Source organism: Pedobacter sp. GW460-11-11-14-TSB4 (assembly GCF_059423705.1).
In genome coordinates, this window is record NZ_JBWKYI010000007.1 from 57,672 (window position 1) to 115,342 (window position 57,671).

Annotated in this window: 55 protein-coding genes (1 of these 55 only partly in view); 35 read left to right on the forward strand and 20 right to left on the reverse strand. The window is 38.6% G+C overall.

Going from position 1 to position 57,671, the window contains the following annotated elements:
* Positions 1–20 precede the first annotated feature (20 nt).
* Both AC07YT_RS09105 and AC07YT_RS09110 read left to right on the forward strand, forming a co-directional pair.
* The gene (locus AC07YT_RS09105; protein ID WP_086548825.1) at positions 21–704 is read left to right on the forward strand and encodes a GNAT family N-acetyltransferase; all 684 of its coding nucleotides are present in this window, start codon (positions 21–23) and stop codon (positions 702–704) included.
* Between the two features lie 84 nt (positions 705–788).
* Positions 789–1,013 carry a CDGSH iron-sulfur domain-containing protein gene (locus AC07YT_RS09110; RefSeq protein WP_086548824.1) on the forward strand — a complete coding sequence of 75 codons (225 nt, stop codon included), beginning with the start codon at positions 789–791 and terminating at the stop codon, positions 1,011–1,013.
* 172 nt (positions 1,014–1,185) lie between these two features.
* On the opposite strand, the gene AC07YT_RS09115 is transcribed toward AC07YT_RS09110, so the two are convergent.
* Positions 1,186–1,989, reverse strand: coding sequence for a helix-turn-helix domain-containing protein (locus tag AC07YT_RS09115; RefSeq protein ID WP_086548823.1), 804 nt, complete (start codon positions 1,987–1,989; stop codon positions 1,186–1,188).
* A gap of 68 nt (positions 1,990–2,057) precedes the next feature.
* Positions 2,058–2,936, reverse strand: coding sequence for an oxidoreductase (locus AC07YT_RS09120; protein WP_086548822.1), 879 nt, complete (start codon positions 2,934–2,936; stop codon positions 2,058–2,060).
* A 147-nt stretch (positions 2,937–3,083) separates the two neighbouring features.
* Between AC07YT_RS09120 and AC07YT_RS09125 the strand changes: the two genes are divergently transcribed.
* A complete protein-coding gene (locus AC07YT_RS09125; protein WP_086548821.1) occupies positions 3,084–3,278 on the forward strand; it encodes a hypothetical protein in 195 nt (64 codons plus the stop codon).
* 78 nt (positions 3,279–3,356) lie between these two features.
* On the opposite strand, the gene AC07YT_RS09130 is transcribed toward AC07YT_RS09125, so the two are convergent.
* Together AC07YT_RS09130 and AC07YT_RS09135 are read right to left on the reverse strand one after the other, a co-directional pair.
* The gene (locus tag AC07YT_RS09130; RefSeq protein ID WP_086548820.1) at positions 3,357–5,045 is read right to left on the reverse strand and encodes an arylsulfatase; all 1,689 of its coding nucleotides are present in this window, start codon (positions 5,043–5,045) and stop codon (positions 3,357–3,359) included.
* 107 nt (positions 5,046–5,152) lie between these two features.
* Positions 5,153–5,527, reverse strand: coding sequence for a DoxX family protein (locus tag AC07YT_RS09135; RefSeq protein WP_086548819.1), 375 nt, complete (start codon positions 5,525–5,527; stop codon positions 5,153–5,155).
* A 100-nt stretch (positions 5,528–5,627) separates the two neighbouring features.
* On the opposite strand from AC07YT_RS09135, the gene AC07YT_RS09140 reads away from it, so the two are divergent.
* From AC07YT_RS09140 to AC07YT_RS09160, 5 genes are all read left to right on the forward strand, one after another.
* On the forward strand, positions 5,628–6,026 hold the full coding sequence (locus AC07YT_RS09140; protein WP_086548818.1) for a winged helix-turn-helix transcriptional regulator: 399 nt from the start codon (positions 5,628–5,630) through the stop codon (positions 6,024–6,026).
* 96 nt (positions 6,027–6,122) lie between these two features.
* Complete coding sequence (locus AC07YT_RS09145; RefSeq protein WP_494945286.1) at positions 6,123–6,656, forward strand: hypothetical protein; 534 nt, start codon at positions 6,123–6,125, stop codon at positions 6,654–6,656.
* Positions 6,657–7,022: 366 nt separating this feature from the next.
* Positions 7,023–7,325: an ArsR/SmtB family transcription factor gene (locus tag AC07YT_RS09150; RefSeq protein WP_086548817.1), complete on the forward strand. Its 303-nt coding sequence runs from the start codon at positions 7,023–7,025 to the stop codon at positions 7,323–7,325.
* An 11-nt stretch (positions 7,326–7,336) separates the two neighbouring features.
* Entirely contained in the window at positions 7,337–8,437 is a 1,101-nt protein-coding gene (locus AC07YT_RS09155) for an NADH:flavin oxidoreductase (protein WP_086548816.1), read from the forward strand.
* Positions 8,438–8,950: 513 nt separating this feature from the next.
* Complete coding sequence (locus AC07YT_RS09160) at positions 8,951–9,841, forward strand: pirin family protein (RefSeq protein WP_086548815.1); 891 nt, start codon at positions 8,951–8,953, stop codon at positions 9,839–9,841.
* On the opposite strand, the gene AC07YT_RS09165 is transcribed toward AC07YT_RS09160, so the two are convergent.
* A complete protein-coding gene (locus AC07YT_RS09165) occupies positions 9,838–11,028 on the reverse strand; it encodes a porin family protein (RefSeq protein WP_086548814.1) in 1,191 nt (396 codons plus the stop codon). The two genes, AC07YT_RS09160 and AC07YT_RS09165, sit on opposite strands and share 4 nt — an antisense overlap.
* Positions 11,025–11,666: an RNA polymerase sigma factor gene (locus tag AC07YT_RS09170; protein ID WP_494945287.1), complete on the reverse strand. Its 642-nt coding sequence runs from the start codon at positions 11,664–11,666 to the stop codon at positions 11,025–11,027. The genes AC07YT_RS09165 and AC07YT_RS09170 overlap by 4 nt, the downstream gene beginning before the upstream one ends.
* A gap of 177 nt (positions 11,667–11,843) precedes the next feature.
* Here AC07YT_RS09170 and AC07YT_RS09175 point away from each other — a divergent pair, with 177 nt between their 5' ends.
* Positions 11,844–12,704 (forward strand): hypothetical protein, encoded by an 861-nt coding sequence (locus AC07YT_RS09175; RefSeq protein ID WP_086548813.1) that lies wholly within the window; start codon positions 11,844–11,846, stop codon positions 12,702–12,704.
* 57 nt (positions 12,705–12,761) lie between these two features.
* On the opposite strand, the gene AC07YT_RS09180 is transcribed toward AC07YT_RS09175, so the two are convergent.
* The gene (locus AC07YT_RS09180) at positions 12,762–13,160 is read right to left on the reverse strand and encodes an HIT family protein (protein ID WP_086548812.1); all 399 of its coding nucleotides are present in this window, start codon (positions 13,158–13,160) and stop codon (positions 12,762–12,764) included.
* An 88-nt stretch (positions 13,161–13,248) separates the two neighbouring features.
* Positions 13,249–13,722 (reverse strand): transcription elongation factor GreA, encoded by a 474-nt coding sequence (gene greA / locus AC07YT_RS09185; protein ID WP_029276724.1) that lies wholly within the window; start codon positions 13,720–13,722, stop codon positions 13,249–13,251.
* 359 nt (positions 13,723–14,081) lie between these two features.
* On the opposite strand from greA, the gene AC07YT_RS09190 reads away from it, so the two are divergent.
* Complete coding sequence (locus AC07YT_RS09190) at positions 14,082–15,962, forward strand: M1 family metallopeptidase (protein ID WP_086548811.1); 1,881 nt, start codon at positions 14,082–14,084, stop codon at positions 15,960–15,962.
* A gap of 243 nt (positions 15,963–16,205) precedes the next feature.
* Here the strand turns inward: AC07YT_RS09190 and AC07YT_RS09195 are convergent, their stop codons facing one another.
* Positions 16,206–16,673: an OsmC family protein gene (locus tag AC07YT_RS09195; RefSeq protein ID WP_086548810.1), complete on the reverse strand. Its 468-nt coding sequence runs from the start codon at positions 16,671–16,673 to the stop codon at positions 16,206–16,208.
* 386 nt (positions 16,674–17,059) lie between these two features.
* On the reverse strand, positions 17,060–17,989 hold the full coding sequence (locus AC07YT_RS09200) for an NAD(P)-dependent oxidoreductase (RefSeq protein ID WP_086548809.1): 930 nt from the start codon (positions 17,987–17,989) through the stop codon (positions 17,060–17,062).
* Between the two features lie 217 nt (positions 17,990–18,206).
* Here AC07YT_RS09200 and AC07YT_RS09205 point away from each other — a divergent pair, with 217 nt between their 5' ends.
* The 4 genes from AC07YT_RS09205 (at position 18,207) to AC07YT_RS09220 (ending at position 24,748) form a co-directional block, all read left to right on the forward strand.
* Positions 18,207–20,693, forward strand: a complete 2,487-nt coding sequence (locus tag AC07YT_RS09205) for a TonB-dependent receptor (protein WP_086548808.1) — start codon at positions 18,207–18,209, stop codon at positions 20,691–20,693.
* Positions 20,694–20,748: 55 nt separating this feature from the next.
* Positions 20,749–23,178 (forward strand): TonB-dependent receptor, encoded by a 2,430-nt coding sequence (locus AC07YT_RS09210; protein ID WP_086548807.1) that lies wholly within the window; start codon positions 20,749–20,751, stop codon positions 23,176–23,178.
* 25 nt (positions 23,179–23,203) lie between these two features.
* Positions 23,204–23,758: an NUDIX domain-containing protein gene (locus tag AC07YT_RS09215; RefSeq protein WP_086548806.1), complete on the forward strand. Its 555-nt coding sequence runs from the start codon at positions 23,204–23,206 to the stop codon at positions 23,756–23,758.
* A gap of 231 nt (positions 23,759–23,989) precedes the next feature.
* Positions 23,990–24,748 (forward strand): lysophospholipid acyltransferase family protein, encoded by a 759-nt coding sequence (locus AC07YT_RS09220; RefSeq protein WP_086548805.1) that lies wholly within the window; start codon positions 23,990–23,992, stop codon positions 24,746–24,748.
* Positions 24,749–24,834: 86 nt separating this feature from the next.
* On the opposite strand, the gene AC07YT_RS09225 is transcribed toward AC07YT_RS09220, so the two are convergent.
* Positions 24,835–25,584, reverse strand: a complete 750-nt coding sequence (locus tag AC07YT_RS09225) for a LytR/AlgR family response regulator transcription factor (protein ID WP_086548804.1) — start codon at positions 25,582–25,584, stop codon at positions 24,835–24,837.
* A gap of 46 nt (positions 25,585–25,630) precedes the next feature.
* The gene (locus AC07YT_RS09230) at positions 25,631–26,665 is read right to left on the reverse strand and encodes a sensor histidine kinase (RefSeq protein ID WP_478357989.1); all 1,035 of its coding nucleotides are present in this window, start codon (positions 26,663–26,665) and stop codon (positions 25,631–25,633) included.
* Between the two features lie 262 nt (positions 26,666–26,927).
* Here AC07YT_RS09230 and AC07YT_RS09235 point away from each other — a divergent pair, with 262 nt between their 5' ends.
* From AC07YT_RS09235 to AC07YT_RS09250, 4 genes are all read left to right on the forward strand, one after another.
* Positions 26,928–27,185 carry a hypothetical protein gene (locus tag AC07YT_RS09235; protein WP_086548803.1) on the forward strand — a complete coding sequence of 86 codons (258 nt, stop codon included), beginning with the start codon at positions 26,928–26,930 and terminating at the stop codon, positions 27,183–27,185.
* Positions 27,186–27,189: 4 nt separating this feature from the next.
* Positions 27,190–28,098 carry an ABC transporter ATP-binding protein gene (locus tag AC07YT_RS09240; protein WP_086548802.1) on the forward strand — a complete coding sequence of 303 codons (909 nt, stop codon included), beginning with the start codon at positions 27,190–27,192 and terminating at the stop codon, positions 28,096–28,098.
* A 1-nt stretch (position 28,099) separates the two neighbouring features.
* Positions 28,100–28,897, forward strand: a complete 798-nt coding sequence (locus AC07YT_RS09245) for an ABC transporter permease (RefSeq protein ID WP_086548801.1) — start codon at positions 28,100–28,102, stop codon at positions 28,895–28,897.
* A gap of 119 nt (positions 28,898–29,016) precedes the next feature.
* Entirely contained in the window at positions 29,017–30,585 is a 1,569-nt protein-coding gene (locus AC07YT_RS09250) for a M28 family metallopeptidase (RefSeq protein ID WP_494945288.1), read from the forward strand.
* Between the two features lie 101 nt (positions 30,586–30,686).
* Here AC07YT_RS09250 and AC07YT_RS09255 read toward each other — a convergent pair whose 3' ends face one another.
* Positions 30,687–30,917 carry a response regulator transcription factor gene (locus AC07YT_RS09255; RefSeq protein WP_086548800.1) on the reverse strand — a complete coding sequence of 77 codons (231 nt, stop codon included), beginning with the start codon at positions 30,915–30,917 and terminating at the stop codon, positions 30,687–30,689.
* A 290-nt stretch (positions 30,918–31,207) separates the two neighbouring features.
* Between AC07YT_RS09255 and AC07YT_RS09260 the strand changes: the two genes are divergently transcribed.
* The 9 genes from AC07YT_RS09260 to AC07YT_RS09300 all read left to right on the forward strand — a co-directional run bounded on the left by AC07YT_RS09260 (position 31,208) and on the right by AC07YT_RS09300 (position 38,095).
* On the forward strand, positions 31,208–31,804 hold the full coding sequence (locus AC07YT_RS09260; protein ID WP_086548799.1) for a hypothetical protein: 597 nt from the start codon (positions 31,208–31,210) through the stop codon (positions 31,802–31,804).
* A 220-nt stretch (positions 31,805–32,024) separates the two neighbouring features.
* Positions 32,025–32,393: a hypothetical protein gene (locus tag AC07YT_RS09265; protein ID WP_086548798.1), complete on the forward strand. Its 369-nt coding sequence runs from the start codon at positions 32,025–32,027 to the stop codon at positions 32,391–32,393.
* Between the two features lie 3 nt (positions 32,394–32,396).
* The gene (locus AC07YT_RS09270) at positions 32,397–33,044 is read left to right on the forward strand and encodes a hypothetical protein (RefSeq protein WP_086548797.1); all 648 of its coding nucleotides are present in this window, start codon (positions 32,397–32,399) and stop codon (positions 33,042–33,044) included.
* Positions 33,045–33,133: 89 nt separating this feature from the next.
* A complete protein-coding gene (locus AC07YT_RS09275) occupies positions 33,134–33,802 on the forward strand; it encodes a sensor histidine kinase (RefSeq protein WP_494945289.1) in 669 nt (222 codons plus the stop codon).
* Positions 33,803–33,806: 4 nt separating this feature from the next.
* On the forward strand, positions 33,807–34,448 hold the full coding sequence (locus tag AC07YT_RS09280) for a response regulator transcription factor (protein ID WP_086548795.1): 642 nt from the start codon (positions 33,807–33,809) through the stop codon (positions 34,446–34,448).
* Positions 34,449–34,667: 219 nt separating this feature from the next.
* The gene (locus tag AC07YT_RS09285; protein WP_029280636.1) at positions 34,668–35,045 is read left to right on the forward strand and encodes a BlaI/MecI/CopY family transcriptional regulator; all 378 of its coding nucleotides are present in this window, start codon (positions 34,668–34,670) and stop codon (positions 35,043–35,045) included.
* Positions 35,042–37,024, forward strand: coding sequence for a M56 family metallopeptidase (locus AC07YT_RS09290; protein ID WP_086548794.1), 1,983 nt, complete (start codon positions 35,042–35,044; stop codon positions 37,022–37,024). Before AC07YT_RS09285 ends, AC07YT_RS09290 begins: the two co-directional genes overlap by 4 nt.
* A gap of 12 nt (positions 37,025–37,036) precedes the next feature.
* Positions 37,037–37,669, forward strand: a complete 633-nt coding sequence (locus AC07YT_RS09295) for a TonB-dependent receptor (protein ID WP_086548793.1) — start codon at positions 37,037–37,039, stop codon at positions 37,667–37,669.
* A 27-nt stretch (positions 37,670–37,696) separates the two neighbouring features.
* Positions 37,697–38,095 carry an energy transducer TonB gene (locus tag AC07YT_RS09300; RefSeq protein WP_086548792.1) on the forward strand — a complete coding sequence of 133 codons (399 nt, stop codon included), beginning with the start codon at positions 37,697–37,699 and terminating at the stop codon, positions 38,093–38,095.
* A 510-nt stretch (positions 38,096–38,605) separates the two neighbouring features.
* On the opposite strand, the gene AC07YT_RS09305 is transcribed toward AC07YT_RS09300, so the two are convergent.
* From AC07YT_RS09305 to AC07YT_RS09320, 4 genes are all read right to left on the reverse strand, one after another.
* Positions 38,606–39,376, reverse strand: a complete 771-nt coding sequence (locus AC07YT_RS09305; RefSeq protein ID WP_029278232.1) for a succinate dehydrogenase/fumarate reductase iron-sulfur subunit — start codon at positions 39,374–39,376, stop codon at positions 38,606–38,608.
* Positions 39,377–39,454: 78 nt separating this feature from the next.
* A complete protein-coding gene (locus AC07YT_RS09310) occupies positions 39,455–41,434 on the reverse strand; it encodes a fumarate reductase/succinate dehydrogenase flavoprotein subunit (protein ID WP_086548791.1) in 1,980 nt (659 codons plus the stop codon).
* A gap of 17 nt (positions 41,435–41,451) precedes the next feature.
* A complete protein-coding gene (locus AC07YT_RS09315; protein ID WP_057931500.1) occupies positions 41,452–42,132 on the reverse strand; it encodes a succinate dehydrogenase cytochrome b subunit in 681 nt (226 codons plus the stop codon).
* A 252-nt stretch (positions 42,133–42,384) separates the two neighbouring features.
* Positions 42,385–42,792, reverse strand: a complete 408-nt coding sequence (locus AC07YT_RS09320) for a GxxExxY protein (RefSeq protein WP_086548790.1) — start codon at positions 42,790–42,792, stop codon at positions 42,385–42,387.
* A 226-nt stretch (positions 42,793–43,018) separates the two neighbouring features.
* Here AC07YT_RS09320 and AC07YT_RS09325 point away from each other — a divergent pair, with 226 nt between their 5' ends.
* Positions 43,019–44,140, forward strand: a complete 1,122-nt coding sequence (locus AC07YT_RS09325; protein ID WP_086548789.1) for a TlpA family protein disulfide reductase — start codon at positions 43,019–43,021, stop codon at positions 44,138–44,140.
* Between the two features lie 89 nt (positions 44,141–44,229).
* Here AC07YT_RS09325 and AC07YT_RS09330 read toward each other — a convergent pair whose 3' ends face one another.
* Together AC07YT_RS09330 and AC07YT_RS09335 are read right to left on the reverse strand one after the other, a co-directional pair.
* The gene (locus AC07YT_RS09330) at positions 44,230–44,421 is read right to left on the reverse strand and encodes a cold-shock protein (protein WP_010599638.1); all 192 of its coding nucleotides are present in this window, start codon (positions 44,419–44,421) and stop codon (positions 44,230–44,232) included.
* 285 nt (positions 44,422–44,706) lie between these two features.
* Complete coding sequence (locus AC07YT_RS09335; protein WP_086548788.1) at positions 44,707–45,210, reverse strand: hypothetical protein; 504 nt, start codon at positions 45,208–45,210, stop codon at positions 44,707–44,709.
* 332 nt (positions 45,211–45,542) lie between these two features.
* Here AC07YT_RS09335 and AC07YT_RS09340 point away from each other — a divergent pair, with 332 nt between their 5' ends.
* Positions 45,543–45,887, forward strand: coding sequence for a four-helix bundle copper-binding protein (locus AC07YT_RS09340; protein WP_086548787.1), 345 nt, complete (start codon positions 45,543–45,545; stop codon positions 45,885–45,887).
* A gap of 59 nt (positions 45,888–45,946) precedes the next feature.
* Here AC07YT_RS09340 and AC07YT_RS09345 read toward each other — a convergent pair whose 3' ends face one another.
* Positions 45,947–47,497 carry a trypsin-like peptidase domain-containing protein gene (locus AC07YT_RS09345; RefSeq protein WP_478357974.1) on the reverse strand — a complete coding sequence of 517 codons (1,551 nt, stop codon included), beginning with the start codon at positions 47,495–47,497 and terminating at the stop codon, positions 45,947–45,949.
* 400 nt (positions 47,498–47,897) lie between these two features.
* On the opposite strand from AC07YT_RS09345, the gene dapF reads away from it, so the two are divergent.
* The 6 genes from dapF to AC07YT_RS09375 form a co-directional block, all read left to right on the forward strand.
* Positions 47,898–48,680, forward strand: coding sequence for a diaminopimelate epimerase (dapF, locus tag AC07YT_RS09350; RefSeq protein WP_086548785.1), 783 nt, complete (start codon positions 47,898–47,900; stop codon positions 48,678–48,680).
* 18 nt (positions 48,681–48,698) lie between these two features.
* Positions 48,699–49,574: an XAC2610-related protein gene (locus tag AC07YT_RS09355; protein WP_145954295.1), complete on the forward strand. Its 876-nt coding sequence runs from the start codon at positions 48,699–48,701 to the stop codon at positions 49,572–49,574.
* A gap of 378 nt (positions 49,575–49,952) precedes the next feature.
* Positions 49,953–51,122: an efflux RND transporter periplasmic adaptor subunit gene (locus tag AC07YT_RS09360; protein ID WP_086548783.1), complete on the forward strand. Its 1,170-nt coding sequence runs from the start codon at positions 49,953–49,955 to the stop codon at positions 51,120–51,122.
* 48 nt (positions 51,123–51,170) lie between these two features.
* A complete protein-coding gene (locus AC07YT_RS09365) occupies positions 51,171–54,347 on the forward strand; it encodes an efflux RND transporter permease subunit (RefSeq protein WP_086548782.1) in 3,177 nt (1,058 codons plus the stop codon).
* A 10-nt stretch (positions 54,348–54,357) separates the two neighbouring features.
* The gene (locus tag AC07YT_RS09370) at positions 54,358–55,758 is read left to right on the forward strand and encodes an efflux transporter outer membrane subunit (protein WP_086548781.1); all 1,401 of its coding nucleotides are present in this window, start codon (positions 54,358–54,360) and stop codon (positions 55,756–55,758) included.
* 433 nt (positions 55,759–56,191) lie between these two features.
* Positions 56,192–57,671, forward strand: partial view of a T9SS type B sorting domain-containing protein gene (locus AC07YT_RS09375; protein ID WP_086548779.1) — the beginning only. Its footprint extends 2,051 nt past the window's final position; only the first 1,480 of its 3,531 coding nucleotides appear in the window; its start codon is at positions 56,192–56,194; the stop codon falls past the right edge of the window.

The following is a 57,671-nucleotide window of genomic DNA, read 5'->3' on the forward strand; positions in this document are numbered from 1 at the left end:
GCTTTTAATATCTTTGACCAATGGAACACCTATTGGATAATCCAATTTATTATGCCTTAACATCTGGTCATAGCCCTGTTGCAAAAGGCCGTGATGAGGTAAAATATTATCATGAAGATATCACCGCATTTGCCGGCTTAAAAGATAATTCGCAGGAGAATCTGAACACCCTATATCAGATCAGCGCTCCGAATAGCCTTTTCGTGTTTTTCTCCAAAACACCGGTCGAAATACCGAAGCAATGGAGGTTACTAACCCATATCGACATGTTCCAATTTATTTTCCGGGGCAAGGAAATGCCAATAGCAGATGCAACGGAAATAACTGATCTTGATGTAGACCATGTTACAGAAATGCTCGATCTTGTGGAGTTAACCAAACCAGGACCTTTTCTGGCCAAAACCATTAACCTTAGCAATTACACGGGCATATTTGTGGATGGGAAATTGGCTGCTATGGCGGGGCACCGGTTTCACCCTAGTCCTTACCGCGAAATAAGTGCAGTTTGTACCCATCCTGATCACTTAGGCAAGGGTTATGCCTTTAAGATTTTACAGGAACAGATTAAACGGATCCTGCTCCGCTCAGAAATACCCTTTCTGCACGTTAGAAATGATAATGAAGGAGCCATTAAACTCTACCATAAACTGGGATTTGAAATCAGAACAGACATGATTGCCTACGTCATCAAAAAAGAGGCTTAGGTTAAGAAGAGAATGTTTCTAAATAGAAAACTGAGCAAAAATTGCGGTTTCTATGTTTTAGTTTTGCACTAAACTAACACATACATGTCTAAAACAAAACTTACCATTAACAATAACGGCTCTGTTAAAATTGAGGGCGATTTCGAAATTGTAGATAGAAACGGAAATACTTATGGCTTACAGGGCAGAGAAGTACTTTCGATCTGCCGTTGTGGTTTATCAAAAAATAAGCCTTTTTGCGACGGTGCACATAACGGCCATTTCGAACACGAGGCAATAGCCTTCGATCTTCCTCCAAAAAAGGTTTAATAACGAAATTAAATTTTTAAAGAGGTTATATCATAGATATAGATTCTCACCCTGAGCCTGTCGAAGGGCCTTTTAAGTTACTCCTTAAGGTGTTTCGACAGGCTCAACATAACAGCATCTGAGGTAAAATCATCTTTATCACACAACCTCTTTTATATTGGAAAACAGCGTACTACACACCAATCTTTGAAGGCGCCGTGCCATAAGCTTTTTTAAAGGCAAAAGAAAAGTGAGACAGGTCTTTAAAACCAACTTCCAGGTATACGTCTGATGATTTCCAGCCTTTTTCGGTTAGGAGATAATAAGCATCATTCAAGCGTTTTTTCTGCAGCCAGCGGTTAGGCGAAAGGTTAAAAATCTTCTCAAAATCTCTTTTAAACGTAGCCAAACTTCTTCCGGTTAAGTAAGCAAAACGGCTTATATCTACATTGAACTTATAATTGGCATTCATATAGGCTTCCAGGTCTATTTTTCCGGGTTCCGAAAAATCAAAAAGCACATCTTTTAATATTGGGTTGGTTTGCAGTAAAATCATTACCGCCTCTTTAACTTTCAAATCGATTAAAGCCTGGTTAAATCCATTATTTCCGTCTAAATACGGCCATATCGAATCAATATAATTCTTCAGCAAACTGTTTGCTTCAAGTGCCAAACCTTTAAGATCGTGATTGGGCTTTTGCAGGTGCAGATCATATTCATTGCTGATGCTGTGCAAAATATCCTGATCAATGTTGATGCTGATGGATTTAAACTCTCCCCCAACTGGTGGATATTTGGTATACCGGGCTAATTGATTCCGCCTGAAAAAACGAAAATCGCCATCCGAAAACACAAACTTCTCCCCTCCGATAAAAATTTCTGATGTTCCTGCAATAACCAAACCCAGCGAATGATTGGGAATAAACTGTTCGCCCTCGCTACTTTTCTGGGCATAACAGGAATACAGGATATTGGGACGTTTCTCTTGATTTGACATCTTGATCAAATTTATGGATTTATGGTGAAAGGTTATCATTCCTGTCGACACGGGAATGACGTACCAAATTATCCCTTTGTAAAAGATTTACCCAGGTCTGTTGCCAGGAAATTCTCCGCCTCATCATGATCTGTTGATAAACTTACCTCCATCCACTTCTCCATTTCGGCAGTTCTGGCAGCATCAGCATGTTTAAGCATGCCAATGGCTTCACTTCCAAATACCAGGTGTACCGGCGGCTCATCGTTTTCTACCAGTGCCAGCATAGCTTTCGCTGCTTTTTGCGGGTCGCCCATCGGTATGAAGTGACCACTTTGGAAAAAATCTGAGCGTTTTTCTACGGTAGATTCATAGCCCTCAACGCGAGGTGCATATGACATTGAGGCACCAGCCCAATCGGTACGAAAACCACCAGGTTCTACACAGGTTACATAAATCCCTAAATCCACTACCTCTTTTGCCAGGGCTTCACTAAAGCCGCTTAACCCAAATTTTGCTGCCTGGTAAATACTTACTCCGGCATTACCTACCCGCCCGCCTATTGAGCTGATTTGAAGAATTCTGCCCGAACGTTGCTTGCGCATAAATGGCAATACCGCTCTCGTAATTTCGATCGGTGCATATAAATTTGTTTCCAACTGGCTGCGTACCTGCTCTTCAGTAAAAGCTTCTGCTGCACCAACAATACCAAAGCCGGCATTATTAACCAAAACATCTATTTTACCAAAATGGGCTACAGCCGATTCTACCGCCAAATGTACCTGATCGTAATCGGTCACATCTAAAGTAAGCGGAAAAATCTGATCCGGATATTCTTTAACCAAATCTTTTAAGGCATCGGTATTTCTTGCTGTTGCAGCAACCAAATCACCTTTTGCCAATACCTGTGCGGTTAGGTCGCGACCCAATCCACGGGAACTTCCTGTTATAAACCAAACTTTTTTCATTTTTTCTATATTTTATGAATCAAAGGTAGGTTGATAACCAAGTCAGCGCTTTGCTTTAAGGCTCAATTTACTTTGTTAAAAAGCTCAACTGGTTTATCAGAACTTTTATTACAATCTGCTGTTAATTAATTAGTAAATACCTGCGTTATGGCGAAAGAAAAGAAAAAAGGAAAAAATAAAAAAAAGAAAAAGAAAAGCGGAAAAAAGAATAAGCTCGGTGTTAAAAATTCATTGGTAAACAATATTAATGCCCGAAAGAAGAAAGGGAAGTCGAGGTCTAAGAAGAAATCAAAAATTAGTAAGAAAGCCTATAAAAAAATGCAAAAAGACTGGAAAAAGTAATTATTGATGTCTACCTACTCAAGAATCCGGGCAAGCAGTTGATAAAAAAGCCTTCAGGCAAGGATGATCAACTTTAATTTATTTCTTAGGTAGTACATGGTTTTCCTTTGCCCAGCTTTGCCATTTTGCATTCAGCTCTTTTACCTTATCAGGATGCTGAGCAGCAACATCGTTCAATTCGGTCTGATCATTTTTGATGTTATAGAGATGCCAGGTAGAATCGCCAGAAAGATTAACCATTTTCCAATCGCCCGAGCGCACAAAACTGGCGTTAAAATGTTCGTTAAATAAGATTTCGTGTCCGTTTGATACCCTTCCTTTTAAAGCAGGCACCAAACTCATGCCTTGCATTGGTTTAATGGTATTACCCTTATAGCTGGCGGGGTACTTCGCGTTGGCAAGTTCGACAAAAGTGCTCATAAAATCCATGACATGCCCTACCTGATTGCTATAACTGCCTTTTTGGGCAGCGATACCTTTTGGCCAGAAGGCGATCATCGGCGTATGCACACCACCTTCGTACGATTGTGCTTTTGCCAGTTGATAGGGCGTATTGGCTACATTTGCCCAGATTGGGCCGATTGAGGTATAACTGGTTTGCGGACCCGGCATTACTTTCTTATAAATGGGGTAAGCAATTTTTTCGCCAGCCCTCGTTTCACTTGGACGGTCGAAACCTGGCCCATAGCGCATCGCATCTTCAGGGCTTGCACCATTATCACTCAAAAATACAATCAAAGTATTATCCAATTGATTGGTTTCTTTTAGGGCTTTAATAATCCGCCCAATGCCCTGGTCCATCCGGTCAATCATTGCTGCGTGTACAGCCATCGCCATTTCATCAAATGCCTTTGTAGGATTAACTTCCCATTTCACAGTCGATTTGCGTGGAGATAAAGGAGCTGTTTTAGGATCGATTAATCCCATCGCAACCATTCGCTTATACCTCGCCTCGCGAATGGCATCCCACCCAACTTTATAGGTATCTTTATATTTCGCGATATCCTCTGGTTTTGCCTGCAATGGCCAGTGCGGCGCATTTTCAGCTACATAGAGAAAAAATGGCTGATCAACTTTGCTAAATTCACGGATGTAAGTTGCGGCGGTATCGTTAATGGCATCTGTATGGTAGTAATCTTTAGGTACATCTTTAATCGGCGTTGTACCACTTACCAAACTAAATGGATCAAAAAAGTCGACCACGCCCCAAAGTGTTCCGAAGAATTTCTCAAAGCCTCTGCTGGTTGGGTATTGATCAATTGGAGAAAACAAAGGAAAAGATGTTTTATGGTTTAGCCAATCTAACTGCGCTTGCGGTGTAGGTTGTTCTATGGTATTTGCAACATGCCATTTACCCGACATTGCCGTTCTATATCCCGCATCTTTTAAAACCTCTGCCAATGTTACTGTATTTTTTGTAATGGCACCACGGTATCCTGCTACACCACGGTCGGTAGTCATTTCACCAATGCCAGCATTGTGGTTATAAAGCCCTGTTAATAAGGCGGCACGTGTTGGACAACAACGTGAGGTATTATAAAAATTTTTAAAACGGATACCCTGGCTAGCCAGGTAATCGATATTTGGTGTTTTAATTTCTCCGCCATAACAGCCGATATCAGAAAACCCCAGATCATCGGCAAGGATGACAATGATATTAGGTCTTTTATCAGCGGCTTTCTTGTGCTTGGATCTATCGGTAAAAGCGCTTAAAGCAGCTACAATAAAGATTAAAAACAGGCCAGAATATTGGGTAAATATGCGCATAGTAACCTAAATTAAAATAAAAAGACGGAAGATCCGTCTTTATCAATTAATTTGTTGCAAACACAGCTAAATCGTTTTATAAGCGCTTAAAAATTTCAATGTTTCATCTAAACGGATGCTGTTTTCGCTTTGTGAAAGGTAAAATACGACAGCAATAACACAATTAAAAATACAAGCGGACCAACGCGGTTATTGATCGGATCGCCCGATGCCGTATGTGCGATAAATGCCGAAATAAATGTAAATGCGAAACCGGCATATGCCCATTCTTTCCATAACCCTTTTATCGGTAACAATAATACAACAGCACCTAAAATTTTGGCAATGGCTAATTCTACCCTGAAATAATCAGGAAAGCCAAGGTGATGAAAACCTTGTTTAATGGTTTCATTGGTCAGATACGAGTAGGCCGAAAAAGTCATCATTAACGAAACTAAAGCGGTTGATATCCAATAAATAATTTTGATTGTTTTTGTTTTCATATTATTTTTTTGATGCAAACTTATGTAGTTTTACTATCTAAAAGATACTAGTATCCCAAAGGATAGTGCTATCCTTTACGAAAGCTTATACCTTTGTACCATGGGCCCAAGAAAAGAACACCGAAATAAGGAAACCTGTACTGCAAGTTTAAATGCGGTAAAAGATGCACTCTATGTGTTAAATGGCAAGTGGAAACTCCCTTTGATTATTTCTTTACAGGAAGGACCGCAGCGTTTTAATGAAATCCAGAAATCGCTTGGAGAAATTACGCCCAAAATATTATCGAAAGAACTTAAAGATCTGGAATTAAATGAATTTGTAATCCGCAAGGTATTTTCTACCACTCCGGTTACGGTAACTTACGAGCTTACCCCTTACAGCGAATCACTTGAAAGAGTAATTGATGAATTAAGGGATTGGGGACTAAAACATCGCGAAAGGTTAGTTAAAAACAGGCGAACCGAATCGGTTGAAGTAGAAATGAGTACGCCAATTTAATCACTAAATCTAATCGCCTGTACCATCCATTTTTACCGAAAAAAGCAAAAAACTGATAATGATAAAATTCGGCTATCTTTGTACAAAATAAAATCGATGGCGGTATTACATAAAAAAGAAGAAAAAATTCAGGCAGTGCTGGGTAGGTTGCCTAAAAAATATACAGACGAACAATTTGTAGAGATGTTTATCAGACTTTACTCTAAAGATTGGGGCAAAATTAAATCGGCTTACATCAAGCAATCTCAGGATAAAGAACCTGGAACCATCATCAATATGCCTAAACCAGAGGTATATTTACGACAGATCCTGGCCAACTACCTGCAACAAGACCATGCGCCGAAAGCAGTAGCAGTTAAAGAAGAACCTGTTGCTGAAGCTCCGGTTACGGAAGTTAAAAAAGCGAAAGCTCCGGCTAAGAAGAAAGAAGTTGTAGCTGAAGAAGCACCTGCCGAAGTAAAAAAAGCAAAAACACCTGCTAAAAAGAAAGCTGAAGAAATTGAAGAACCGACTGTAGAAGTTAAAAAAGCCAAAGCACCTGCAAAGAAAAAAGTGGAAGCGATTGAAGAGACTCCAGTAGCGGAAAAGAAAGCAAAAGCAGCCACAAAAAAGCCTGCAGCAAAAAAATAAAAAAATATTTTACATCAAATATAATAAATCACCTTTTTGGTTGTTTATATATATGAGAGCGTTAATTTAGATGACGGGGATAGGTCGGTATGATTTATCCCCGTTCTTTTTTGGCCATTTTTTCTCTAAGGTTAATCTTAACCACGGAAGCACAGAAGACATGATCACGATCTAGGTTTTGTATGCTGCATTAAGATCCCCGCCTGCGCGGGAATGACGCCCCTTCTCTAAAATCGATAATAATATTCAACAAAAATCTTTCCGCTCATAACATCATTCATTTTACTTATCGCTAAGTTTTACATGCAATTGTAAACTTTATTCTTTTAATTGGCATATCGGGAAAAGTCGATATACATTTGTGCCATGGATCAGGTAGAAATATTTAAAGCACTTTCGAACAAAACACGTTTACAGATTTTAGGCTGGTTAAAAGCGCCAGAAATACATTTTCCGGAACAACCCAATGCCGATTTTGAAAATGTTGGTGTTTGCGTTGGGCAAATTCAGCTTAAAAGCGGACTGTCGCAAAGTACCATTTCCGAATACCTGTCTATTTTACAACGTGCTGATTTAATCAGTTCAACACGCTTAGGTCAATGGACTTATTACAAACGCAATAAAGAAGGCTTAGAAAAATTAAGCGAAATCATCAATACCGAATTATAATTTAGAAACATATGAACACAGATAGTTTATTCAGGCCTTTTAGCCTTAAAACATTAAATATCAAAAATAGAATCGTAATGGCGCCAATGACGCGTTCATTTTCTCCTGGTGGCGTACCAACTCCCGAAGTTGCCGCCTATTACGCAAAGAGAGCAGCTGGTGAAGTGGGTTTAATTTTATCAGAAGGAACCGTAATTAACCGTCCATCATCTTCTGCAGATCCTAATATTCCACATTTTTACGGTACCGAAGCTTTAGCAGGCTGGGAAAACGTAATTAAAAGTGTACACCAGGCTGGCGGTAAAATGGGTCCGCAGATCTGGCACCAGGGCATTATGGATAACCATGCATCGGGTTGGCTACCAGGCACACCTTTCGAAGGTCCATCAAGCCTAAACAAACCAGGTTTTGAAAATGGCGTACCGATGACCGATGCAGCCATTGCTGATACCATTGCAGCTTTTGGCCAGGCAGCAGCCGACGCTAAAGCTTTGGGTTTTGATACGGTTGAAATACATGGTGCACACCAATACCTGATTGATCAGTTTTTCTGGGAGGGTACAAATAACCGTACCGACATTTATGGTGGCAAAACTTTAGCAGAGCGTACCCGTTTTGGTGTTGAAGTAATTAAGGAAGTACGCAAAAGAGTTGGTGAAGACTTCGCCTTAATTATACGTCTATCGCAGTTTAAACCTGCTGCTTACGATTTCAAACTGGCTAAAAACGAACAGGAAATGGAGCAATGGTTAACCCCATTAGCCGAAGCCGGAATCGATATTTTCCATTGTTCGCAACGCCGTTTCTGGGAACCTGAATTTGAAGGTTCTGACTTAAATTTTGCCGGTTGGGCCAAAAAAGTAACCGGAAAAGCAACAATTTCAGTAGGTTCTGTTGGTTTGGATGGCGATTTCTTTGGCGCATTTGCTGGTCAAAGTTCACAACCTAGCTCATTGGAAGAACTGGTACGCAGAATGGATCGCGGTGATTTCGATTTAGTAGCAGTTGGCCGTCCGCTTTTAGCAGACCCGAACTGGGTAGAAAAAATTAAATATAACCGCACAGAAGAATTAAAAGGCTTTAGCAAAGAGGCTTTAATGGAACTGGTATAAAAATCTTAATTTTTCTTTTTAAGTTTAGAAAGGCATCTCGAAAGGGATGCTTTTTTGTTACAATAATTCCGTCATCTCTACTGAAGCGCGACGAAATGAAGAGATCTTCCCGTGACATCAGATGTTACCATAGAACTCAGTTTAGGAATAAATTTTCTGCCACGGAAGCACAGAGGGCACGGAAATTTTCTTGATAGTTTGAAAAGCAGTACCCGTATTACTTCGGTTGTTCCAGCCCCGCCCTTTGCTTAATCCTGATAGAAAAAATCAGGATAACGCTGTCGGTCGGGTTTATTTCACTTCTGACAGTAGCATTGCCCTAGCCACCTAAACCCGATCAAAGCAAATCCCGAGATGAAGTCGGGAGAAGCGGGAGCGGAAAAACAACAACCTAAAAGCTTCTGTTATTGCTTTCCAAAAACAAACTAGTTTTTCGCGCCAACAGATATTACCAAACCATCTGCTTTAGCATTTTTTTCCTTAAATTCACGTCATCAAAAAATTGATTATCCCATGTCGAACATTAAACTCATTATCGAAGAAAGGCCTGCAAATATTGGCAATTTTATGGTTGGCAGATTACTGCCTTTCAGAGAGAAACGCATGGTTGGTCCTTTTTCCTTTATCGACCACATGGGTCCTGCCGCGTTGAGCGATCATGAAAACCTCGATGTTCCACCACACCCGCATATTGGCTTATCAACCTTAACCTTTTTGTTCGAGGGCGAAATTACACACAAAGACAGTTTGGGTTCGGATATTGTGATTAAACCCGGACAGGTAAACTGGATGACCTCGGGCAGCGGTATCGTACATTCAGAAAGAACTCCTGAATACCTCCGTCATAGCGACAAAATGCTCCATGGCTTACAGATCTGGGTAGCCTTACCTAAAGATTTAGAACAAATGGAACCTGAATTTTGCCACGTAGAGGGGGCAGACATTCCAGGCTGGACACAAGATGGTGTTGATTTTAAATTAATCGCCGGAGAAGCTTTTGGTTATAAATCTCCGGTTCCGGTGTACAGTCCCTTATATTTTTTAGAGTTAAAAAGCACTAAGCAGCAAAAGTTAAACATTGGCGATTACCTGTTTGGCGAAAGTGCACTTTATATTTTAGAAGGTGCGATTGAAAGTGAAGGGAATATTTTTGAACCGCGTTTAATTTTAATTGCCAACGATGCCAAACTCTGCGAATTTACCATGCACGAAAACACCACGGTTTACATATTCGGTGGTGAAGCTTTTCCTGAAGAACGTTTTATTTACTGGAATTTTGTTGCATCAGACAAGGAATTGATTGAAAAAGCCAAAACTAAATGGCTGGAGCAAAGCTTTAAACCGGTTCCCGGCGAAACAGGCTTTGTACCCCTGCCCGACCCCATTCGCAACATTAAACATTAATTCTTTCTGAACAGGTTCATATTTACCGAAACAGCCACACCTGTAGATGATAATTTAGAGTTTCCATAACCTATATCCGTTAAAGGGATTTTCATAAAAGGTTTAGCGCTGATGCTTAAATTATTATTTATTTTGTGTTGAAACTCCACCCCAACATTAGCTACACCTAAATAGTGCTGATTCTGGTTTTTTACTTCGAAACTTTGAGGGCCCTGATAAGCTCCGTTATAAGAATAACTGTATTTTTCCTTCAGCATTAAATAACTGGATAAACCTGTGCTTAGCGAAACCGAATTTCTACGGCCATCAAAAACCTTATAGTTCACATTGATTGGAATATCGATTACATCGCAATTGGCGTGGATATTTGCCGGATCTACCTTAAAAACATAATTGGTGTTAGGGTTATACTGGCTAAAATCTGAATCGTAAATTTTCTTGGCATAAACTGCGCCGGTCGTAACACTTAATTTCCGGGTTAAGAAAAGCGTAGCTTCTACACCAAAACCGCCACTAAAGCTACTTTTACCTGAATTTTGCACACTGGTTAAATCGGGTGCGGCCAGGATACTTAAAACAAACCTTGGCGTCTTCCTAACCAATGGCGTTGGCATTTTCTCCGGTTTTCTTTGCGGAAGGGCAGCTACCAGATTTTGTTGTTCTAATTCTACTCGTTTAGTTTGAATGCTTATTTGTGGATTATATAAGGTATTGGCTAAAAGGTTCTGATGGATATAACTACTCTCCAAAACTTTAGAAAAACCAGCATTAACCTGGCTTGTTTCAGCCACTTTATCATCATTCGTATCTTTATTATTTTCTTTATTCCCGGCCAATAAACTTCCTTCACCATTCCCGGAAGAAGTATTATTTTCTGTTGGTTTCTTGATTAAATCTCCCTTATCCTCTATAGGTTTGTTATGCTCTTTATTGTTAATTTTTGTATCTGTTTTCACCAGCGGATTGTTTTTAGGTTGATCGCCATTTGGCTTAGCCAATAAAAACACCACCAGTAACATTGCGGCTATCCCAGCCACAGCCGTTAACCAAATCAGCGGCACTACCCTCCTTTTTGGTGCTGGATGCAATCTCTCCTCCAGATTATCCCAATCTAAATCATTAAAAGGAAGATCGGGATTTTCCAACCCATCCTTAAATAATTTATCTATATCTTTTCCCTCTTTCATTGCATATTTGTGTTTAACCTTACCTGTAAAAGGTTCCTATCTACTTCCGAATTCCTTACCTGGTAAGTTGTCGCCTCTGTAGCTTTTAACATTTCCTGTAATTTTTGCCTGGCCTTAAACAGGTTCGACTTTGATGTACCTACCGATATCCCCAGCATTTCGGCAATTTCTTCATGTGTATATCCATCAATGGCAAAAAGATTAAAAACGGTACGGTAACCCGCGCTTAACTTTTGCACCAATGCCAGTAAATCATGGTAAGCTAACTTATCGTACACAGAACTTACCTGCGCAATATTTTCATGATCCAGAATATCTACGTGATCAGCAAATTTCAGATTAGCACGATAATAGTCGATAGCTGTATTGGTTATTATACGACCAAGCCAGGGCAAAAAAGCCTTGCTAGGTTCGTATTTAGTGATGTTTTTAAAAGCTTTAAAAAAGCCGTCGTTCAGTATTCCCGCAGCATCCAACCGATCGTTTGCATAACGCAAACAAATACCCATAGCAAAGCTATAGAAATGTTTGTATAGCGCTTTTTGACTATCCCTTTCATTTCTAATGCAGCCCTGAATATGCTTTTGTATAATAATATCTTCTCTGTCGCGGTTAGCGGTCACAAGTTCTCCTTTCAAAACACATTACGATGAGGATTTACAAAAGGTTGCCTAAAAAAAATATTTTTTTTTAAAATAATTATGATTCGTTCGGTTTGGCTAAAATTCTCGTTTCTGCAAGCAACCATTTACAACCTGATGGCGTAATACGGGCATATTAATGATTAAAGTTAAAACTAAAAACAAAAAAATCTTATGCTAATCTACTTAAAAAGAAACCTATTGGCTGTATTGTGTGTGGCCATGGTATTTAGTGCCTGCAAAAAAAATAGTTCAGATGAACCGACAACGCCTCCTGCATCTAACAAAAAGGGAATTCAACTGGCAGCCGATGCTAAATTCGGATCAGTATTAACCGATAAAGATGGCAAAACTTTATACTTTTTTGCCTCTGATGCTGCCGGTACGCCAACCTGTACCGGTGGTTGCGAAACCACCTGGCCACTTTATTATTCTGCCGATGCCAGTACAGATTTAAACCTGAACAAGGCCGAAGTTGGTGAAGTTACCCGTGCCGATGGACGTAAACAAAGTACTTATCGTGGTTATCCGCTTTATTATTATGCAAATGATGCTGCAGCAGGCGAAATTAAAGGGGATGGTGTTGCTGGAATCTGGTTTGTAGCTAAACCCGATTATTCATTAATGCTGGCCAATGCACAACTGACAGCGAACAATATCAATTATACCAGCACCTATGCAGTTGGTGACGGCAAAACCATTTACTTAACTGATAACAAAGGACGTACTTTGTATGCTTTTGCGCCAGATAAAAATGGTGTAAATACTTATACCAAGAGTGCAACACAAGAAGGTATTTGGCCGGTGTACGAATCTGAAGTCCTTAACGTTCCGTCAGCGATAGTAAAAGCTGATGTAGGCGTAATTACCGTAGCCACCATCAACAAAAAACAATTAACCTATAAGGGATGGCCTTTGTATTACTGGATATCAGATGTAAAAAGAGGAGATAACCTCGGCATCGTAATCGGAAAGGGGCTAGGCTTAACCTGGCCGGTATTACAGCTAAATGCTACAGTTGCTCCGGCGCCGTAAAAATATTTGGGTTAGGCGGGTAGAATGGTCGGCTGGTGTTTTCACAGCCGGCCCTTTTTATACTTCCAGTAAGGCTTGCTTAATTTTTTCGGCAGCCTCAGCCAGTTCTTCGTTTGTTGGCTTCAGTTTTTCTTTACTGAAATTCATATCGCTTACATTATTCATCGGGATTAAATGAATATGTGCATGCGGCACTTCCAGTCCAATTACCGAAACGCCCACTTTTTTGCAGGGGAAAGCTATTTTAACACCTTTCGCTACAATTTTGGCAAACATCCACAAACCCACATACAGATCTTCATCCATATCGAAAATATAATCAGTCTCAATTTTCGGAATAACCAGAACATGGCCTGCTGTTAAAGGCTGAACATCTAAAAAGGCTAAATATTCTACAGTTTCAGCAACAACATGTGCAGGGATTTCGCCAGCAACAATTTTTGAAAAGATAGTCATTAAGGTATAGGGTTAAAGGTGTAGGGTGTAAGGTTTAGGATTTAGAGCGGAGAACAGACCTTAAGCCTTAAACCCTCCGCCTTCTACCTTATCTTGATATCTCTAAAACTTCGAACTGCATTTTACCTGCCGGCACTTCGATTTCGGCAAATTCGCCAACCGATTTACCTAACAAACCTTGTGCAATTGGCGATTTAACAGAAATTTTTCCTGTTTTTAAATCGGCTTCTGTTTCGGCTACCAACTGGTAAGTCATGGTTGCGCCGTTTTTAACATTTTTTATTTTAACAATCGATAAGGCAAGTACTTTCGATAAGTCTAATTTAGACTCATCAATTAAACGTGCGTTTGCCAAGGTATTCTTTAATTTTGAAATTTTTGCTTCATGCAAACCTTGTGCTTCTTTGGCAGCATCGTACTCTGCATTCTCCGATAAATCACCTTTATCCCTTGCTTCTGCAATTGCTTTAGATATTAGCTGACGACCGGTGGTTGTTAAATAATGAACTTCCTCTTTTAATTTATCTAACCCCTCTTGGGTGTAGTATGTTACCTCTGTCATTGCTCTATTAATTTTATTCAAACGCTATAAAAAACAAACAAGACTATATAGTTGGTTTGCTACATAGTCTTGCTTCAATTATAACGAAGATAAAATGTGGAAATTACAAAAGCAAATAAAAAATTAAGAAGTGACCAAGATTTTAAGCTTTTATGACTTCCAACTATCAATTCGGAACTTCAATTAACCCCTTAAAATGATGAAAAATTAAGCTTTTTCAATTAATCAGGCGCTCATTCAATCGTTAAAGCTAAATCAGGCTATATAATATGCCAGAATCACCACAATGGTAACATTCATTTATACACTTATCCAAAATTCAAGCATTAGTTATATTTTAGCTAAAATTATTCGTAAAAATGAAAAAGTTATTCTCTATTGCCCTGCTCATTGGTTTGGGTGCTTATGCCGTTTCTGCCCAAGAGCTTTATATGCCCCGAAATATTAAAGCAGCATATACCAAGGGCACGCGTGCGATGAATGGAAAACCTGGCCCCAATTATTGGCAAAACCATGGTAAATACAACATGGATATTAAGGTAGATGCCGAAACCAAAGTGGTGAGCGGTAAAGAAGAAATTTTATACAGCAACAACAGTTCCGATACCTTAAAAACCCTGGCTATCCGTTTTGTAAACAACTTACATAAACCCACTTCGCCAAGAGGTGGTGCGGTAAGTGAAGGCTTTTTAAGCACAGGTCTAAACATCATCTCCTTTTCGGTTGATGGCGAAACTTATCAGGTAGACAGCAAAGATTGGGGAACAGTAGGAAACGTAAAGTTGAACAAACCTTTGTTACCAAAATCGAAAATCACTGTTAAAATTGAGTGGGATTACCCCTTATCAAAAGAAAGCGGTCGCGAGGGGCAGATTGATCCAAACTCCTTTTTTGTGGCTTATAGCTATCCGCGCATATCGGTGTATGATGATTATAACGGCTGGGACCGCATCCCACACACCGATAGGGCTGAGTTTTATAACGACTTTAACGATTATGAATTCGCTATTAAAGCCCCTAAAAACTATGTGGTTTATGCAACCGGCGATTTTCTGAACCCTGATGAAGTGTTACAGCCTGAAATTTCTGCCCGTTTAAAAAAATCGTATAATGGTGATGAAGTCATCCACATCGCTACCGAGCAGGAAATGAAAGACGGCAAAGTAACGCAGCAAAAAGACTGGAACACCTGGAAATTTGCAGTAAAACACATTACGGATGTCACCTTTGCACTGAGCAACCACTATGTTTGGGACGGAGCAAGTGTAATTGTAGATAAAAAAACCAACCGCCGTGCAAGTGCACAGGCTGCCTACAACCCAACTACCGGAACAGATTTTATCAACTCGGTTAAATACAACCTTAATGCATTGGATTGGTTCTCGAACAATTGGCCCGGCATTCCCTATCCTTATGTAAAAACCATTGCTTTTCAAGGTTTTGCCGATATGGAGTACCCTATGATGGTTAACGATTCTCAATTTGGTGATCCGGTGTTCGCACAATTGGTTCAAGACCATGAGGTGGCGCATACATACTTTCCTTTTTACATGGGCATTAACGAAACCCGTTATGCTTATATGGATGAAGGCTGGGCCACCACATTCGAATATTTAATCGGCATTGCAGAACATGGAAAAGAAGCCGCCGATAAATTTTACAAAAGTTTCAGGGTAAACAAATACATTAACGATAAATCTACAGAAGAAGACCAGCCGGTTATTTCGATGTCTGACCAGGTTTCGGGTGCAGGTTATGGGAATAACTCTTACGGAAAAGCTTCACTATCTTATTTGGCGCTTAAAGATATGTTAGGAGATGACTTATTCAAAAAAGCACTACATAACTATATGAGCAATTGGAATGGCAAACACCCTATTCCATGGGATTATTTTAACTCGATGAATGCAGGATCCGGACAAAATTTAAACTGGTTTTTCCAGAATTGGTTCTTCACCAACAACTACCTCGATTTAGCCATTACCAAAGTAACGCCAGCTCAAGAAAAATCGACCGTAACCATTAAAAATGTTGGCGGTTTTGCCATTCCATTTAATGTGGTGGTTACGTATAGCGATGGAAAAACAGACACCATCCACAAAACACCAGCAGTTTGGAAGGCAAACCAAAAAGAAGTGAATGTAACGCTTAATACCACTAAAAAAGTAAAATCGATCAGTTTGGATAACGGCATTTACATGGATGCTACACCAAAAGATAATGTTTGGTCAGCTAAATAGTTGACAGTTCGCAATTTTCAGTTGGCAGTTCTGTAAACGGCCAGCTGAAAACTGTTATTGTAAGCGACAAGCTTTATAGTCCCCGTTTGCAACGGGGATTACCGAGATCCGCATTTGTAATGCGATTAAGCATACATATGGCGATAAAATCGCCATTCTCCTGCATCCTCGTTACAAACGAGGACGATAAGGGGTAATGAAATAAGTGGCCGTTCGATATGACGACCAACTGAAAACTGTTAACTAATAACTGAGAACCGGTTCGTGTTTAACCGGAAAATTTAACGAATTGGCAATAAAACACATTTTATTGGCTTCGTGATGCAGCGATGCTGCCAGTTCGTAATGTGCTTTATCAGCTATTAAAACCTGGGGATGTAGCGTAACTTCTCTAAACCTGCCACTGCCATCGGCCGATTCTTCCATGGTGCCTACAGCCTCATCCTTATAATCGATTACTACAATTTCGTTTTTAGAGCATAAATGTAAATACCAGAGCATATGGCAGCTTGATATAGATGCCAGCAACAGATCTTCAGGATTATATTTAGATTTATCGCCCAGAAAAGCTGAATCAGACGATCCGGAAATATCGGCTTTTCCTTTTACTGAAATTACATAATCGCGATCGTACGAACGGTAATCCATTGTACCTGAGCCTTTATTGCCTGTCCAAGTAACTGTAGTTGAATATAAATGATCTTTCGGCATGATAAAATTGGTTAGATTGTATAGCCAATTTAAGAAAATAAAATTGAGATTTATACCTTTTTTTTAGGCCCAAGACTATAAAAATTAAGTTTAAATAGCGATTAACTTTTATTTTTGAGCGCATTGCCAGTACAAGAAAATGAATTGGCTCCCGTGTTTCGCTAATACACTTTGGGCTTCGTACCTCAGCCCTGCAGGGTAACGCTTCACCCGGGGCTAGATGGCAGATACAGTAGTTCATTTTAGGGTTTGCAGGTTGCAACCGCAAAATATAAACCTGATTGTAATGATTCCGATTCTTCATCGGAAGTAATGGAAAGCAGGACAGAACCTTGACTACTAGCAGTGCCCTTGCTTTCCAAAACCAAAATAATTCAGCATTATGCTCAATCGAAACTAAGCCCGCTTAACTTCTCGGCCAAAACCTCCGAAATTTTACGGTACGAATCGAATGTCCAGCCGCCAACATGTGGCGTTAAAATCACTTTGTCGTTGTTTTTAAGTTCATTGTACCAAGCTTGTTCACCCAGGGCCGGGAATTTTTCTGTTTGCAATACATCCAGTCCGGCACCTAAAATCTTTCCGCTTTTAATGGCATTCAACACTGCCGGTGTATTTACAATTTCACCCCTTGCCGTATTGATAAAGAAAATGGGCTTTTTAAAATGATAGAAATACTCATCATCAACCATCTGTTTGGTTTCGGCGGTTAAGGGAATATGCAAACTCAGCACATCGCTGTGTTTCACAATTTCTTCCATGCTTACCTCGCGGGCAAAAGCATCAGAAAAGCCGGTTTTGTATTTATCATAGGCCATTACATCAACCTCGAAACCCGCCAGCTTCTTTGCAAAACTTTGTCCCATAAAACCATAACCAATAATCCCAACCTTTTTGCCTTTCAATTCGTAGCCACGGTTACCTTCCCTATCCCATACGCCATTTCTGATTTCGATATCGGCCCTACGGAAGTTGTTCATCAATGATAACAGTAAACCGGTAGCATGTTCGCCAACGGCATCGCAATTGCCTTCGGGTGCGTTAATCAGTTCGATATTTCTTTCAAAAGCGATTTTATCATCGATATTATCCAGGCCTGCTCCTGCCCTGGCCACAAATTTTAAATTTGGGGCTGCAGCAAAAATTTCGGCATCGATCCTAAATTTTGTCCGGACAGCAATACCGGTATAATCTTTAATTTTATCTAATGTTTGTTGACGGGTGATTTGTGGTTCATCATCAACCTCGTAGCCCATGGCAATAGCCTGCTCTTTAAATGCAGGGTGTAAATCATCAACAATTAATATCTTATTCATAATGAACAAAAGTAACATTTTGCTGATTGTTCAATTGTAATATTCTTTTATTGTTTCCGCAAAACTGAAAACCGCAAATTGTTAGCTGTCAACTGTGCATTACCCACAAAAATATTACTATAAAATGGCTGTAATAAAATAGTTACGGCTCCTTAATTAAACTAAGTTGCCGTTACTTTGTCTCCCTTTATAAAAACATACGAAATTTTATTTTTTAATGAGACTTTTACAATCGAGAACAATACAGATCACCCTTTTACTTTTAAGCTTATCATTTAACCTTTTCGCACAAACAAGTGGAAAAGCAAAAATTACCGGAATACTTAAAGATGCAAAAACACAAGAAACCATTCCATTTGCTACTGCAATTTTAATTGATAAGGCTACGGCCAAAAATGCAAAAATTGTGCAAACGGATGTTAACGGTGCTTTTGTAATGGCCGATATCCCTACCGGAAACTTTACCTTTAAAATAAGCTTTGTAGGCTACCAAACCATGGTTAGGGATAATGTTGCCATTACCGCTGCAACCGGCACCTTAAACTTCGGCGAGATTAAAATGAATCCTGCAAAAGGAAATGTGCTGAGTGAAATTACCGTAACAGGCCAGAAACAGGCGATGCAAATGGGTATCGACAAAAAGATTTTCGCGGTAGACCAGAGCGTAATCAGCGAAGGTGGCTCAGCCAGCGATTTATTGCAGAATGTTCCTTCTGTTTCTACCGATATGGATGGTAATGTGAGTTTACGTGGCTCTACAGGCGTTAAAGTATTAATTGATGGAAAACCATCTTTAATTGCCGGCGGTAATGTAGCGCAGATTCTTCAATCAATCCCAGCCAGCTCTATCGAAAGTGTGGAGGTAATTACTAACCCATCAGCTAAATATGATGCTGAAGGGCAATCAGGCATCATCAACATTGTATTGAAGAAAAACACAAAACTTGGTTTTAACGGTTCAGTTGCACTAACTGCAGGTAACCGCGATAACTATAATGCCAACACCAACTTAAGCTTTCAGAATAGCAAAGTTAACCTTTATGGCAATTATGGCTACCGTTACGGCAACCGTGTGGGCGGTGGTTTTCAAGACATCACATACAAAACACCAACCAGCTCAACAGCTTTCGCCAATCAGAATACGGTTTCTACCTCTAATGATAAGGGGCACAATGCCAAAGCGGGGCTAGATTATTATCTGGCACCAAAAAGCGTCGTTAGCTTATCGGGCGGTTTTAACTCGAGGGAAAATGAGCGGAATGAGTTGCTTGACATCAGACAATTAAATTCAAACCAGTCGCCAGTTTTATTGAGCAACAGAACCAATAATAATGATGGTTACGGAAAAAGTTATGATTTGAATTTAGATTACGTTCAGAAGTTTAGTAAGCCTAAAGAGGAGTTAACGTTCAACTTTGGCTATTCGCACGGAACAAATAACAACGACCAGACTTACAGCACCAATACCACGAACCGAAATGGCGTGCCGATTGATGAAACTTTAAGTTTACAACGGGTTTTTAATACAGGCGATAACACCAATTACAACATCCAGACTGATTATGCATTACCTGTTGGTAAAGCGGGTAAAGTTGAAGTAGGTTACCGCAGTCAGATCCGCTTAGGAAATAACGATCAATATGCCGATTCAATTCCAACCAATACGGAGGTTTATGTACGTAACAACAAGTTGATTAATGGTTTCGATAGCAAAGATCAGGTGCATGCACTTTATTTAAACTACCAAAACCAGATTAAAGATTTTGGTTACCAATTGGGTTTAAGGGCTGAAGATGCGCGTTTAGACACCCACTTGGAAGGTTATACAAACAATGTATTAACTACTGCAGAAGGAAATATCCACTACAAAAGGTTATATCCAAGTGTTTTCTTAACACAAAAACTAAAGGGCGATAATCAGCTTCAATTGAGTTATACCCGCCGCGTAAACCGCCCTCGTCCCTGGGATACCAATCCATTTTTAGACGTTTCAGATCCTTTAAACTACAGAGGTGGTAACCCAAATTTATTGCCTGAGGATGTGCACTCTTTCGAATTGGGTTATAGCAAATACTGGAAAAAAGTAACCTTAACATCGAGTTTATATTTCCGTCAAACCAATGATGTCATTCAAAGGGTAAGAAGTACGCCAGTTAACGGGATCATTACGTCAACCCCTCAAAACTTATCACACCAGATTAACAGCGGGGTAGAATTGATTGGCCGTTTTGATCTGATTAAAGCTTTAAATTTTACCACCAATGTAAACTTATACCAGGCAAAATTTGCCGGAGATGCGAGATTTGATATTGCATCGAGCAGTGGATTTAGCTGGAATGCCAACATAACGGCTAATTTAACGGTTGTTAAAGATGTTTCATTACAATTACGCGGCGATTACCGTGCACCAGAAGTAATGGCACAGGGAAAACGCAACGCCATGTACGGCATTGATGGTGGAGCCAAATACGATTTCCCAAACAAAAAAGCATCTTTAAGCTTCAATGTTCGGGATGTATTTAACACCAGAAGATGGAGCATGACCACAGAAGACAAAGCAACTATTGTTGATTTTGAACGACAGATGCAGGGAACAATGGGTAACTTAACCTTCTCTTACCGGTTTGGAAAAACAACATTTACGGGTGCTAAAAAGAAGAAAGACGATCAGCAGGATAACCGTCCTGATGAGGGATCATTTTAATAACCAAGGTGCTTAGAAAAATATTGCTAAGCACCTTTTTTTAACTAATCGGATATTGGAAAAACTTTTACCCAAGCTTTGCTTTACCTTATTAATTTTACTCAACGCCATTGCGGCGTTTGCTGTAGAAAAAGGCGTAATCAGCGGAAAAGTGGTTGAAGAAGTTGGTGGGTTATCCATACCATCGGCCGTCATATCTGTTTATATTGATGGATCTGAACAACCTGTAGTTACATCCGCTACAGATGAGGACGGCCATTTTAGCATTAAAAATCTAAAAACCGGGAATTATAGTATTAGGGTAAGTTTTGTGGGTTATGCGCCGTTAAAAGTAAATGGAATAGCCATCACAGAAAAAGATTTCGATAAAAACCTTGGCGCATTAAAATTAAGTTCTGATCAAAATTCTCTGCAGGAGGTAACCATTACCGTTCAGAAACCACCTATCGAATTTGGTGCCGATGGCGTTACTTACAATGTGGGTTCAACACTATTGGCCGAAGGCAGTACGGCAACAGATGTACTAAAAAATGTACCCATGGTACAGGTAGATATTGATGGCAATGCAACCATTGCCGGAAAAAGAAATACCAGAATTTTTATTGATGGCAAGCCCTCAGACTATATGACCTCCAACATTGCCGACCTGCTGAATGTGCTTCCCTCTGATGCCATTGATAAGATAGAAGTCCTGACCAATCCACCATCAAAATACAGCGGAGATGGCGAAGGCATCATCAATATTGTGATGAAAAAAGGCTTCAAAGTTGGTTTTAATGGAAATGTTGGCATTTCGAGCGGCTTGCAAGGCAATGGCAATACCAATGCAAATGCTTCTTACCGAGGAAAATCTTATGCCATAAACGGAAGTGCAGCATACCGTTATAATGTTGGCAAAGGTGATAGTCATAATTTCCGCGAAAACTTTTTCCCTGATACAACTTTCTATTATGACCAGTATGGCGCTTACCGCAACCATAACAACGGTGGAAATTTTAGAATGGGCTTAGACTGGACCATTAGTCCAAAGCAAAGTTTACGGTTATCAACCAATTACAACCTCAACAATTCGAATTCAAATTCTACCGCCGACCTTCATTATTTAAGCGAAGAAAAGATAGAAAACCGTTTACGCAACCAGCATAATACGGGCAAAGGCAACAGCAATAACTTTGTTTTTAATGCCGATTACGATCTCCAGACCGATACCAGTGGAGGTAAAATATCTTTAGGTCTAAACTTCAACACCAACAAAAGCATTGATTTTAGGGATTACAGCACCACTTATGCCCAACCCAGCACATCGGCCCCAACTTTACAGCAAAACAATAACAATACCGGGAACAGGGGCTTAAACGCAACCTTAGATTACGAAAAACCAATATTCAACAAACGCGATCGCATTGAGGCAGGCCTGGCATTTAATTACAGAGAGAACGACAATGATCTCCTGATCGAGAATTTTAATTTTGCAACGCAACAGTTTGTGCGTAATAACAAATTATCGAATCAGTTTTTATACAATGAAAATATTGCTGCAGCATACGCATCTTATAACTACCGAAAAGTAGGCTGGGGTGTTAAAACAGGCGTTAGAGCAGAACTTACCGATGTAGCTTTCGATTTATCTACTGGTCAGAATTACAATGTGAAACCCTATTTGAGTGTTTTTCCTAATGTATCTTTAAACCGGTTTTACCGCAAACGATATAATATTGGCGCCACTTATAGTATCCGTGTTAACCGTCCAAGGGAAAACACCTTAAATCCTCAGGTAAACAATGTTGATACGCTAAATATTTCCTACGGAAATCCTAATTTATCGCCGGCTTATACCCACCAGTTTGATATTAATTTTGGGGCTTTTGGCCAGAAATGGTCGTTTAATCCACGGCTCTCTTATTCAACCAGTCAAGGTGTTATAGAGCGTTACCGCACGGTTACCTTAATTCCGGGCTCCAATACCGCGAGATCTGAAAGCACTTATGATAATGTGGGAACTAATCATTCACTATCGCTTATCTTAATTGGAAATTATCGCCCTACCAATAAGATATCGGCCAATGGAAATTTCAGTGTGATCCAGAGTAATTATAAATCACAGTTAAACAGTTCGTTAAATCGGGATGGTCTGAGTTTTAGAGGAGCAATAGGCTTATCGATGCAATTACCACTTAAAACCGCCTTTGAATCGAACTTAAATTATGCCAACAACACCAATGCCCAGGGCCGGAACAAAGGTTCAATGACATCTAATTTCTCGGCACGGAAAGTCTTTTTTGGTAACCGGTTAAACCTTCGCATCACGATAAATGATATTTTAGGGAACAGAACCAATACCTTTTACAATGAAGGGCAGAATTTCAGACTGGAGAATTATTCGACAAACAACACCCAAAACTTCACCTTTAGTCTGAATTACCGTTTTACTAAAATTACTGTAAATAAAATCCCTCCTCCGCCCCCAGCTGTAAAACCACAGTAATAAATCATATTTGTTATCTTGCGGCATGGAAGAGATTAACCCCTGGAAAACACTAGAGAGCGAGGTAAAATACGACAACAACTGGATTCGTTTAACCGAACATCAGGTAATCAATCCGTCTGGCGGACAAGGGATTTACGGCACGGTTCATTTTAAAAATCTCGCTATTGGCATCCTTCCTTTGGATGAAAATTATAATACCTGGTTGGTTGGTCAATACCGATACCCAATTAACCTATATAGCTGGGAAATTCCAGAAGGTGGCGGGCCGTTTCATGAAGCACCATTGGAAAGTGCTCGGCGTGAATTGTTAGAAGAAACAGGCATGAGTGCCCGAAACTGGAAAGAGATACAAAGAATGCACCTTTCTAATTCGGTAAGCGACGAATTAAGCATTATCTATATAGCTACCGATCTCCTACAAGGCATTGCCATGCCTGAAGAAACAGAGGAACTTGTGGTTAAAAAATTGCCTTTTGATGAAGCCTATCAAATGGTTCTGAATGGAGAAATTACCGATTCGATGAGCGTAGCTGCAATCTTAAAAGCCAAACTGATGATGTTGAATGGTGAATTGTAGAATAATATATTAAGATTCCGTCATTTCGAGCGCAGTGCAGCGTAGTCGAGAAATCTTTCAGTGCATAAATATTAAATCAATTTTAAAGATTCCTCCACTACTATCGTAACGACACCAAAAATATGTCTACAGCTTTAAACCCTGTACAATTTGTTATATACTCTTATTGTTTTCGAGGTAATTAAACCAGAATAATTTATTATTATCTTTGCCACCTATTCAATCAACAAGATGAGCAAGCTTTTCGGATATATTTTAACCCCTGTTTTTTATATTTTCTTTGGATTAATGCTTTGCATTTTCCATCCTGTCCAATGGATCTGTTATAAGTTTTTTGGTTATAAGGCGCATAAAGTTTCGGTAGATATCCTCAACTTTTTCCTAACCTATTGCCAGATTTTTCTGTTCAATTCGATCAGTTTTAAGAATGAATACGATTTACCTACAGACAGGCCTATTATTTTTGCCGCTAACCACCAAAGTATGTACGATATACCTTCGTTAATTTGGTTTTTAAGAAAACACAGCGCAAAATTCATCTCGAAAATTGAGCTTACCAAAGGCATTCCATCTATATCCATTAACCTGCGCCTTGGCGGTGGAGCAAACATTAACCGGAAAGACAACAAGCAGGCGATTTCCGAAATCATCAAACTGGGCCGTAGGATGAAAGAGAATAATTGGAGCACTGTTATTTTCCCAGAAGGAACGCGGTCGAAAGACGGTCAATTGAAAACATTCCAGTTTGGAGGCATCGCTACCATATTAAAAGTAGTACCCAATGCGCTGGTAGTTCCGGTCGCTATAGAAAATTCGTGGAAAATTGTTCGCTTTGGCATGTTTCCCTTAACCACAGGAAATGCCTTAAAATGGACGGTTTTAAAGCCAATTGAACCATGCGTAAAAACACCAAATGAGATTACATTGGAAGTAGAAAACGAAATCAGGAAAGTTTTAGGCCAGCCAATGGCACAGCCTGCTACACTGTAAGGTTAACCGATTAATCGTTAGAATTGGTTATCGGTGAATGCTAAACGCTTAACCTTCCATCACCCATTTTACATCTTACCTATTCCCTAAATATTCTTATTCCCGATCACCCTGAAAAATTCATCACGATAGGTATCGCCAACAGGGATAATTTTTTGGTTGATGGTAATGCGGCTACGCTCGATACTTTCAATTTTATCAACAGCCACAATATAAGATTTGTGCACCCGGATAAACTGACCTTGAGGTAAGGCTTCTTCCATTTTCTTCATACTCTGTAGCGTAATTACACGCTCATCTTTCGTAAATATCGAAATGTAGTCCTTCAAACCTTCGATAAATAGAATATTGTGCAAATAGATCTTTTGAATCTTATGCTCAGTTTTTACGAAAATATAATCTTGAACAGGATTTGGCGAGCCAGAAAATGGTGCAGGTGTAACGATGGGTTGTGCTACACTTGCTGGCGCCTCAACTGGTTTTACCTGATTGTGTACTTTTTCTACCGCTTTATAAAAACGGTCGAATGCAATTGGCTTTAACAAATAATCCGATACATTAAGGTCGTAACTTTCTAAAGCATATTGCGGGTAAGCGGTAGTTAATATATAGTGGCATTTACTGCCTGCAATTTTTAAAAACTGGATTCCGGTTAGCTCAGGCATTTGAATATCTAAAAACACAAGATCAATCCCTCCGCCCTGAACAATCTGCAAAGCCTCAATTGGGTTTTCGCACCTTTTAACCATGGTTAAAAAAGGTACTTTCGAAATATAATCCTGTAAAATATCAAGCGCTAAAGGCTCATCATCAACAACAATACAGTTTAGGTTCATTTTAGGTTATTATTTTAATTAATGATTTTTATATCCGGTTTTTGGATTATATGTCAATCATCAGTTCACAGGTATAATGAGTAGCCGAATTTACAACATTTAATTTATATCTATCAGGATAAACCAATTGTAATCGTCGTTCTACATTGGTTAAACCAACTCCCCCCTGAGCATCTTTATTCTGCTGGTTCTTTTTATTAACTACACTAAAATGCAAAATCTTCTGGTTGGCAATGATATTGATTTTAATAGGCTCGGCCGGATCATTCACCACACCATGTTTAAAAGCATTTTCTACAAACGAAATCAACATCAGGGGCACAATTTTTTGATTATCAATTTCGCCGTTTAAGGTAAGTTCGATATAGGCACCATCTTTAAATCTTATTTTCTGCAGCTCGATATAACTGGTTAAATAATCTACTTCTTTGCTTAACGCTACGGTTGGCGTATTGCTCTCGTAAATCATGTAGCGCATAATCTCCGAAAGCTTCATAATGGCATCGGCGGTTTTGTCTGATTTCTGATAAGCCAGGGAATAGATATTATTAAGCGAGTTAAAAAGAAAATGAGGGTTTAACTGCGACTTTAAAAACTGAAGTTCCATTTCACGGCGCTCACTTTCTAAGTTACGTTGAATCCTTTCGCTTGCAAACCAATCGATCGTAAATTTGATAATGCAGCTACAGATTAAGAAAAAACCCGATAAAAATGTAACCAGAATCACAAAGTTGTGAACAGGTATTTCCATTCGTTTTCCTTTGGCACTTACCGTAGTCAATACATCATCTGGATACAATACTGCGATGGCGGTTTTAGCAACAACCGATACGGCAATCAATAATAAGAATGCTAAAACATATATGAGGTATTTTTTTCTCTTTTTGATTAACGAAGGAATTAAAAAGATATAGTTAATGTAGAAAATAGAAATATTGATTATACCATAAACCACATAGCTAATAAAATAATCTTTCATCGTATGCTTGGTGGTATCGAATATATTGCCACCAACGATAATCATTAAGATAATTGTCCAAAAAATAGCATGTAATATTAAAGGCCCTTTACTCTGTTTCATTAGAAATATATTAAATGGTTATGGAGCAGATATCCGTTCAATAGACGCATATCAACTTCATGCATCCAAAATAAATAAAGTTTTATCGATTTACTTACACAATCTACCAACGGGCATTTTTTTTCTACCAACGGCCCAATAGGCAAATTTTATCGACAAACGCCAAAAATGTCTGTTGATCTAGAATCTTGAACACTTGGTATAATAGATTTTAGCAGGTTGATTTTCTTGAGTTTCTTTGAATCATCAAAACGAAAACAAAATGAAAACATCATCAGCAATCAACTTAAACAATCAAGCAGTAATGGCTGATGATCACTTCACAGCCTCTCAAATAAAACTATCGATCATGAAAAAGTTAGCAAACACATCACCATTTTTACTTTTATTATTACCTGTATTTATGATGATTATCTTAACCCTTACCGTTAACACCAATCAGAATGATGCAGAAATAGTTGTAAAACCAACCAAAACATCTGGTTCTGTTGTGAAACAAGTTAGTGCTATTTTCAAATAGAACTATGGGTAATTACGCTATCGAAACAGTAGGTTTAAACTTTAACTTCGGCAACCAGGTTATTGTAAAAGATCTTTCCTTACAAGTACCAAAAGGCAGTATATATGGTTTCTTAGGCCCCAATGGGGCTGGAAAAACAACCACCATAAAAATCCTGCTGAACCTGCTGAAGTCGCCATCCGATCAGGTTTTTATATTTGGTAAAGAAATAAACAGTAACCGCATAGCGACCCTTAAACGTATAGGCGCTTTAGTAGAACAACCGGCCATTTATGGTCATTTAACGGGGAAAGAAAACCTGATTAACCGCTGTATTCTACTGGGTATTAAAAAAAATAAGGCTGATGAAATGCTGGCCCTGGTGGGCTTAACTGAGGCAGCCAATAAAAAAGCCAATAAATATTCATTAGGCATGAAACAACGGCTGGGCATTGCTCAGGCATTAATTTCAGACCCGGAATTATTACTACTGGATGAGCCTACTAATGGCTTAGATCCAAATGGCATCATTGAGATTCGAAATCTGATGATCGATTTAGCCACAAAACATCAAAAAACAATATTGGTTTCAAGCCACTTATTGGCAGAAATAGAAAGAACAGCAACTCATGTTGGTATTATAAACAAGGGGCAATTATTATTTCAGGGCACGATTAACGAACTTCATTTACTGAGTAAACCTATGCTCGAAATCGAGGTAGACAAGATTGAAAGTGCAAGTTCCTTTTTAACAAAGTCGGGCTACGAAATTGCGGCAAAAACCGATAGGGTAATTACTATACCATTTACTTCATCGCAAAATAGCGGCGAGTTAAATACTTTACTCATTCAAAACGGTTTTACAGTGAGCAGTCTTTATCAGCAACGAAAAGATCTTGAAAACTTATTCCTTGATATTACTAAAACAAACTAACATGCACGCTCTTTATATTTCCTTAGTTTCAGAATTTTACAAATCAAGAAAGACCCTGGCTTTCTGGGCAGCGATATTGTTACCGCTGATCATATGCGGCTTAATCACTTTTGGTTTTTATTCCAGTTCCGAAAAAGTTCTCGCCAATCATTATCCTCCCATGATATTGTGGGCACAGTATAGTGGTGCAGCACTAGGCGTAATGGGCTTTTTGGTCATGCCGTTTTACGTCATATTTATGGCTTTTTCAGTTAATAATATCGAACATAAAAACGATACCTGGAAAATGTTATTTGCTCAGCCTTTAAATAAATTTTCGATTTATGCCGCGAAATACCTTTATGCAATATTTTTAATATTTATCTGTTTATTCCTTTTTGCTTCCTTAACCTTTGCTTTTGGCCATTTACTACAAGTTTTGGTGCCAAAATATAATTTCAATCAATATAACCCACAAAACATCCTCATCAACTCTTATGCTAAACTTTTCCTGTCATCATTAGGCATTTTATCGCTACAGTTTATCCTGAGTTTGATATGGGGCGATTTTCTTAAACCGATGGGCATTGGTTTTGTTGGAACTATAATGGGCATTATTACGGCAAATGTAGGCTGGAAATACGCCTATCTGATTCCTTATTCACTACCTGCCTTGGCTTTAAAAATGACCAGGGTAAAAAAAGGAGGCGATCCGCTGGATTTTCCGGTTTTTACGCAGGAAATATGGACAAGTTTAATTTATGCGGCTATTCTTTTCATTATAGGCTATTTTATCGTAACCAAAAAGAGTATAAAATAGTATCAATCTGTAAATTTCTTGTCTTAGATAAGGTAATCATGTAAAAATCTCATTGGATAATAATTTGAAGTGGTTTAAAGTGTAATTTAGATCAAATCAACCACCAAATTATTCATAAAATGATCAAAAGATTTACAATCACGGCATTGGTCTTTGGCCTGTGCTTTTCAGCGCTTGCACAAGACACCCCTGATGCAGCTGTAGTACAAAAAATAAGAAAGGAAGGTTTAGAAAATTCGAAGGCAATGGATATTGCTTTTAATTTAACAGATGTAAGCGGTCCCCGCTTATCAAACTCTCCGGGATTAAAAAAAGCACAAGATTGGGCAGTGAAACAACTAACCGATTGGGGATTAAAAAATGCGCACCTCGAAGCATGGGGAACTTTCGGAAAAGGCTGGCAGATTGATAAATACTATGCAGCCACCACACTACCTTACTATCACGCCATTATTGCCGCTCCTAAAGCATGGACACCTGGCACAAATGGCCCGATCAAATCGCAGGTCATTTTAATCAAGGCCGATAGTGTTGCCGATTTAGCGAAATATAAAGGTAAATTGGCCGGAAAAATCATTATGATGGATCAGGGCACCCCACTTACCAGTGGCATTAAACCTGATTTTTCGCGCTATGCCGATACTACATTGGCACAAATGGCCGCAGCAAAACCTCAAACTGCAGGCCCAAGACAACGCCCGGCCGGGGGACCAATGGCCGATAGAATGGCGCAGATGGCGAAAATGCGCGAAATCCGTGCGGCAATGAGTGCCATGTTGGTTGAAGAGAAAGTAGGTTTAATTTTAACTTATGCCCGTGGAGGACAGGGGACCTTTTTCACCAGCAACGGTGCTTCTTATGCTTTAGACGCAAAACCAGTATCACCTGAACTTGAAGTTGCAGCAGAAGATTACTTGCATATATTGCGCCTTTTACGCGCTGGCAAGCCTGTAGAAGTTGAAGCCGATATCAAAACCTCTTTTTACGACCAGGATACTCAAGGGTATAACGTAATTGCCGAAATACCTGGGACAGATAAAAAACTAAAAGATGAAGTGGTAATGATTGGCGGGCACTTCGATTCGTGGCATGCGGCAACTGGTGCAACAGATAATGCGGCAGGTTCTACGGTAATGATGGAAGCCATGCGTATTTTAAAAGCGATAGATTTTAAACCAAAGCGCACCATCCGTATTGCACTTTGGAGCTCAGAAGAGCAAGGTTTATTTGGCTCAAGGGGTTATGTAGCAAAACACTTTGGCGATCCGAAAACTATGGTATTAACGCCAGATCAGAAAAAAATATCAGCTTATTACAACCTCGATAACGGAACAGGAAAAATCCGCGGTGTTTATTTACAAGGCAATGCAGCGGCTGGTCCGATTTTCCAAAGTTGGTTAACCCCATTTAACGATCTTGGCGCAACCACCATCACGATCAATAACACAGGCGGTACTGACCACCAGGCCTTTGATGCAATAGGCATCCCGGGTTTCCAATTTATTCAGGATCCTGCCGATTACAATACCCGTACCCACCATAGCAATATGGATACTTATGATAGACTTGTTGAGGATGATTTAAAACAAGCAGCAACCATTATTGCTTCTTTTGTTTATAATACTTCGCAGCGCGAGGGACAGATTCCAAGAAAAGAACTACCTGCCCCACAACCCGCAAGACCTTAAACCAAAATACAGTATAAACAAAAGCCTGCTGATTTGACTTTAGTATCAAATAGCAGGCTATATTGTTTAAAAGTGAGAGGTTATGGTATATTTTAAAATCTCTAAAGAGATAATATTCTTTCTTTAAACGCCCAAACAATTAATTGGTAAGAATTTTTAAGATCAAGTTTTCTTACCATATTTCTCCGGTGCGTATTAACTGTATGCTCGCTGATAAAAAGCATTTCACCAATTTCTTTACTGTTGTAACCCATTGATAACAGGTGTACAATTTCGACCTCCCTTTCGCTAATCGAACTATGATTTTCCTGTAGTAGGATATTATTTATCATTTTGAAAGAATTAAATGGTTAATGTTTCTAATAATCAAGCCTTGATAAAAACAGACTTATTTTAAAATAAGTCCAAAATATTTGTTTTCATAGGATAGACCGTATTCATTGTTTACAATAACAAATTATTGAGTTGCTATTGTATACCAAAAGTAGTGGTAGGCCGTAATTGGGTGTTAGCACAAAAAACCCTAAATAAAAGGGTATTTTTACGGTATTTTTGATTATTTTAGGATTAGGTAAATTCAGTTGAATTATATAAATTTATGAATAACTTAAATTTTTAAATTATGATAAAAGAACTTGAAACCAATGCTCTGACTGATGAAGTGGAAAACCAAACGAATCAGTTGTTGAGAAAAGACCTGATTGAAATAGAAGGAATTTCTAGTGAATTAATCAAATCAAATGAAAAATTAGAGGAAGGAGTCTCTAATTCACTTACATTAGACATTGCTAAGCAAATGACAGCGGCATATAAAAACAACCAAGTTCTACCACGAGGTAGTTATACAGAATCTGCTTGGTTCCCTGCTAGTCAAATTCTTCAATTAGCGCAAAACATTATTGAACACGGCGGTGATGGATTAAGAATCCATTTTGGAAGATATAATGAAGAAATAATTAGTCAGATCAATGAACTTCCATATGGCAAGAAAGTGCCAGAAAACTATAAAAACTTAGACACTCTTATTTTTTCAATTACGAAAAACGTCGATGGAATTCCCAAAACCGATTATTTTGAATCTACACCTAAAACCAACAAGCTGAAAGCAACTACTGCTTTTACATTTAAATCCACAAAAAACCAAGTATACCTAGAAAATAGAGGAGACATTTGCCCACCATCAATGACTGTTAGTGGAATGGATGTTATAACAATTTAAACATAATATTTGGCAGCTATCCACTTTAAGAGAGAAAGAATACAATAATTCATGAGCCCGATTCAAAGTTGGGCTCATTTTTTTTATCCAATTTGGCTTTGATTCAATCTAAATTTTGAAATAAAACATCAGTTTAGAATTGGATTCTCGCTTAATTAATCTAAATGTTGCTTTACTCCGAATTATTATCGATTTTTAGAGAAAATCAAACAATAAATTTATGAGTCAAAAATTAAATTCGGAACCTATCGATAAGAAGGTTGCGCAGGCCATGGTTGATGCCTATGCCGTAGAAGCAAGAAAGTTTCCACAATCTTTCACCAAAGCAGTATGGTTTCCGGCAGAACAGATCTTAGAAATTGCAAAAGCAATGAGCGAAGGAAAATATGATGGGTTAAGGCTTTATTTTGCGCAATATACCGATGTTTTGCCTGAAGGTGTAAAAAGTGGATCTACAGGTAGAAACACCTTATTACTGGTTCCAACTACTCCAGCTGAAAGCAATGACGACGAACACCAGGATAATCTTGATGATATTGGAAACCGAGGGCAGGGCTGCCCTGATATGTGTGGAGGAACAGATTTATAAATAATGAGGTATTTATCTTCTATATTTATAGCAGAGCTGATCTGCTTAATAGTTGCCATTGCTACAATATGGAAAGATAAAAATGCCTTTGGGAAAGTAATTACCTGTTATTTGGCCGTTGCATTGGTTACTGAAGAAGCAGTGACTTATTTTGCAATAAGAAGTATACACAATTTATGGCTCTTTAATATTTTTATATTTTTTGAAATCAGCACAATATTATATGGCCTTTACCATTGCTTAAAAGAGTATACCAATCCCAAACCTATATTTATTATAGGTTCGGGTATTGTGTACTTATTATACTTTAGCTTTTTTATCACCCATCCCTTTACCGATCTAAATACGATTACCATTAGTGTGATGTCGGTCCTTTTCACACTTTATTGTCTGTACTATTATTATTTATTGTTAAAAGACGAACACTTTATCGAGATCAAAACACATCCCCAATTTTGGTGGGTAACAGGCGTTTTATTTTACTACTTTGGTAGCACCATGTCGAACATCTTTGATGGATTGTTTACCGTTAAGATTATAAGTTATTATACCTTAAGATATTGTATTTACATCGTATTAAACCTTATTTTATATAGTTTTTGGTTATATTCCTTTATATGCAGAATGAAACAGCAAAAATTGCAATCTTAGTTGCCATTTCAACACTAATATTCCTGCTTGTACCTGTGTTTTTGATTTTATACATCCGATCGTACAATCGGCATAAAAAGAATCATGTATTGGAAAAACAGAATATGCAGCAAAAATTTGAGTCCGAAATGCTTCAAACCCGGGTTGAAGTACAAGACCAAACCATGCAGAGTATCGCCACAGAATTACATGATAACGTTGGCCAGTTACTCAGCCTTACCACACTCACCTTAAATTCTGTAAACTTAAATGATGGCGAAAAAGCCAGGAAGAAAATCGACAATTCATTGGCACTTGTTAATAAATCCATTAAAGAACTAAGGGAGTTGGCTAAACTATTACATGGAGAGCAGCTGGTCGAAAATGGCCTTGGCCATGCCATCGATCAGGAAATTAACTGGTTGAATAAAGCTGGTACTTATGAATTAAAGATTAACAACCTGCTTGTTGATCTGCAAATTGCATCACCAGATAAGGATTTGATCATTCTTCGTTTATTACAGGAAGTTATCAATAATATCATCAAACATGCCCAGGCAACCTGTATCCAGATCGATTCACACCTGGCAGACAATATTTTATACCTGAGAATTGCAGAAAATGGAGTTGGTTTTGAGCCTGAAGAAATTAAATCAAAAAAATCAGGGATGGGCTTAAATTCTATTTATAAAAGAATTGAGATGATCAATGGAAAATTAATATTAAATTCGGCTCCAGGCGAGGGCACTTCCATCTCAATAGAAGTTCCATACCCTTAATTGTATGCAAGAACAAAGTATTTCTATCGCTATTGTTGATGATCACACGCTTTTCCGTTCCGGATTGGCAAGTCTATTGGAAGAATTTGATGAAATAAATATAACGTTTGAGGCGGTAAACGGATTAGATCTCCAGGCCAAAATGAACAACCATCAGCAGGTTCAACTGGTACTAATGGACATCAATATGCCTGTAATGGACGGCTTTGCAGCAACCAAATGGGTTAAAACAAATCATCCGCATGTACATGTGCTTGCCTTAAGTATGCTTGAAGATGAAAAAGCGATTATTGGAATGCTTAAAGCAGGCGCCGGAGGATACATGCTTAAAGAATCAACACCATCCGATCTGCTAACTGCCATTAAAGTAATTGTAGATAAAGGCTTTTATGTAAACGAACTGGTATCGGGAAGACTTTTGGTGGCACTGAAAGACAGCGATCAAAAGCCTGTATTCACCGCAAGGGAACTTACATTTTTACAATATTGCAGCACAGAACTTACTTATAAGGAAATTGCAGACCTCATGAATGTTAGTCCGCGCACTGTAGATAACTATCGCGAATCTCTTTTTGCCAAACTGAATATTAAATCGCGCACCGGATTAGTGGTATATGGTATCAAAAACAACCTGATCACGATCTAAGCTCCCCCACAACAAAGCAACACAAAACACTGTAATACAACAAATTAAATAATAAAGTCTTATTGCTTTTTGCTGAGAAAAGTCCTAAAGCAGAACAAAGGATTTCGCGCATTAATTTTTTCTGATAATTTATTAAATAAAATTTGGATAACTAACTAATTAGTTTTAACTTTAGTTAAGGCAATTTATTTGCTATCATCCTTATTATTATTAACTATTATGGAAATTAAAGATTTAACCAAAGCCGAAGAACAGATTATGCAGGTTTTATGGCAATTGGAAAAAGCATTCGTCAAAGAAGTGATTGATGAGCTACCCCTCCCTAAACCTGCCTACAATACGGTATCAACCATTATTAGAATTTTAGAAACCAAAGGTTTTATTGGCCACGAAGCCTTCGGTAAGGCCCACCAATATCATCCGTTAATCAGCAGAGAAGAATATAAACGCCATGCAACAGAAAAACTGCTGGGCAATTACTTCGAGAATTCGGTAGAGAGTATGTTCTCTTTCTTCGTTAAAGAAGAAAAACTGGATTTAAGTGATGTTGATGAAATTTTAAAAATGATTAACAAAATTAAACATAAGCCAAAATGAGTTTTGCCCACTACCTATTACAGGTGAACTTATACTTAATTGTTTTTTTCGGTTTTTACAAATTACTGTTAGATAAGGAGACCTACTTCACTTTAAACCGCATTTATTTAGTGGCTGCGGGAGTTTTGTCGTTATGCATACCTTTTATCCGTTTAGAATGGCTAACGGAGCAGAAAGCGGCGCAACAGGTTTATACTTCAGTTAATTGGGAAGCCGTATTAGCACAGGCAACAATTGTAACAGAGCATAATACCGGTTTTAACTGGGGAAATGCATTCGTTTATATTTATTGCGCAGGTATTTTGTTCTTCTTAGGTAGATTGGTATTTAACTTATTTGCAGTTAAAAAACTCATTAATGTAAATAAAGCTGGTTCAGCTTTCTCCTTTTTTGGCAAAAAAGTAATTGATCAGGAATTACCACAAATGGATGTGATTGATATTCATGAAGAAGCACACATCAAACAATGGCATACAGCAGATATTTTGTTTTTCGAAATCATAGGCATTATTACCTGGTTAAACCCGGTTATATACCTTTATAAAAAAGCCATTAAAAATATCCACGAGTTTTTAGCTGATGAACTAGCCGCCGAATTTCAGGGTGATAAAGCTGAATATGCCATGTTATTATTAAGTAAGTCGTTTGGTATTTCACCAAATACCTTAACCAATGGCTTTTTAGATAAATCATTGATCAAAAAAAGAATTTTCATGCTTCATAAAGAGCGGTCTAAAAAGATCGCTATTATGAAGTATGGAATTTTTATTCCCCTGTTTGCCTTACTCATTGTGTTTTCGTCGGCCACTGTTCGTAAAAATGAAAAATTATTATCCATTACCGATCAGATCCCTTTAGAGAAACCAATCGAGATTGTTGAAAACATGGTTACTGCACCGGAGAAGATAATGGTAGCACCTAAAATTTCGGTTGATGGCAAGACAGATGCAAACTGGAAAGGATTTTATCAGTTTTTATTAAGAAATATTAAATATCCAGGGACAGCCAGCAGTGATGAGGTACAAGGTAATTCGCAGATAAAATTTAATTTAAAAGGTGGCAGGGTTACCAATATTACATCAAATGTAGAACTCGGGGCAGGCTGTGATGAAGAGGTGATGAAAGCAATTTTATCTTACAAAGGATTTAAAACGGTAGCTGATGGCAAATATGCTTTAACGGTAAGTTTTAAAATTCCAGAATCTTCAGAAGAGTTTAAGAATAAATTATTACCTGAATCAGGCGGATATGTAAATCTGAATAAGATTAACATCATTTCTTATCTTCCTAAAACCGCCGAAGCAGAAACCACCGTTATTAAATCCGAAAATACAGATAAAGTATATGATTTCGTTTCGATTGAGAAACAGCCAGAATTTCCGGGTGGTATAACCAAATTCTATAAATATTTGAGTGGCAGCATTAAGTATCCAAAAATGGCACTGGAGAATAATGTACAAGGCAAAGTTTTTCTCAGTTTTGTGGTTGAAAAAGATGGTTCTTTATCAGATATCCACATCACACGGGGTTTAGGAATGGGCACTGATGAAGAAGCGATGAGGGTTATAAAAGAATCGCCAAAATGGAACCCAGGCATCCAGAATGGCCTAGCCGTAAGAGTAAAGTACAATATCAATGTTAATTTCACACTCAACGACCCTGTAAAAGAAACTAAAACAAGCAGTATACCTACCAACCGGATTACCCTTAGAGATGGTGTTAATCAAGAAGCACTGATCATTTTAGATGGCGTGAGGTTACCAAACAATAGCCAATTAAGCGCTATAAACCCAAATAACATCGAATCAATTTCTGTCTTAAAAGACCAGGCAGCCACAGATCTGTATGGACCAAGAGCTAAAGCTGGGGCAATTGTAATTACCAGCAAAACAAAAAATAACATTTTCCGCAATCCTGATGAAAAAGAGCTTGCCATAGATAAAAACACTAATTTCTTCGATCTCAAAAGGAAATTCTAACCAATATCCCATATGAAAACAATACTCAGCTTTACCATCATCATGTGCTTCAGTTTAGTTGGTTTTGCACAAAAAGCAGACAGCACTAAAGCAAGCAAAATTACAATAAGAGGCGTACGGGCTACTGATGCGTTAGAGCCTTTGATTGTTATAGACGGAAACAAACAGTACATCAGGGGAAACGCGGCTTTAAACGAAATAAATCCTGATCATATTGAATCTGTTAGTATTTATAAAGATAATACGGCACTAAGTAAATATGGTACTGATGGTTTAGCAGGTGTGATCGAAATTAAAACCAAAAATAATGCAGTCGGTTATGGGCTTAAAAACAAGCCCGTTAAACCTGACGAACTTCAATTAAAGGGTAAAGTACCTGGATTCAGTATACGCCCGTCAATACCTAATATTGATACACCTTCAGAAAGAAGATATTTACTAAACAGAGATTTTGATGCCAGGGCAAAGCTACTTTATGTTGTGGATGGGAAAGAAGTTACTGACCCTAACTTAGATGAAGCATCCATCGAATCAATAACGGTGCTCAAAGATTCGGCTTCACTAAAATTGTATGGCGATAAGGGTAAAAATGGGGTAATAATTATCACCACAAAAAAATCTAAGCCCACCCAGAAGAAAAACTAAATAATTAAACCTTTAATTAAAAAACGAATGAGAAAGCTAATCTTTTTAGCCCTAATGGGCATTGCCATGTGTTATAATTTGGCTAAAGCACAGAATAACTCGGATAAAGTTTATGATTTTGTGTCCGTTGAAAAACAACCGGCTTTCCCCGGTGGAATTTCAAATTTCTATCAATACTTAAGTCACGAAATTAAATACCCGGAAGCAGCACAGCGGAATAAGACAAAAGGCAAGGTATTCGCCTCTTTTATAGTCGAAAAAAATGGTGCTTTAAGCGATATTCAGATCATTAGAAGCCTATCAGCAGAAACGGATAAAGAAGCATTAAGGGTATTGAACAAGTCGCCACGCTGGAATCCTGCCTTACAAGACGGAGTGCCTGTAAGGGTAAAATATAACATCGCTATTAATTTCGCCCTGAAGTAAAAACAGATTATATGAATGCGCTCCAAACACAAAACCCCAGCAAAATTGCCGGGGTTTTATGTTTTCTCTCCTGTCTCGGAGGACTAAATTTAGAAAAATTTTAATGTATATGCAAATATTACAGAATAAAATTTCTAATAACGTAAAATTTTAATATGCAAACATAAGATTATTACAACTTTCGCAAACTTTTATTTCGGGGCAACTTTGTTGTGCAAGGTTTCGGTTTTAAAATCTGAAGTTTCATATGTTTTCACAAGGGCTGGCAAATGTTAAATGTGTATCCGTTTTAATCCCGGGCTTGCTCATAAATTATTAAAATTTAATTCATTATTATTCCTGGTTTATAACAAAAGTTAGACCATGCATGCCCAAAAGAAATATAAATTTAGCATGATAATCGCGGATTGATTTGGATATAAATGGTTATGCAGGCACCAAAAACTAAAAAGCCCCCACAATGTGGAGGCTCAAGAACCCAGCTGTTAAACTGGGTGCACAGTATATTTTTTAAACGGTTTCTTCTGAAATAAATTTTGCAGAAGCAAAATCACGGTTCATACGGGCAATGTTTTCCAAAGAGATTCCTTTAGGACATTCAGCTTCGCAAGCTCCGGTATTGGTACAGTTACCAAAACCTTCAGCATCCATTTGCGCAACCATGCTCTGTACCCTGCGGTAACGCTCCGGCTGTCCTTGTGGCAACAATGCCAGCTGAGAGATCTTAGCCGATACGAATAACATGGCTGAAGCATTTTTACAAGTTGCCACACAAGCACCGCAACCAATACAAGCTGCCGCCTCGAAAGCCGCATCTGCCTGCATTTTAGGGATTGGCAGGTTGTTCGCATCTTGCGCGTTACCGGTGTTTACCGAAATAAAACCACCAGCAGCGATAACTCTATCAAAGGCAGAACGATCTACCGTTAAATCTTTTACTACCGGAAAAGCTGCTGCTCTCCAAGGCTCAACCACAATGGTATCACCATCTTTGAAAGAACGCATGTGCAACTGGCAGGTAGTAACCAAATCTTTTGGTCCGTGTGGACGGCCGTTGATAAACATCGAGCACATTCCGCAAATTCCTTCGCGGCAATCGTGGTCGAATACAACCGGCTCTTCACCTTTGTTAATTAATTGTTCGTTTAATACATCGAACATCTCTAAAAAAGACATATCCGGTGAAATATCGGCCAATTTATAATCTACCAAAGCACCTTTGGCATTGTTATTTTTTTGACGCCAAACTTTTAGCGTTAAGTTCATATTTCCTGTACTCATGATATTGAGGTTTTAGGTAAGCGGTTAGCGTTTGGCGTTCGGCGAATAACCGTTTAACGCTTAACGCAATGCGCATCACTATTTATAACTTCTTTGTGCTACTTTAATATTTTCAAACTTCAGTTCTTCTTTATGAAGTTCGAAGTTTACACCTTCTTTAAATTCCCAGGCGGCTACGTACGCATAGTTCTCGTCATCACGTAGGGCTTCACCTTCTTCTGTCTGATACTCTTCACGGAAGTGACCGCCACAACTTTCGTTACGGTTTAAAGCATCAATACACATCAACTCGCCCAGCTCGATAAAATCAGCAACACGGCCGGCTTTTTCTAATTCGGTGTTTAACTCATCAGCCGTTCCAGGTACACGAACATCACTCCAAAACTCAGCACGTAAAGCCCTGATTTCCTGAATCGCTTCGTTTAAACCTTTTTCGTTACGGGCCATACCACATTTCTCCCACATAATGTGGCCTAAACGTTTGTGGAAATGATCTACCGATTTGGTTCCTTTAATATTTATCAGTGTATTTAAAATACCAACTGCTCTTTCTTCAGCCTCTACAAAGGCCGGGTGATCAGTAGGAATTGCTTTTACCGAAATCTCTTTTGATAAGTAAGCACCAATAGTGTAAGGTAGAACGAAATAACCATCAGCTAAACCTTGCATCAAAGCAGATGCACCTAAACGGTTAGCACCGTGATCGGAGAAGTTAGCCTCACCTGTACAATATAAACCTGGTACAGATGTCATTAAGTTATAATCAACCCATAAACCACCCATGGTATAGTGAACCGCAGGATAGATACGCATTGGTGTTTCGTAAGGATTCTCACCAGTAATCTGCGCATACATGTCGAACAGGTTACCATATTTAGCTTTGATTACCTCAGTACCCAAACGCATACAGGTTTCTTTATCCGGATTGTGGTTACCTGATTTAGAAGCTTCGATTTTACCGTAACGTTCTGTATTGGCTTTAAAATCCAGGTATACGGCTAATTTAGAAGCCCCTACACCATAACCAGCATCACAACGCTCTTTTGCAGCACGAGAGGCCACATCACGCGGAACCAGGTTGCCAAAAGCAGGGTAACGGCGCTCTAAATAATAATCTCTTTCATCTTCAGGAATTTCTGAAGCTTTACGGTTATCATCTTTCTTTTTAGGAACCCAGATACGTCCATCGTTACGTAACGACTCAGACATCAGGGTTAATTTAGATTGGTGATCGCCAGAAACAGGGATACAGGTTGGGTGGATCTGCGTATAACATGGGTTTGCAAAATAAGCACCTTGCTTGTGCGCTTTCCAGGCCGCTGTAACATTACTTCCCATGGCGTTGGTAGAAAGATAGAATACGTTACCGTAACCACCTGTTCCTAATACCACCGCATGACCAAAGTGACGTTCGATTTCTCCTGTGATTAAGTTACGGGCGATAATACCACGTGCTTTGCCATCGATTTTAACCACCTCAAGCATTTCATGACGGGTATACATTTCTACTTTACCCATACCAATCTGGCGCTCTAAAGCAGAATACGCACCTAATAATAACTGTTGACCAGTTTGACCTGCAGCATAGAAAGTACGTTGTACCTGTGTACCACCAAATGAACGGTTATCTAACAAACCACCATATTCGCGGGCCAAAGGCACACCTTGTGCCACACACTGATCTATAATGTTGGCACTTACTTCGGCCAAACGATGCACATTGGCTTCGCGGGCACGGTAATCGCCACCTTTAATCGTATCATAGAAAAGGCGATAAACGCTATCACCATCATTCTGATAGTTTTTTGCTGCATTGATACCACCCTGAGCAGCGATTGAGTGTGCTCTACGCGGTGAATCCTGAAAACAAAAACATTTTACTTTGTAACCCATCTCAGCCAAAGTAGCTGCTGCCGAAGCACCTGCTAAACCCGAACCTACAATGATTACTTCAATAGTTCTTTTGTTCGATGGGTTAACCAAAGGCACAGAAGACTTATATTTTGTCCATTTGCTGGTTAATTCGCCTTCTGGAATATTTGAATTAATATCTGACATATCTTTTGTGCTAAAAATTATTGAATAAGACCGAAATAAACTGCAATCGGCATGGCTGCGAAAAGGATCGAAATAATAACCGAATACCAAACGCCAGCTCCTTTAATGATACCGTTATATTTTGAGTGGTTCCATCCTAATGTTTGGAATGCCGAAGCAAAACCGTGCAATAAGTGGTAGCATAAAGAAAACATAGCCAAAATATATACGGCAACCCTTACCGGATCTTGAAATTTTTCTTTCATTACCGCATAAAGATCTTCATGTCCGTTGGCATCAACCGTTGGGATTCCTGTAAAACGAGAAACTACCCAAAAATCTTTTAGGTGAACCACCAGAAAGATCAGCAAAAGTGTACCCAGCAAGCCCATAGAACGGCTATACCATTTACTGTTTGCCTTACCATCGTTTACGGCATATTTAACAGGTCGTGCTTTTTGATTTTGCAACGTTAAACGTAACGCCTGAAAAATGTGCGCAAGCAAACCAATAAACAACACAATCTCGCCAGCCCGGATAATCCAGTTAGTGGCCATAAAATGTGCGCCTACGTTAAATGTTAAACCACCGTCGCTAATAAAAATTAAAGCATTAATACCGCAGTGTACAATTAAAAAAAGTATCAGGAACAAACCTGTAATACCCATGATGAATTTCTTCCCGATAGAAGAAGAAAATGCATTTCCGAAACCACTCATTTGATTAGGATTTATATCTAAATTTCTTGCAAAAGTATCTAATTATGAGTTTAATTTATAAACGAATATGACAAAACAACGATAAAACATTTATTTAGAAACATTCTAAAGCATATTCGGAAATAATTGAAAGATTATGGGATTATTTAAGGTTTCATATTGGCATTAACCAAAAAAAACTATTATGGCAAACAGCTTTACCATTAAGAAATTGAGGGCATTAAGATTCAATAATCAATGACTTCTAATATTTCACTCATCTGGCAAAATTTTAAAATAATCATTAACCAGTGGCACTATACTCTTGGTAATATTATCTGTAAAAAAGTTAATCAACAACCCCTGGGGAGCATTAAGAAGTTTCATATAGGTTAATAGTTGTGCCTGATGAACGGGTAAAATATTAGAGATTGCTTTTATTTCTATTACTACACAATTATTAACGAATAGATCCAGCCGTAAATCTAAATCCATCTCTAAATTGTCATACATGATGGACAATTCAAACTGTTGAGAAACAGCGTATCCATTTTTTTCCAACTCATATTTTAAGCAACGTTCATATATGTGCTCTAATAAGCCTGGCCCTAAAACTTTATGAACTTTAATTGCTAATCCTGTTATTTCATAGGATAATTGTGTAACCTCTTTTTTAGTCATTCCCTAAATAATTAAAATAAGAAGATGCACTCTACATATTAATCAAGCACTCAGAATTAGGGTATGATTAGATAAATCGGATCATTAAGAAACTATTTACCATAACTAAAATAATAATTTTCTTCTTAACTAACTCAACTTCTTAATGATAAAAAGATTGATTTGAATTTATTTTCATTAAAACATAACTAATCTTTTCGTTATATTGCTCTGTCAAATTATTAACATGAAAAAACAGCTCTACTTACTTACTTTATTAGCAGGTTTCTTATCTGCTTGCGACCCAGCTCCTGCTACATTTAACCTCGAAACCAAAAACTTTGGCCCTAATGCCGTGATCACCATCCAAAGCGCTGAAAAGGGCGAGACACTGAAAGTTGAAAACATCACCAACAGCAATCAGACTTTTAAAATCAACATTCCAATAAAAGGTTATGCTACTTTGAAAACCGAGGATGGCAATCGCAAAGGAGAATATTATTTCTATCTTGACAAAGGCGACTTCAAAGGCACTCTTGACGCAAAAAACATCAATTCGTATCCTCTAAAAAGTGTTCCAACTCAAGAGGGTGAACAATTTCTTGACTTCTATAAACTAAAAGACAAGATGAGCAAAAATCTGCTCGACAGTTTGGATATCGCTGAATTGGAATTCGACCAGGCCTCAAGAAGCAACATTATAGAAAAGGCAAAAAATGCAGACCGTTGGAGAGAGAAAAAAATCTTGCTCCAAATGGACATCATAAAGGCTTTTGCTAAAAAATATCCCGGTTCTGCGCACAGCCTCTTTTTATTAGAACAACTCGGCAGGGCAGATTCGGAACCCAAAACTTATTTATCCATTTTTAACAGCTTAGACAAGGATATTCAGGAAAGCAAAAAGGGCAAAAATCTTTTAGAAGAGATTAAACAGGCTAACCAGATGATGGCCGGAAGTAAAATGCCCGGCATTGAAGGAGAAAATCCGGAAGGAAAAAAATTCGCCCTGAGTGTGCTTAAAAAGGTAAACCTGATTATCTGCTGGACTTCTTATAGCGGAAAAAGCAGAAAAAACAATCAGGTACTGGTTAAGCTATACGAAAAGTATAAAAATAAAGACGTAGAATTTATCGGGGTATCATTCGATAAGAAAAGAGACTGGTGGATAAATGTAATCAAGGATGACCACTTAACCTGGCCACAATACTCAGATTTAATGGGAGCGAAATCGCCCAATGCAAAAAATCTGAGCAATTATAATGTTACTTACTTCTTTTTAGTGGATAAAAACGGCACTGTACTAACCAACAATGATCTTTCTTTAGATTTTGTTGACGACGAGATCAGTAAAAATTTGGCAGGCAGATAAGTGTGGGCACCGACAATCCAAAAGTTGGTTCCACAAAAAAAGTCCCGATTTGCATCGGGACTTTTTACGATTTATGTGTTTGAGTTTTCTTAAGCTACTTTAACATTTACCGCGTTTAGGCCTTTTCTACCTTCTTCTACATCGTAGTTTACGGTATCATTCTCGCGAATGTTATCGATTAAGCCTGAAGCATGAACAAAAATTTCGGCATCGCCATTAGATGGAGTGATAAATCCGAAACCTTTAGTTTCATTAAAAAATTTTACTGTTCCTTGTTGCATTATATTGTATTTTAATTTGTTTCAAAGATAGAGTTAAATACCTATAAATCAATTTTTTATTTTTTATTATATAAATAAATGCTAAATATATTGACTATTTGCCCTTTAAGCCCTGTTTAGCGGCCCGATTTAATTCATCAGGAGCTGAGTTTTACCCAAAAAATACATTCAAAACGGTCCCTCCCTTCTGCTTTTCTGCCCGAAAAAGTAAAGACCAGCAAGCAGAAAGTTACCTACTTCCGCTATTTATTATGGATGAGCATCCGGAAAGAAATTAAGATTAAGTTAACTATAAACCAGGCTTTCGCGTTGCTCATAATTGACTATCAGGTTATCTGTAATCTTTATGACTAATGTTTCGTGCATTTTATCATTATAGCTTAAGACCAGCAAATCACCAATGATTTCGTGTAAAATTAATTTCGGACTGTTATAGGTGATCGAAACTACATGTGCGGCTTTATTTAAGAGGTCGGAAGTGTAAATATGTAATTCGGCCCAATCGAAAAGAATCGGATGATCTTCAATATCGTTCAAAACGGGTATTTTATGCTCTAATGCTTCCAGGGTATTCATTACTGAATATTGAAGTTTTTGGTGCAGCGAGTTTGCCTTTCCGTTAGCCTGTTGCATTTGTGAAAAGGTATGGAGATGGTGGTCCAGACTATATATTTTTGATCTTTTTTGAAATTCTTTGTACGTATCATGAAATATCCTTCTTTCAAAATCTGTTCTGCACATGAAATTGAAATATTGTTTTACGCTGAGGTTAATACGAGCTAAAGCCATAATATTCGGTTTTTTGTTGCTGATTCAAATATGGAACAATAAATAAAAATAATTTACAGGGCATCGGTAAACGCTGAATACCAATCGGTAAATAGCGAAACTAAATCTTGATTATGAAAAACGAATGAATATTGGTTTGAGTACAAAGAATTGGCTGAACAACCTGTTATTTAAGATATTTTAACATATGGAATTAGTGGAAAACTCTCATTCTGAACGCAGACGTCATACGATGGAATCTGGATCAGCCCCAATTCTATTTTTTTTAAAACAGTTTAAATTCCAGCAGGTTATTAATATACAAAACATTTATAACCAAAATCTTTAACGATATGGAAACGAGAAACAACTATGGTCTGATCCAGGCTTTACTAGATTGCGCACTGGCTTGCGAACACTGTGCATCGTCGTGCTTAAAAGAGGAAGACATCAACATGATGATTGATTGCATTAAACTCGATAGGGATTGTGCAGATATTTGTACTCAGGCAGCCAGATTGTTGCAAAGAGATTCAATTATCGGGCACCAATATTTATTGCTCTGCGAAGAAATATGCAGACTTTGTGCGGCTGAATGCGGCAAACACGATCATGAACACTGCAGACAATGCGCTGTTGCCTGCGAAGAATGTGCAGACGCCTGCCATGCTAATCACGAACCGATCCATCAGGATTAAAAAAAAGCGTCCCGATTTTTATATCGGGACGCTTTTAAAACTATTTTTTATCAAATCAACTACTGTGCTGGGAAGCTGTAGTTATACGAACCTTGCTCGCCAACACCCGAAATGCTCACCATGTTGTTTCTGCCTAAAGGTAATGCTTTTTGCACATCAGCTACAGAATTTACAGGTTGTCCATTTACTTTGGTAATAATTAAACCTTTTTCAACTCCAATATTATCAAAAGCTTTTCCTGTGGTTACAGAAGTCACTACAACACCACTGTTAATGCCATATTTCGATTTTTGTGCCTGAGTAGCCGGAGCAAAAGTTGCACCTAATTTAGAAACCTCAGCACCTTTGCTTGTTGCATTTTTCGCAGTTAAACCAACACTGGCTTCGCCTTTTAACGTTACACTATAATCTTTAAGTGCACCATCGCGTAACACCGTTAATTTAACTTTATCGCCTGGGTTTAAACGGCCAACTCTTTCCTGAAGATCAGGCGAATCATTGATTACAACACCGTCAACTTTTTTAATTACGTCGCCCGATTTGATACCTGCCGCAGCAGCACCGCCACCCGCAACCACATCATTCACATATAAACCACTGATTTCATTAGTTTTAATGCCTTCAGGTTTTTCCTCACCACTTAACGGCACAAAGTTAACACCGATATAACCACGTTTAACTGAGCCATATTTCATAAAATCATCAACAATTTTACGGGCAAGGTTAACCGGAATTGCAAATCCATAACCCTGGTTATACCCGCTTTGCGATGCGATAGCTGAGTTAATACCTACCAATTCGCCGTTTGCATTTACAAGGGCACCACCGCTGTTACCTGGGTTAATGGCAGCATCTGTCTGGATAAATGATTCGATACTCGTATTTGCCGGACGATCTGGTCTTTTACCCGTACGTTGGTATTCGCGATATTCCTCTTCTGTAATTTCATTGCCTTGTTGCTCGCGACCAATAATACCAATGCTACGGTTTTTCGCACTTACAATACCAGCCGTTACCGTAGTATTTAAATCTAACGGGAAACCAACGGCTAAAACCCATTCTCCAACCTGCACATTATCTGAGTTACCCATTTTTACTACAGGTAAGCCAGTTGCATTTACTTTAATTAAAGCTAAATCTGTATTCGGATCACGGCCTATTACTTTCGCCTCTACTTTACGTCTGTCTGTTAAAACCACTTCAACCTTCTCTGCATTTTCTACTACGTGGTTATTGGTTACGATATAACCATCCTGACTGATAATTACACCAGAACCCGATGCCGCTCTGGGCTGGCGTTGCATCTGACGGCCACCACCACCAAAGAAATCTTCCATCATATCAAATGGAGACGAACTTCTGCCACCGCCACTTTGTGCCGCATACGTGGTTTTAATGTGAACCACACCAGGTGCAACTACTGCTGCTGCCTGCGTAAAATCTGTCGTTCCCGCTGATGATACCTTAAGCGGATTATTGGCGAAGTATAAATTCTGTTTTTCAGTAATTGTACTGCCTGTTTGGTTACGCTCAAATAGTTTGTAACCTCCAATTGCTGCTGCCCCACCTATAAAAGCAGCCAACACGGTAATGCCTAATATTTTTTTCATGTGTTTATATATTGTTTTTTAATGGCCATGAAGCTATTAAAAGCTGAACGTTGCTTTTAATTTAGATAGCTTTTAATGGTTTCATGTGTTTATATATTGTTTCTTAAAGCCATGATTTATTATAAGCTGATTTGCTAGCTAATTGTTTGGTTAGCTTATAATATTCATTTGTTAAATGTTATTATTTGCGAGAGCATTTTCACTTTGATTTAAGCAGAATGCTCAGGCAGTTTTTATCTGCTCAAATTTTCTTTTGTAAGTTTATTCAAATTTAATACCATATAAACGATATTTGTATCCTCAAAGCACTTAGTTTTGTGTTAAAAAATGTTAAATTAAAAAACACAAACCGCTTATTACCTTTTGCAATTCAAATATTGCATTAAAAAATGAAGCTTTCATGAAAATTAATTTCTTTAAATACCAGGGCGCAGGCAACGATTTTATTTTAATAGACCACACCATGAGTCCGTTAAAAAATATTGATAATCAATTAGTTGAACAATTATGCCACAGAAGATTTGGCATTGGCGCCGATGGATTAATGTTCATTACCAAACATGAGGATTATGATTTTGAGATGCATTATTTTAACGCAGATGGTAAACTGGGCAGCATGTGCGGAAATGGTGGCAGGTGTATTGTTGCATTTGCCAAACAGCTCGGCATTATCGACCGCGAAACAAACTTTTTGGCAGTAGATGGGCCACATTATGCCAGAATTTCAGAAAATGGCGAATGGGTTGATTTACAAATGATTGATGTAGATACCATTACCAAAGATGGCGAAGCTTATATATTGAATACCGGCTCGCCACATTATGTTGCTTTACAAAGCGATTTAAAAGACTTTGATGTTTTTACGGCAGGAAAAAACATTCGCTACAATGCAACTTATGCTGAAAAAGGTATCAATGTAAACTTTGTAGAAGACAAGGGTGATCATTTATTTGTGCGTACCTACGAACGCGGTGTTGAAGATGAAACTTATGCCTGTGGTACCGGAGTAACCGCCGTAGCCATGGCCATGGCGAAACATAAAAATCAGACCGGCCACATTAAAACAGCCATTAAAGTTTTGGGTGGCGATATTAAAATAGAATTTGATTACGATGGTAAGGAATTTACCAATGTGTTTTTATGTGGCCCAGCCAAATTGGTTTTTGAAGGAGAAGTGGAATAGTTTTAAATTTGATTTTTAGTGATCCGAACAGCTTATCTTTTGATTTTTGTAGCGTGCTGTATTTCATGCAAACAAAAAAAACAGACTAAACATTTTAAGATCAAAGTAATAAATAGCCCATCAAAAGCAAGAATAGATTCTACGAATAAAAAACAAGATTCTCTTTTTCATACTGCTTTAAATCATGTATTTACACTAATCAAAGCCAATTCAAAGAACACCTTTAATAAAAGTTTTTCTACGACACAAGATAATCATCTGGACCATAACGTTAAAGTAGAGATTAAGTTAGGATACTTATTTTCACAGCGCTATAAAAATTTGCTAATCAAGAGTGCATCAAACCTTGAAACAAGGATATACATTTATAGTAGCGATGGTACAGATTTTAATCAATTGATGACGAAAAAATATTCAAATTATTCTTTCCCAATATTTTCAATTAAGGATATAAATGCTGATGGGCTAAAAGATTTTTTAGTCAATTGGTACCCAGAATCAGGTTGTTGCAGAAGAAATATTTATGATTTATATCTCTCCAAAGCTAATAAAACCTTCAGCAAAGAGATAACACTTGTTAATCCTACTTTCTATTCAAAAGAAAAAGTAATCAGGGGTGTTACCTATGATCATCCCGGACTTGCTTCCTTGTATAAATTTAAATGGAACAAGCTAAATCTGGATACTGTGGAGTACATTTACCCTAACTTAAAAGATACGCTTCAGCTTTCATTTATAAAATCAAGCCAAGAGAGATATTCTTCATCAAAAAGTAGAAAATTAGTCCAGCTAAAATCTTTAACAAAAGAATACCATGCGGTTTCAGAAATCGATTATTTTAAATCATATGATCTAGAGGATATCAAAGCAATTTCAAAAAACTATAATAATTAAGCCATTACCAAAATTAAAATCGGGTATTATCAAGGACACTTGCTTGTGTCAAATCGATCAAAATTTTCGACATTTAGTGTAATAAAAATCGTATATTTCCTTTGAATTTAACAGCTTTTAACATCTGTCGCAAGATATTTACACACTGTTTTTCATGCTAAAAAATACGACAACACCATCTATAACAGCAATTTAAAGGAAATCCGATCTGTTTTCAATCGCAAAATAAATCAATCGATTGATTAAATGACAGAATTCGGACAGATTTATTTTTTTTTAGGCTCTATTTTTGGGCATTTATCGGCGAAAATCGAAGTCCTATTTTTTTGACAACGCCCTTAATTCCGGAAATTTAAATTTAAACACACAGAAATACCCATGAGAAAAGTAACAACTCTCTTTTTTAGCGTGAGCATTGGTATGCTTTTGGCATCCTGCGGAAATAACGATGCAGCTAAAAAAGCTGCCGCTGCAGCAGCAGCTGGTCCGCAAGCTTACCCTGTTTTTACAGTAAACACACAAAATACAACCTTAGATTCTGATTATCCAGCAACCATTGAAGGTATTCAAAACATCGATATCCGTCCGAAAGTTGATGGTTTTATCGAAAAAATATTGGTAGATGAAGGCGCGGTAGTGAAGAAAGGTCAGTTACTTTTCACCATTAATGCTCCACAATATGAGCAACAGGTTAGAACAGCAAGAGCCGCGATTAGCAGTGCCGAAGCTGACGTAAATGCTGCTCAGCTTACGGTAAACAAAACCAAACCTTTGGTAGAGAAAGACATCATTAGCAAATACGATCTGGATGCAGCGCAGTTAACCCTTCAAAGCAGAAGAGCGGCATTGGCACAAGCAAAAGCAGAACTGGTAAACGCACAGGTTAACTTAGGTTATACTTCGATTACCAGCCCTGTAGATGGTGTTGTAGGCAGTATCCCTTTCAGAAACGGAAGTTTGGTGAGCAGCTCAAGCACACAACCTTTAACCACTGTTTCTAACACTTCGAAAGTTTATGCTTATTTCTCGTTAAATGAGAAACAGCTTTTAGATTTTTCCAATACCTATAAAGGCAATACGCTTGCCCAGCAGATGAAAAACATCCCTGCAGTGAGTTTGGTTCTTGCTGACGGATCCATCTATGCACAGAATGGCAAAATCGAATCCATCAATGGGCAGATTAACACCAGCACTGGTTCCGCAAGTTTAAGGGCAACCTTTCCTAATCCCGTTTTCTTATTAAAAAACGGTGCAAGTGCATCGGTTAGAATTCCGCAGCACGTTGAAAATGCAATTTTAGTCCCTCAAAAATCGACGATCGATTTACAAGGCAAGAAATTCGTTTACATTTTAGGCGATTCGGCAAAGGTGATCAATACCCAAATCGAAGTGATGGAATTGGCCAAAGGTAATTTCTACGTAGTTACCAAGGGACTTAAAGCAGGTGATAAAGTTATTTTAGAAGGTTTTCAATCATTAAAAGACGGAACTAAAATTAAACCTGAGGTAAAAAACACCGATTCAGTTTATGCTGAAATAAAAAAATAACAATATAGTCAGTGCAATCACACTACAGCAGTGTAATCCATATTAATTATGTTTAAGAAATTTATAGACAGGCCCGTTTTATCAACAGTTATATCCATTATAATTGTAATATTAGGTGTATTAGGCCTTGTAACTTTACCCATCTCGCAATACCCCGAAATTGCACCGCCAACCGTTCAGGTATCGGCTTCGTACCAGGGGGCAAATGCCGATGTGGTAATGAGTAGTGTTGTTGTTCCGCTGGAAGAACAAATAAATGGTGTGGAAGACATGACCTACATGACTTCCAGCGCCAGTAACGATGGTACTGCAACCATTACCGTTAACTTTAAATTGGGCACAAATGCCGATTTAGCGGCGGTTAACGTGCAAAACCGTGTAGCCAGAGCAACCAGTTTATTACCTGCAGAGGTAACCAGATCGGGTGTAATTACAGCAAAAAGACAGGCGAGTAACTTGCTTATTTTTGCCATTTACAGTGATGATCCATCATACGATCAGAAGTTTTTACAGAATTATGCCAACATTAACATCATCCCAGAGATTAAAAGGATTAGTGGTGTGGGTGATGCAAGTGCATTCGGTACTTTAGATTATACCATGCGTATCTGGCTTAAGCCAGAAGTAATGGCCGTTTATGGCCTGGTACCAAACGATGTAAGTGTAGCGCTTGCTGAGCAAAATATCGAAGCTGCCCCAGGTCAGTTCGGTGAACAGGGCAATCAGGCTTTTCAATACACCTTAAAATATAGTGGCCGTTTAAAATCGGAAACCGAATTTAGCAACATCATTATTAAAGCGGATGCAAACGGACAGATTCTTCGTTTAAAAGATGTGGCCAGAATAGAACTTGGTGCACAAAGTTATGCGAGTTATGTAAAGTTTAATGGTAAACCTGCTTTAGGTATTGCCATTAGTCAGACAGCAGGTTCGAATGCGAAAGAAGTAATCGAAAATTCGATCAAAACTTTAGATAAAGCAGCAACATCTTTCCCTAAAGGTGTTCACTACGAAACGGTTGTTAACGTAAATAACTTCCTGGATGCCTCCATTGAAAAGGTAATTCACACCTTAATCGAAGCATTCATTCTGGTGTTCTTAGTGGTATTTATCTTCTTACAGGATTTCCGTTCAACTTTAATCCCGGCGATTAGTGTTCCCGTAGCTATTATTGGTACCTTCTTTTTCCTGAGTCTGTTCGGCTTTACCATCAACCTGTTAACCTTATTTGCATTGGTACTGGCCATCGGTATCGTGGTGGATGATGCCATTGTGGTAGTGGAGGCAGTGCATGCCAAGCTTGATGCAGGTTATAAAGATCCTAAAAAAGCGACAAAAGATGCGATGGATGACATTAGTGGTGCGATTATTTCGATTACACTAGTGATGGCGGCGGTATTTATCCCGGTAAGTTTTATCCAGGGTTCATCTGGCGTATTCTATAAACAATTCGGTTTAACACTGGCTATTGCGATTATTTTATCAGCGATCAACGCTTTAACCTTAAGTCCGGCATTATGTGCCATGTTTTTAAAACCACATGCAGAGGATCACGAAAAAAGTAAAAATTTCTTACAACGTTTTTATACCGCTTTTAATACTTCATTTGATGCCGTAACGCAAAAATATAAACGTTCGGTAGGCTTTTTGGGTAAAAAGAGATGGTTAGCAGGATTAGGAATTGCTGTTTTCGCGGTGGTGCTGGTATGGATTATGAATACTACGCCTAAAGGTTTCGTACCAAACGAAGATTTGGGAACAGTTTTCTCTGACATTTCATTACCACCTTCTACTTCACAGGAAGAAACGGATAAAATTATTGTAAAAATCAATGATATTGTAAGTAAGGTACCAGAGGTAGAAGCTACATTTAGGGTTGTTGGCCGAAGTTTGATCAGTGGTTCAGGTAGTTCTTATGGTATGGTTATCGCAAGGCTAAAACCATGGGATCAACGCAAACGCGATGTTAAAGCCATTATTGGTGAATTATTTGCAAAGGCAGCCGGTATAAAAGGTGCAAAAGTCATTTTCTTTGCTCCGCCAACCATTCAGGGTTTTGGTACCGGTGGTGGTTTCGAATTCCAGTTGCAGGATAAAACCGGTGGCGATATTAAAAAATTCAACGAAGTAGGTAATGCATTTTTAGGGGCTTTGAGTAAACGTCCTGAGATTCAATATGCATCAACCTCATTCAACCCAAATTTCCCGCAATATCAGATTGATGTTAATGTGGCGAAAGTTAAACAGGCTGGCTTAACCGTTAGCGATGTATTAGGTGTTCTACAAGGTTACTATGGTGGTGTTTATGCCTCAAACTTTAATAAGTTTGGTAAACAATACAGGGTAATGTACCAGGCAGATGCCAAGTACCGCGCCAACCAGCAAAGTTTAACCAATATTTATGTTCGTAATTCAAGCGGAACCATGGCACCGATTTCTGAGTTTATTACGCTCGAAAAAGTTTATGGTCCACAGGCTATTTCACGTTTCAACTTGTATACTTCAATTGCGGTTACGGGTAACCCTAATGCAGGTTTTAGTTCTGGTGATGCCATTAAGGCCATTCAGGAAGAAGCAGCAATCCACCTTCCAACAGGTTATGGATATGAGTTCTCAGGTTTATCACGTGAAGAAGTAAGCAGTGGCAGCCAGACGATTTTTATCTTCCTATTGTGTGTAATCTTTGTGTACTTCCTGCTTTCAGCACAGTATGAAAGTTATATCTTACCGTTAGCGGTATTGTTTTCACTACCCATTGGTTTGGCTGGTGTATTCATCTTCGATAAGATCTTTGGTGTAGACAATAACATTTATACACAAATTACGCTGATCATGCTGGTGGGTTTACTTGCCAAGAATGCCATTTTAATTGTAGAGTACGCGGTAGACAGGCGACGAAAGGGAATGAGCATTGTGAATTCGGCTATTGATGGTGCAACTGCACGTTTACGCCCGATTTTGATGACCTCTTTTGCCTTTATCCTGGGTTTATTGCCTTTAATGTTGTCATCAGGTGTTGGTGCAGCAGGTAATACCTCAATTGGTACCGGAGCTGTAGGTGGTATGTTAATCGGTACTATATTCGGAGTATTTGTAATCCCTGCCTTGTTTATTGTTTTCCAAACCTTGCAGGAAAAAATAAGTAACAAATCTCCATTTGAGGAAGGCATTGATCGCGAACAAACAGAGGAAGAGTATGAGTTAGCGACTAACCATCCACATTAATTTGAAAATCATGAAATTTAGATATAAGCATTCCATATTAATCGGTTTAGCCATCCTCAGCCTAAGCGCCTGCGTAACTAAAAAATACGAGCGTCCGCAGCTAAAGAGCGAAGGTTTATACCGTGATAACAATACAACAGATACAACCACTATTGCCGATCTGCAATGGAAAACGTTGTTCTCGGATACCACGTTACAGTCGCTGATCCAACAAGGAATAAATGAAAATTTAGACCTGAAACAGGCGATCGAGCGTATTAAAATTGCCGAAGCTACCTTAATACAAAGCCGTGGGGCATTATTACCCAGCTTACAGGCTGATGTAAATGTAACCGACAATAAAGCTTCAGCAGCAGCGCAGAATTTTCCGGCAGGGATTAACATCAATCTGGAAACCCAAACTTATAAAGCACAACTGAGTACCAGTTGGGAAGCTGATATTTGGGGAAAATTAAGCAGTGCAAAACGTGGCGCTTACGCTACTTTATTACAAAGCGATGCAGCAAAACGTGCTGTTCAAACTCAGTTAATTGCCACTATTGCCAACAATTATTACACTTTATTGGCGCTTGACAAACAACTGGCCATTACCGAGCAAACCATTAAGGTAAGAACGCAGGATGTTGAAACCATGAAAGCCTTAAAACAAGGGGCTGTAGTTAATGGTGCAGCAGTGGTACAGAGTGAAGCCAATTTATACGCTGCTCAGGTAACCTTGCCCGATTTAAAAAGAAGCATTAAAGAAGCTGAAAATGCGCTTAGTGTTTTGGTTGCTAAAGCGCCAAATGCGATTAACCGCACGACCTTAGATCAGCAAACCCCTTATGCTAATTTACAAACCGGCGTTTCTGCACAATTGTTAAAAAACCGTCCGGATGTGATCGCTGCTGAATTTGGGTTCCGATCAGCTTTTGAAAACACAAACGTAGCGAAAGCTTATTTTTATCCTGCTTTAACCATTACTGCAGCAGGTGGTTTATCAAGTCTGCAATTACAGGATTTCTTCAGCAAATCGATCTTCTATAATCTGGTTGGTGGTTTAACACAGCCCATTTTTGCAAAAGGAGCAAACAAGGCCCGCTTAAAAACAGCCGAAGCTAATCAGCAAATTGCTTTTTATAACTTTCAACAAACGTTGTTAACCGGTGGACAGGAAGTATCGAATGCTTTGTACGCTTATCAAACCGCTTCAGAAAAAGAAGAAACAAGGGCAAAACAAATCGCTTCTTTGACCAAAGCAGTCGATTTTACCAAAGAATTATTACGTTATAGTTCGGCAACAAACTATACGGATGTATTAACTTCAGAACAAAGTTTGTTAACAGCTCAATTAAGTGGCATTAACGATCGATTACAAAAACTACAATCGGTTGTAAACTTATACCGTGCATTAGGCGGTGGCTGGAAATAAAAAATAATTAACCAATTTTTAAGGCATTCTGTTTTCAGGATGCCTTTTTTGTTTTAGGCTGATTTGCTTTCGCTCCTTAGAAAGGAGGGTAAACTAGCATTTGTAGAAACCTTCCTCCTTATGTGAGTAACCATCCTACAGGTCATGAAACCTTCCCGCCTATGGAGGCACGAAATCATTAAGGTCATGAAAGCTTCCCGCCATAGGGAGCGAGCTTTCATAACTACTTTGAAACCTCCCTGCCCTGCGCGGCGCGAAATCAAAGTAAAATAGTGGAATGTGAAAATTTTCTACCTTGACTATTTCACATAAACCCATTTCTAAACCAGCATACGTGTGCCAACTATTTTTAAGAAAAATAATGTAGGTTTGTTTCACTAAAACGCTAGCCACTAAATAGTTTATTTGTATTTTGGCTGTACCAAACAATTTTATGCGCTTCTCAAAACTTCTAGCCCTCTTTGCCGGCTTATTTTTCTTTAGTAATAGCTACGCCCAAACTTATGTAGTAACCAGTAATGCCGATAGCGGTCCTGGCACGTTAAGGGAAGCATTGACACAAGCCGCCATAGCCAATAGAGTAACTACATTTACCATTAACTTTAATTTACCGGGTACACCTAGCGACAACGCTAACCGCACCATCAGGTTGCGTTCAGCACTACCTATTGTCTCTTCAAATGTAGTTATTGATGGCACCTCTCAGGCAGCATGGCCTGCACTTGGCGTTTCCGGAGCCAAGGTAATTTTAGAGCCAGAATATCCTAATTCCACATTTTCGGGACTGGTAATTGGCCAGTCGTCATCCACGCAGGTCCAAACTACAGGGGTTGAAGTTTATGGTTTGTACATCAGGAATTTTGCCACCATTAATAATTTACAAAATGTAAATATGGCGCAAGGCTCAGGAATTGTGATCGATTATCGTGCAAATAATATTACCATTGGGGCTCCGGGGAAAGGAAATGTTATTGGAGGAAATATTAACGGTATCATTGTTCAGAACAGCTTTTTTTTCACCACCATCACGGCCACCAAAATTAAAATCCAATCGAACTTAATCGGGGTGATATATGATGGAATAACCCCAAATACAAATGTTTTTGGTATTTCGGCCAATTTATACGATAGCGCACTGGATGTGGGCGGTGATAATGCTGGTGAAGGAAACGTAATTGCCGCAAACCGGATTAATGTTGACATCACCCGATCATCCTACTCCACTAACGCAAGGTTCGATGTTAATGTAATCAATAACAAAATTGGGGTTGATTATACGGGCAAAAAAGACTTCCATGACTTACCGATATTTCTTTCTTCTTCTGCTTTAGAAATTGCAGGTTTAAAAGTTAACGCCATCAATACAGCACTTTATGTGCGGAACAACATTATCGGAGGAAACAGAACTACAGGCGTTTCGATTACCAATTCAGACTTTATTCTAACCGGTAATGCCATAGGCACCGATGCCGCCGGAACCGTGGCAATGGGTAATGGTATTGGCGTAAAAATAGAGTTGGGTGCAGGCGGAACTATTGGTGGGGCAACACCAGCTGAAGCGAACTTAATTGCCAACAACAACTTTGGTGTCGAAACGGTGTCGTCAAAGCCTGTAAAAATTACGAGAAACAGTTTCTTTTGCAATAAAACGTTTGGGATCGGAAAAACATTAAGCATACTGCAACCATATATTCAGGTGCTAAAAAAACGCAGCAATTATGTTTCGGGTAAAGCTACCCCCAACTCAGAAGTAGAATTATTTTATACCGTAAACTGCCAGGGCATTTGCGAAGGTAAAACCTATATTGCTACCGTACAGGCTGGTAGTGATGGCCGCTGGGAATACAACGGAAACCTTAGCGGTATGGTTACCGCAACAGCGAGTTTGTTAAATGCCACCACCTCTCCTTTCT

What these genes read in the sequence shown, in the direction of transcription:
- AC07YT_RS09105 (WP_086548825.1), top strand. Translation starts at nt 21, where the DNA reads ATGGAACACCTATTGGATAATCCAATTTATTATGCCTTAACATCTGGT.
- AC07YT_RS09110 (WP_086548824.1), top strand. Translation starts at nt 789, where the DNA reads ATGTCTAAAACAAAACTTACCATTAACAATAACGGCTCTGTTAAAATT.
- AC07YT_RS09115 (WP_086548823.1), bottom strand. Translation starts at nt 1,989, where the DNA reads ATGTCAAATCAAGAGAAACGTCCCAATATCCTGTATTCCTGTTATGCC.
- AC07YT_RS09120 (WP_086548822.1), bottom strand. Translation starts at nt 2,936, where the DNA reads ATGAAAAAAGTTTGGTTTATAACAGGAAGTTCCCGTGGATTGGGTCGC.
- AC07YT_RS09125 (WP_086548821.1), top strand. Translation starts at nt 3,084, where the DNA reads ATGGCGAAAGAAAAGAAAAAAGGAAAAAATAAAAAAAAGAAAAAGAAA.
- AC07YT_RS09130 (WP_086548820.1), bottom strand. Translation starts at nt 5,045, where the DNA reads ATGCGCATATTTACCCAATATTCTGGCCTGTTTTTAATCTTTATTGTA.
- AC07YT_RS09135 (WP_086548819.1), bottom strand. Translation starts at nt 5,527, where the DNA reads ATGAAAACAAAAACAATCAAAATTATTTATTGGATATCAACCGCTTTA.
- AC07YT_RS09140 (WP_086548818.1), top strand. Translation starts at nt 5,628, where the DNA reads ATGGGCCCAAGAAAAGAACACCGAAATAAGGAAACCTGTACTGCAAGT.
- AC07YT_RS09145 (WP_494945286.1), top strand. Translation starts at nt 6,123, where the DNA reads ATGGCGGTATTACATAAAAAAGAAGAAAAAATTCAGGCAGTGCTGGGT.
- AC07YT_RS09150 (WP_086548817.1), top strand. Translation starts at nt 7,023, where the DNA reads ATGGATCAGGTAGAAATATTTAAAGCACTTTCGAACAAAACACGTTTA.
- AC07YT_RS09155 (WP_086548816.1), top strand. Translation starts at nt 7,337, where the DNA reads ATGAACACAGATAGTTTATTCAGGCCTTTTAGCCTTAAAACATTAAAT.
- AC07YT_RS09160 (WP_086548815.1), top strand. Translation starts at nt 8,951, where the DNA reads ATGTCGAACATTAAACTCATTATCGAAGAAAGGCCTGCAAATATTGGC.
- AC07YT_RS09165 (WP_086548814.1), bottom strand. Translation starts at nt 11,028, where the DNA reads ATGAAAGAGGGAAAAGATATAGATAAATTATTTAAGGATGGGTTGGAA.
- AC07YT_RS09175 (WP_086548813.1), top strand. Translation starts at nt 11,844, where the DNA reads ATGCTAATCTACTTAAAAAGAAACCTATTGGCTGTATTGTGTGTGGCC.
- AC07YT_RS09180 (WP_086548812.1), bottom strand. Translation starts at nt 13,160, where the DNA reads ATGACTATCTTTTCAAAAATTGTTGCTGGCGAAATCCCTGCACATGTT.
- greA (WP_029276724.1), bottom strand. Translation starts at nt 13,722, where the DNA reads ATGACAGAGGTAACATACTACACCCAAGAGGGGTTAGATAAATTAAAA.
- AC07YT_RS09190 (WP_086548811.1), top strand. Translation starts at nt 14,082, where the DNA reads ATGAAAAAGTTATTCTCTATTGCCCTGCTCATTGGTTTGGGTGCTTAT.
- AC07YT_RS09195 (WP_086548810.1), bottom strand. Translation starts at nt 16,673, where the DNA reads ATGCCGAAAGATCATTTATATTCAACTACAGTTACTTGGACAGGCAAT.
- AC07YT_RS09200 (WP_086548809.1), bottom strand. Translation starts at nt 17,989, where the DNA reads ATGAATAAGATATTAATTGTTGATGATTTACACCCTGCATTTAAAGAG.
- AC07YT_RS09205 (WP_086548808.1), top strand. Translation starts at nt 18,207, where the DNA reads ATGAGACTTTTACAATCGAGAACAATACAGATCACCCTTTTACTTTTA.
- AC07YT_RS09215 (WP_086548806.1), top strand. Translation starts at nt 23,204, where the DNA reads ATGGAAGAGATTAACCCCTGGAAAACACTAGAGAGCGAGGTAAAATAC.
- AC07YT_RS09220 (WP_086548805.1), top strand. Translation starts at nt 23,990, where the DNA reads ATGAGCAAGCTTTTCGGATATATTTTAACCCCTGTTTTTTATATTTTC.
- AC07YT_RS09225 (WP_086548804.1), bottom strand. Translation starts at nt 25,584, where the DNA reads ATGAACCTAAACTGTATTGTTGTTGATGATGAGCCTTTAGCGCTTGAT.
- AC07YT_RS09230 (WP_478357989.1), bottom strand. Translation starts at nt 26,665, where the DNA reads ATGAAACAGAGTAAAGGGCCTTTAATATTACATGCTATTTTTTGGACA.
- AC07YT_RS09235 (WP_086548803.1), top strand. Translation starts at nt 26,928, where the DNA reads ATGAAAACATCATCAGCAATCAACTTAAACAATCAAGCAGTAATGGCT.
- AC07YT_RS09240 (WP_086548802.1), top strand. Translation starts at nt 27,190, where the DNA reads ATGGGTAATTACGCTATCGAAACAGTAGGTTTAAACTTTAACTTCGGC.
- AC07YT_RS09245 (WP_086548801.1), top strand. Translation starts at nt 28,100, where the DNA reads ATGCACGCTCTTTATATTTCCTTAGTTTCAGAATTTTACAAATCAAGA.
- AC07YT_RS09250 (WP_494945288.1), top strand. Translation starts at nt 29,017, where the DNA reads ATGATCAAAAGATTTACAATCACGGCATTGGTCTTTGGCCTGTGCTTT.
- AC07YT_RS09255 (WP_086548800.1), bottom strand. Translation starts at nt 30,917, where the DNA reads ATGATAAATAATATCCTACTACAGGAAAATCATAGTTCGATTAGCGAA.
- AC07YT_RS09260 (WP_086548799.1), top strand. Translation starts at nt 31,208, where the DNA reads ATGATAAAAGAACTTGAAACCAATGCTCTGACTGATGAAGTGGAAAAC.
- AC07YT_RS09265 (WP_086548798.1), top strand. Translation starts at nt 32,025, where the DNA reads ATGAGTCAAAAATTAAATTCGGAACCTATCGATAAGAAGGTTGCGCAG.
- AC07YT_RS09270 (WP_086548797.1), top strand. Translation starts at nt 32,397, where the DNA reads ATGAGGTATTTATCTTCTATATTTATAGCAGAGCTGATCTGCTTAATA.
- AC07YT_RS09280 (WP_086548795.1), top strand. Translation starts at nt 33,807, where the DNA reads ATGCAAGAACAAAGTATTTCTATCGCTATTGTTGATGATCACACGCTT.
- AC07YT_RS09285 (WP_029280636.1), top strand. Translation starts at nt 34,668, where the DNA reads ATGGAAATTAAAGATTTAACCAAAGCCGAAGAACAGATTATGCAGGTT.
- AC07YT_RS09290 (WP_086548794.1), top strand. Translation starts at nt 35,042, where the DNA reads ATGAGTTTTGCCCACTACCTATTACAGGTGAACTTATACTTAATTGTT.
- AC07YT_RS09295 (WP_086548793.1), top strand. Translation starts at nt 37,037, where the DNA reads ATGAAAACAATACTCAGCTTTACCATCATCATGTGCTTCAGTTTAGTT.
- AC07YT_RS09300 (WP_086548792.1), top strand. Translation starts at nt 37,697, where the DNA reads ATGAGAAAGCTAATCTTTTTAGCCCTAATGGGCATTGCCATGTGTTAT.
- AC07YT_RS09305 (WP_029278232.1), bottom strand. Translation starts at nt 39,376, where the DNA reads ATGAGTACAGGAAATATGAACTTAACGCTAAAAGTTTGGCGTCAAAAA.
- AC07YT_RS09310 (WP_086548791.1), bottom strand. Translation starts at nt 41,434, where the DNA reads ATGTCAGATATTAATTCAAATATTCCAGAAGGCGAATTAACCAGCAAA.
- AC07YT_RS09315 (WP_057931500.1), bottom strand. Translation starts at nt 42,132, where the DNA reads ATGAGTGGTTTCGGAAATGCATTTTCTTCTTCTATCGGGAAGAAATTC.
- AC07YT_RS09320 (WP_086548790.1), bottom strand. Translation starts at nt 42,792, where the DNA reads ATGACTAAAAAAGAGGTTACACAATTATCCTATGAAATAACAGGATTA.
- AC07YT_RS09325 (WP_086548789.1), top strand. Translation starts at nt 43,019, where the DNA reads ATGAAAAAACAGCTCTACTTACTTACTTTATTAGCAGGTTTCTTATCT.
- AC07YT_RS09330 (WP_010599638.1), bottom strand. Translation starts at nt 44,421, where the DNA reads ATGCAACAAGGAACAGTAAAATTTTTTAATGAAACTAAAGGTTTCGGA.
- AC07YT_RS09335 (WP_086548788.1), bottom strand. Translation starts at nt 45,210, where the DNA reads ATGGCTTTAGCTCGTATTAACCTCAGCGTAAAACAATATTTCAATTTC.
- AC07YT_RS09340 (WP_086548787.1), top strand. Translation starts at nt 45,543, where the DNA reads ATGGAAACGAGAAACAACTATGGTCTGATCCAGGCTTTACTAGATTGC.
- AC07YT_RS09345 (WP_478357974.1), bottom strand. Translation starts at nt 47,497, where the DNA reads ATGAAAAAAATATTAGGCATTACCGTGTTGGCTGCTTTTATAGGTGGG.
- dapF (WP_086548785.1), top strand. Translation starts at nt 47,898, where the DNA reads ATGAAAATTAATTTCTTTAAATACCAGGGCGCAGGCAACGATTTTATT.
- AC07YT_RS09360 (WP_086548783.1), top strand. Translation starts at nt 49,953, where the DNA reads ATGAGAAAAGTAACAACTCTCTTTTTTAGCGTGAGCATTGGTATGCTT.
- AC07YT_RS09365 (WP_086548782.1), top strand. Translation starts at nt 51,171, where the DNA reads ATGTTTAAGAAATTTATAGACAGGCCCGTTTTATCAACAGTTATATCC.
- AC07YT_RS09370 (WP_086548781.1), top strand. Translation starts at nt 54,358, where the DNA reads ATGAAATTTAGATATAAGCATTCCATATTAATCGGTTTAGCCATCCTC.